General features: G+C 66.4%; 55 protein-coding genes (1 of these 55 cut by a window edge). 25 read left to right on the top strand and 30 right to left on the bottom strand.

All coding sequences use genetic code 11. The features are described from left to right. The 5 genes from DXK93_RS04645 to fhuE form a co-directional block, all read left to right on the top strand. On the top strand, window positions 1-431 hold the 3' portion of the coding sequence (locus DXK93_RS04645; protein WP_119449470.1) for a sulfite exporter TauE/SafE family protein. The gene continues 427 nt to the left of window position 1, outside the view; 431 of the gene's 858 nt are visible here — the last part of the coding sequence; its start codon lies beyond the left edge, outside the window; its stop codon occupies window positions 429-431. Further along, window positions 428-736, top strand: a complete 309-nt coding sequence (locus tag DXK93_RS04640; RefSeq protein ID WP_054451740.1) for a DUF1634 domain-containing protein — start codon at window positions 428-430, stop codon at window positions 734-736. The genes DXK93_RS04645 and DXK93_RS04640 overlap by 4 nt, the downstream gene beginning before the upstream one ends. Window positions 737-807: 71 nt before the next feature. Beyond that, window positions 808-1,596, top strand: a complete 789-nt coding sequence (locus tag DXK93_RS04635; RefSeq protein WP_054451738.1) for an alpha/beta fold hydrolase — start codon at window positions 808-810, stop codon at window positions 1,594-1,596. A gap of 90 nt (window positions 1,597-1,686) precedes the next feature. Then, a complete protein-coding gene (locus DXK93_RS04630) occupies window positions 1,687-2,697 on the top strand; it encodes a Dyp-type peroxidase (RefSeq protein ID WP_054451736.1) in 1,011 nt (336 codons plus the stop codon). 264 nt (window positions 2,698-2,961) lie between these two features. Further along, window positions 2,962-5,157: a ferric-rhodotorulic acid/ferric-coprogen receptor FhuE gene (gene fhuE, locus DXK93_RS04625; RefSeq protein ID WP_119449480.1), complete on the top strand. Its 2,196-nt coding sequence runs from the start codon at window positions 2,962-2,964 to the stop codon at window positions 5,155-5,157. Window positions 5,158-5,191: 34 nt separating this feature from the next. Here the strand turns inward: fhuE and DXK93_RS04620 are convergent, their stop codons facing one another. Next, a complete protein-coding gene (locus tag DXK93_RS04620) occupies window positions 5,192-5,968 on the bottom strand; it encodes a DUF4239 domain-containing protein (protein ID WP_054451734.1) in 777 nt (258 codons plus the stop codon). A 160-nt stretch (window positions 5,969-6,128) separates the two neighbouring features. Between DXK93_RS04620 and DXK93_RS04615 the strand changes: the two genes are divergently transcribed. From DXK93_RS04615 to DXK93_RS04605, 3 genes are all read left to right on the top strand, one after another. Continuing rightward, complete coding sequence (locus DXK93_RS04615; RefSeq protein ID WP_054451732.1) at window positions 6,129-7,178, top strand: NADP(H)-dependent aldo-keto reductase; 1,050 nt, start codon at window positions 6,129-6,131, stop codon at window positions 7,176-7,178. Window positions 7,179-7,368: 190 nt separating this feature from the next. Further along, entirely contained in the window at window positions 7,369-7,800 is a 432-nt protein-coding gene (locus DXK93_RS04610; RefSeq protein ID WP_054451730.1) for a YciI family protein, read from the top strand. Between the two features lie 110 nt (window positions 7,801-7,910). Further along, window positions 7,911-10,100, top strand: a complete 2,190-nt coding sequence (locus DXK93_RS04605; RefSeq protein ID WP_054451728.1) for a TonB-dependent siderophore receptor — start codon at window positions 7,911-7,913, stop codon at window positions 10,098-10,100. Here the strand turns inward: DXK93_RS04605 and DXK93_RS04600 are convergent. After that, complete coding sequence (locus tag DXK93_RS04600; RefSeq protein ID WP_119449479.1) at window positions 10,090-10,908, bottom strand: metallophosphoesterase; 819 nt, start codon at window positions 10,906-10,908, stop codon at window positions 10,090-10,092. The genes DXK93_RS04605 and DXK93_RS04600 overlap by 11 nt on opposite strands. A 99-nt stretch (window positions 10,909-11,007) precedes the next feature. Between DXK93_RS04600 and DXK93_RS04595 the strand changes: the two genes are divergently transcribed. The 3 genes from DXK93_RS04595 (at window position 11,008) to DXK93_RS04585 (ending at window position 13,166) form a co-directional block, all read left to right on the top strand. Then, a complete protein-coding gene (locus tag DXK93_RS04595) occupies window positions 11,008-11,418 on the top strand; it encodes a lysozyme inhibitor LprI family protein (protein ID WP_119449469.1) in 411 nt (136 codons plus the stop codon). 8 nt (window positions 11,419-11,426) lie between these two features. Then, window positions 11,427-12,071 (top strand): DNA-3-methyladenine glycosylase I, encoded by a 645-nt coding sequence (locus tag DXK93_RS04590; protein WP_119449468.1) that lies wholly within the window; start codon window positions 11,427-11,429, stop codon window positions 12,069-12,071. Window positions 12,072-12,158: 87 nt separating this feature from the next. Next, on the top strand, window positions 12,159-13,166 hold the full coding sequence (locus tag DXK93_RS04585; RefSeq protein WP_054451724.1) for a helix-turn-helix domain-containing GNAT family N-acetyltransferase: 1,008 nt from the start codon (window positions 12,159-12,161) through the stop codon (window positions 13,164-13,166). Here the strand turns inward: DXK93_RS04585 and DXK93_RS04580 are convergent. From DXK93_RS04580 to DXK93_RS04565, 4 genes are all read right to left on the bottom strand, one after another. Continuing rightward, window positions 13,134-13,829 (bottom strand): pentapeptide repeat-containing protein, encoded by a 696-nt coding sequence (locus tag DXK93_RS04580; RefSeq protein WP_119449467.1) that lies wholly within the window; start codon window positions 13,827-13,829, stop codon window positions 13,134-13,136. The genes DXK93_RS04585 and DXK93_RS04580 overlap by 33 nt on opposite strands. 39 nt (window positions 13,830-13,868) lie before the next feature. Then, on the bottom strand, window positions 13,869-14,519 hold the full coding sequence (locus DXK93_RS04575; protein ID WP_054451720.1) for a response regulator: 651 nt from the start codon (window positions 14,517-14,519) through the stop codon (window positions 13,869-13,871). A gap of 167 nt (window positions 14,520-14,686) precedes the next feature. Further along, window positions 14,687-15,103, bottom strand: coding sequence for a gas vesicle accessory protein GvpU (gene gvpU / locus DXK93_RS32090; RefSeq protein ID WP_199728272.1), 417 nt, complete (start codon window positions 15,101-15,103; stop codon window positions 14,687-14,689). Between the two features lie 99 nt (window positions 15,104-15,202). Continuing rightward, on the bottom strand, window positions 15,203-16,186 hold the full coding sequence (locus tag DXK93_RS04565; protein WP_119449466.1) for a YafY family protein: 984 nt from the start codon (window positions 16,184-16,186) through the stop codon (window positions 15,203-15,205). A 118-nt stretch (window positions 16,187-16,304) separates the two neighbouring features. On the opposite strand from DXK93_RS04565, the gene DXK93_RS04560 reads away from it, so the two are divergent. Beyond that, window positions 16,305-16,910, top strand: a complete 606-nt coding sequence (locus DXK93_RS04560; protein ID WP_054451718.1) for a glutathione S-transferase family protein — start codon at window positions 16,305-16,307, stop codon at window positions 16,908-16,910. A gap of 23 nt (window positions 16,911-16,933) precedes the next feature. Here the strand turns inward: DXK93_RS04560 and DXK93_RS04555 are convergent, their stop codons facing one another. From DXK93_RS04555 to cyoA, 8 genes are all read right to left on the bottom strand, one after another. Then, window positions 16,934-18,259, bottom strand: a complete 1,326-nt coding sequence (locus tag DXK93_RS04555; protein WP_119449465.1) for a ParB/Srx family N-terminal domain-containing protein — start codon at window positions 18,257-18,259, stop codon at window positions 16,934-16,936. Between the two features lie 35 nt (window positions 18,260-18,294). After that, on the bottom strand, window positions 18,295-18,678 hold the full coding sequence (locus DXK93_RS04550) for a hypothetical protein (protein WP_119449464.1): 384 nt from the start codon (window positions 18,676-18,678) through the stop codon (window positions 18,295-18,297). A gap of 134 nt (window positions 18,679-18,812) precedes the next feature. After that, a complete protein-coding gene (locus DXK93_RS04545) occupies window positions 18,813-19,919 on the bottom strand; it encodes a porin (protein ID WP_119449463.1) in 1,107 nt (368 codons plus the stop codon). Window positions 19,920-20,032: 113 nt separating this feature from the next. Continuing rightward, the gene (locus DXK93_RS04540) at window positions 20,033-20,812 is read right to left on the bottom strand and encodes an SURF1 family protein (RefSeq protein ID WP_119449462.1); all 780 of its coding nucleotides are present in this window, start codon (window positions 20,810-20,812) and stop codon (window positions 20,033-20,035) included. Further along, a complete protein-coding gene (cyoD, locus tag DXK93_RS04535) occupies window positions 20,812-21,216 on the bottom strand; it encodes a cytochrome o ubiquinol oxidase subunit IV (protein WP_054451713.1) in 405 nt (134 codons plus the stop codon). Before cyoD ends, DXK93_RS04540 begins: the two co-directional genes overlap by 1 nt. Then, window positions 21,213-21,854, bottom strand: coding sequence for a cytochrome o ubiquinol oxidase subunit III (cyoC, locus tag DXK93_RS04530; protein WP_054451712.1), 642 nt, complete (start codon window positions 21,852-21,854; stop codon window positions 21,213-21,215). Before cyoC ends, cyoD begins: the two co-directional genes overlap by 4 nt. After that, on the bottom strand, window positions 21,847-23,850 hold the full coding sequence (gene cyoB, locus DXK93_RS04525) for a cytochrome o ubiquinol oxidase subunit I (RefSeq protein ID WP_059378766.1): 2,004 nt from the start codon (window positions 23,848-23,850) through the stop codon (window positions 21,847-21,849). Before cyoB ends, cyoC begins: the two co-directional genes overlap by 8 nt. Before the next feature lie 55 nt (window positions 23,851-23,905). Next, window positions 23,906-24,946, bottom strand: a complete 1,041-nt coding sequence (gene cyoA, locus DXK93_RS04520) for a ubiquinol oxidase subunit II (RefSeq protein WP_054452277.1) — start codon at window positions 24,944-24,946, stop codon at window positions 23,906-23,908. A gap of 211 nt (window positions 24,947-25,157) precedes the next feature. On the opposite strand from cyoA, the gene DXK93_RS04515 reads away from it, so the two are divergent. Further along, window positions 25,158-26,480 carry an MFS transporter gene (locus tag DXK93_RS04515; RefSeq protein ID WP_054451710.1) on the top strand — a complete coding sequence of 441 codons (1,323 nt, stop codon included), beginning with the start codon at window positions 25,158-25,160 and terminating at the stop codon, window positions 26,478-26,480. Between the two features lie 13 nt (window positions 26,481-26,493). Here the strand turns inward: DXK93_RS04515 and DXK93_RS04510 are convergent, their stop codons facing one another. Both DXK93_RS04510 and DXK93_RS04505 read right to left on the bottom strand, forming a co-directional pair. Beyond that, window positions 26,494-27,537, bottom strand: a complete 1,044-nt coding sequence (locus tag DXK93_RS04510; protein WP_119449461.1) for a histone deacetylase family protein — start codon at window positions 27,535-27,537, stop codon at window positions 26,494-26,496. A gap of 109 nt (window positions 27,538-27,646) precedes the next feature. Further along, window positions 27,647-28,228, bottom strand: coding sequence for a hypothetical protein (locus DXK93_RS04505; RefSeq protein WP_119449460.1), 582 nt, complete (start codon window positions 28,226-28,228; stop codon window positions 27,647-27,649). Window positions 28,229-28,374: 146 nt separating this feature from the next. Here DXK93_RS04505 and DXK93_RS04500 point away from each other — a divergent pair, with 146 nt between their 5' ends. Continuing rightward, window positions 28,375-28,776: a hypothetical protein gene (locus tag DXK93_RS04500; protein WP_054451707.1), complete on the top strand. Its 402-nt coding sequence runs from the start codon at window positions 28,375-28,377 to the stop codon at window positions 28,774-28,776. A 6-nt stretch (window positions 28,777-28,782) separates the two neighbouring features. Here DXK93_RS04500 and DXK93_RS04495 read toward each other — a convergent pair whose 3' ends face one another. From DXK93_RS04495 to DXK93_RS04485, 3 genes are all read right to left on the bottom strand, one after another. Beyond that, entirely contained in the window at window positions 28,783-29,412 is a 630-nt protein-coding gene (locus DXK93_RS04495) for a hypothetical protein (RefSeq protein WP_119449459.1), read from the bottom strand. Between the two features lie 54 nt (window positions 29,413-29,466). Then, complete coding sequence (locus DXK93_RS04490) at window positions 29,467-29,865, bottom strand: hypothetical protein (protein WP_054451706.1); 399 nt, start codon at window positions 29,863-29,865, stop codon at window positions 29,467-29,469. Between the two features lie 84 nt (window positions 29,866-29,949). After that, the gene (locus tag DXK93_RS04485) at window positions 29,950-30,843 is read right to left on the bottom strand and encodes a LysR family transcriptional regulator (protein WP_119449477.1); all 894 of its coding nucleotides are present in this window, start codon (window positions 30,841-30,843) and stop codon (window positions 29,950-29,952) included. Between the two features lie 107 nt (window positions 30,844-30,950). Between DXK93_RS04485 and DXK93_RS04480 the strand changes: the two genes are divergently transcribed. Then, window positions 30,951-31,949, top strand: coding sequence for a TerC family protein (locus DXK93_RS04480; RefSeq protein WP_119449458.1), 999 nt, complete (start codon window positions 30,951-30,953; stop codon window positions 31,947-31,949). A gap of 125 nt (window positions 31,950-32,074) precedes the next feature. Continuing rightward, on the top strand, window positions 32,075-32,848 hold the full coding sequence (tam, locus tag DXK93_RS04475; RefSeq protein ID WP_119449457.1) for a trans-aconitate 2-methyltransferase: 774 nt from the start codon (window positions 32,075-32,077) through the stop codon (window positions 32,846-32,848). Here tam and DXK93_RS04470 read toward each other — a convergent pair. Genes DXK93_RS04470 through DXK93_RS04460 form a run of 3 tightly spaced genes read right to left on the bottom strand, consistent with a single transcriptional unit; the run spans window position 32,823 to window position 36,874 of the window. Beyond that, window positions 32,823-34,289, bottom strand: coding sequence for an efflux transporter outer membrane subunit (locus tag DXK93_RS04470; RefSeq protein WP_119449456.1), 1,467 nt, complete (start codon window positions 34,287-34,289; stop codon window positions 32,823-32,825). The genes tam and DXK93_RS04470 overlap by 26 nt on opposite strands. Then, window positions 34,286-35,341 carry an HlyD family secretion protein gene (locus DXK93_RS04465; protein WP_082400784.1) on the bottom strand — a complete coding sequence of 352 codons (1,056 nt, stop codon included), beginning with the start codon at window positions 35,339-35,341 and terminating at the stop codon, window positions 34,286-34,288. Before DXK93_RS04465 ends, DXK93_RS04470 begins: the two co-directional genes overlap by 4 nt. A gap of 15 nt (window positions 35,342-35,356) precedes the next feature. Then, complete coding sequence (locus DXK93_RS04460; protein WP_119449455.1) at window positions 35,357-36,874, bottom strand: MFS transporter; 1,518 nt, start codon at window positions 36,872-36,874, stop codon at window positions 35,357-35,359. Window positions 36,875-37,144: 270 nt separating this feature from the next. Here DXK93_RS04460 and DXK93_RS04455 point away from each other — a divergent pair, with 270 nt between their 5' ends. Then, window positions 37,145-37,522 carry a DUF4148 domain-containing protein gene (locus DXK93_RS04455; protein ID WP_054451701.1) on the top strand — a complete coding sequence of 126 codons (378 nt, stop codon included), beginning with the start codon at window positions 37,145-37,147 and terminating at the stop codon, window positions 37,520-37,522. On the opposite strand, the gene DXK93_RS04450 is transcribed toward DXK93_RS04455, so the two are convergent. Next, window positions 37,515-38,312 carry a helix-turn-helix domain-containing protein gene (locus DXK93_RS04450; RefSeq protein WP_054451700.1) on the bottom strand — a complete coding sequence of 266 codons (798 nt, stop codon included), beginning with the start codon at window positions 38,310-38,312 and terminating at the stop codon, window positions 37,515-37,517. The two genes, DXK93_RS04455 and DXK93_RS04450, sit on opposite strands and share 8 nt — an antisense overlap. Before the next feature lie 82 nt (window positions 38,313-38,394). On the opposite strand from DXK93_RS04450, the gene DXK93_RS04445 reads away from it, so the two are divergent. Continuing rightward, window positions 38,395-39,681 (top strand): MFS transporter, encoded by a 1,287-nt coding sequence (locus tag DXK93_RS04445; RefSeq protein WP_119449454.1) that lies wholly within the window; start codon window positions 38,395-38,397, stop codon window positions 39,679-39,681. Here DXK93_RS04445 and DXK93_RS04440 read toward each other — a convergent pair. The 3 genes from DXK93_RS04440 to DXK93_RS04430 form a co-directional block, all read right to left on the bottom strand. Then, window positions 39,605-39,934 carry a protealysin inhibitor emfourin gene (locus DXK93_RS04440; RefSeq protein ID WP_119449453.1) on the bottom strand — a complete coding sequence of 110 codons (330 nt, stop codon included), beginning with the start codon at window positions 39,932-39,934 and terminating at the stop codon, window positions 39,605-39,607. The genes DXK93_RS04445 and DXK93_RS04440 overlap by 77 nt on opposite strands. After that, complete coding sequence (locus DXK93_RS04435; protein ID WP_119449452.1) at window positions 39,931-40,995, bottom strand: M4 family metallopeptidase; 1,065 nt, start codon at window positions 40,993-40,995, stop codon at window positions 39,931-39,933. The genes DXK93_RS04440 and DXK93_RS04435 overlap by 4 nt, the downstream gene beginning before the upstream one ends. 148 nt (window positions 40,996-41,143) lie before the next feature. Then, entirely contained in the window at window positions 41,144-41,611 is a 468-nt protein-coding gene (locus tag DXK93_RS04430; RefSeq protein WP_119449451.1) for an anti-virulence regulator CigR family protein, read from the bottom strand. A gap of 290 nt (window positions 41,612-41,901) precedes the next feature. Here DXK93_RS04430 and DXK93_RS04425 point away from each other — a divergent pair, with 290 nt between their 5' ends. Continuing rightward, complete coding sequence (locus DXK93_RS04425; protein WP_119449450.1) at window positions 41,902-42,783, top strand: prohibitin family protein; 882 nt, start codon at window positions 41,902-41,904, stop codon at window positions 42,781-42,783. Here the strand turns inward: DXK93_RS04425 and DXK93_RS04420 are convergent. Next, window positions 42,776-44,881, bottom strand: coding sequence for a PTS sugar transporter subunit IIC/EAL domain-containing protein (locus DXK93_RS04420; protein WP_119449449.1), 2,106 nt, complete (start codon window positions 44,879-44,881; stop codon window positions 42,776-42,778). The two genes, DXK93_RS04425 and DXK93_RS04420, sit on opposite strands and share 8 nt — an antisense overlap. 247 nt (window positions 44,882-45,128) lie before the next feature. Between DXK93_RS04420 and DXK93_RS04415 the strand changes: the two genes are divergently transcribed. From DXK93_RS04415 to DXK93_RS04400, 4 genes are all read left to right on the top strand, one after another. Further along, the gene (locus tag DXK93_RS04415; protein WP_054451693.1) at window positions 45,129-45,371 is read left to right on the top strand and encodes a hypothetical protein; all 243 of its coding nucleotides are present in this window, start codon (window positions 45,129-45,131) and stop codon (window positions 45,369-45,371) included. 143 nt (window positions 45,372-45,514) lie between these two features. Then, on the top strand, window positions 45,515-46,033 hold the full coding sequence (locus DXK93_RS04410; protein ID WP_054451692.1) for a sigma-70 family RNA polymerase sigma factor: 519 nt from the start codon (window positions 45,515-45,517) through the stop codon (window positions 46,031-46,033). Then, entirely contained in the window at window positions 46,003-46,992 is a 990-nt protein-coding gene (locus tag DXK93_RS04405) for a FecR domain-containing protein (RefSeq protein WP_119449448.1), read from the top strand. The genes DXK93_RS04410 and DXK93_RS04405 overlap by 31 nt, the downstream gene beginning before the upstream one ends. Before the next feature lie 96 nt (window positions 46,993-47,088). Further along, window positions 47,089-49,554: a TonB-dependent receptor gene (locus DXK93_RS04400; protein ID WP_119449447.1), complete on the top strand. Its 2,466-nt coding sequence runs from the start codon at window positions 47,089-47,091 to the stop codon at window positions 49,552-49,554. Between the two features lie 6 nt (window positions 49,555-49,560). Here DXK93_RS04400 and DXK93_RS04395 read toward each other — a convergent pair whose 3' ends face one another. Then, window positions 49,561-50,457, bottom strand: coding sequence for a GntR family transcriptional regulator (locus DXK93_RS04395; RefSeq protein WP_119449446.1), 897 nt, complete (start codon window positions 50,455-50,457; stop codon window positions 49,561-49,563). Continuing rightward, complete coding sequence (acnA, locus tag DXK93_RS04390; protein WP_119449476.1) at window positions 50,454-53,087, bottom strand: aconitate hydratase AcnA; 2,634 nt, start codon at window positions 53,085-53,087, stop codon at window positions 50,454-50,456. The genes DXK93_RS04395 and acnA overlap by 4 nt, the downstream gene beginning before the upstream one ends. Before the next feature lie 264 nt (window positions 53,088-53,351). On the opposite strand from acnA, the gene DXK93_RS04385 reads away from it, so the two are divergent. Continuing rightward, complete coding sequence (locus DXK93_RS04385; RefSeq protein WP_175160182.1) at window positions 53,352-54,041, top strand: HAD family phosphatase; 690 nt, start codon at window positions 53,352-53,354, stop codon at window positions 54,039-54,041. 22 nt (window positions 54,042-54,063) lie between these two features. On the opposite strand, the gene DXK93_RS04380 is transcribed toward DXK93_RS04385, so the two are convergent. After that, the gene (locus DXK93_RS04380) at window positions 54,064-54,837 is read right to left on the bottom strand and encodes an SDR family oxidoreductase (RefSeq protein WP_119449444.1); all 774 of its coding nucleotides are present in this window, start codon (window positions 54,835-54,837) and stop codon (window positions 54,064-54,066) included. 152 nt (window positions 54,838-54,989) lie between these two features. Here DXK93_RS04380 and DXK93_RS04375 point away from each other — a divergent pair. After that, window positions 54,990-55,375 (top strand): MgtC/SapB family protein (locus DXK93_RS04375; protein ID WP_147400219.1); only part of this gene is annotated, 386 nt, incomplete at its 3' end.

The following is a 55,375-nucleotide window of genomic DNA, read 5'->3' as shown; positions in this document are numbered from 1 at the left end:
GCTTCCCCGACCGCGCGCTGGGCCGGGAGGTGCACTATCAGGTGGACCGCGTGCCGCTGGGTTTGTCGCTGATGTATGGCGCGGGGCTGATTTCGGCCTTGCTCGGAATAGGCTCGGGCGTGCTCAAGATTCCGGCCATGGATGCCGCGCTGAAGCTGCCCATCAAGGTCTCGTCGGCGACGTCCAATTTCATGATCGGCGTGACCGCCGCCGCCAGCGCCGGCGCCTATTTCGTGCGCGGCGACATCGACATAGGCATCGCCGGACCGGTCGCGCTGGGTTCGGTCGCGGGCGCTTTGCTCGGCGCCCGCCTGCTGATGGGCCTGCCGGCGGACAAGCTGCGGCTGTTCTTCGTGATCGTGCTGTCCCTGCTGGCTGTGCAGATGCTGCTGAGCGCGTTGGGCGTGCATATCCCGCGAGGCCCGGCATGACGCAGACGGTGGACAAACAGGCGCGGCGCGACCGCGCCATCGCCGGCTTGCTGTGGTACGGAACCTGGCTCGCCTCGGCCCTCATCGCCGCCGGCATGGCTGTGGATTTCCTGTTGCCCGCGCATGGCGGCCTGCGGGACCTTGGACTCGTCAAGGTCGGGGTGGCCCTGTTCATCCTGCTGCCAGTGGCGCGGGTGGCGCTGATGCTGGCCATTTTCCTGCGCGAGCGCGACTACGCCTACACGGCGATTTCCGCGCTGGTCCTGCTCATCATCGCCGCAGGCGTGGTGTCCGGACTGCGGTGAGGCCGCCGGCTTTCCTATAATCGGAGCGCGGTGCGATGGCGCATCGTCGCATACTCTCCCCAGGACTTTTCATGCTTGCCGTTACCAGCCAGGATGTCTACGTGAACACCAGCCAGGGCCGCCTTTTCGCGCGGCGCTGGGATCCCGCCGGTGAGACCGCTGCCGCAGCGCCCATCGTGCTGTTCCATGATTCGCTGGGTTGCGTGGAGCTGTGGCGCGATTTCCCTGAACAACTGGCGCAGGCCACCGGGCGCAGCGTCATCGCCTATGACCGCCTGGGCTTTGGCCGCTCCGATCCCAATACCGCCGTGTTCGAACCCGGCTTTGTGGAAGAAGAAGCGCAGGGCGGATTCCGCAGCCTGCGCGCAGCGCTGGGCATCGGCCCCTACGTGGGGTTCGGCCATAGCGTGGGCGGTGGCATGGCTGTCTGCTGCGCCGGCGTGTATGCCGACGATTGCCGGGCGCTGATCACCGAGTCCGCACAGATGTTTGCCGAAGACCGCACACTGGAAGGCATACGGGCCGCCAAGCAGAATTTCGCAGAACCCGGCCAGCTGGACCGGCTGAAGAAGTATCACGGCGAGAAAGCCGAATGGGTGCTGGGCGCGTGGATCAACACCTGGCTGTCGCCCGAGTTTGCCGCCTGGAACCTGGACGAGCAATTGCGCCAGGTGCGTTGCCCCGTGCTTGCCCTGCATGGCGAAATCGACGAATACGGTTCCCCCAAACACCAGGAAAAGATCGCGGCGCTGGCCGGCGGCCGCCCTGTGCTGCTGGAGAACTGCGGGCATGTGCCGCACCGCGAACAAAGCCGCATCGTGCTGGATGTGGTGAGCGAGTGGTTGAGGGCGGTGCCGTAACCAATCGGGTGCGCACGTACACAGTCCGCGCTTAGAATCGGACTAGCCCTTTCGCGCCGCCGCGCTCGCTTTCTTGAGGTCCCCGATCCGATGTCTGACCGTCAGCCCCTATCCCAAGCCGTCCACAATACGACGACCCGCCACGCGATTTTCATCGTGGCCACCCTCAACGAAGGCGCCGCCGCCGCCGAAACCGTGCGTGGCTGGTGCGCCGATGTCGCCGCCGTTGTCCGCACGGTGGGCACGCGCGCGCCCGAGCAGAATCTTTCCTGTGTCACCGCCTTCGGCTCCACGGCCTGGGACACGCTTTTCGGCGCGCCGCGTCCCGCCGCGCTGCACCCTTTCCGCGAGTTCGGTTCCGGCGAGCGCCTGGCCATGGCGACGCCGGGCGACCTGCTGCTGCACATCCGCGCGGACTCGATGGATTTCTGCTTCGAACTGGCCACCTTGTTGCTGGGCGGATTGGGCGATGCCGTGACGGTCGTGGATGAGGTCCATGGCTTTCGCTACTTCGACCGCCGCGCCATCATCGGCTTCGTCGACGGGACCGAGAATCCGGAAGGGCAGGAAGCATTCGACTTCACCGTCATCGGCGACGAGGACGCCGAGTTCGCCGGCGGCAGCTACGTGCTGGTGCAGAAGTACCTGCACGACATGAAGGCCTGGAATGCGCTGACGGTCGAAGGCCAGGAAGGGGTCATCGGCCGCCACAAGTGGTCCAACGTGGAACTCGACGACGACATCAAGCCCTCGTCCTCGCACAGCGCCCTGACGACCATCGAGGAAAACGGCCAGGAACTGAAGATCCTGCGCGACAACATGCCGTTCGGCCGGCCGGGATCCGGGGAATTCGGCACGTACTTCATCGGCTACGCGCGTTCGCCGCGTCCCATCGAGCTGATGCTGGAGAACATGTTCGTCGGACGTCCGCCCGGCAATTACGACCGCCTGCTCGACTTCAGCCACGCGGTCACGGGCGGCCTGTTCTTCGTGCCGTCGTCCGAGTTGCTGGAAGCGCTTGCCGAGCGCAGCCCGGCGGCCTGTGCGGACGCGGGCGAGCCCGCGGCGCAGGCGTTGGCGTCGGCGGGCAAGGCGGGCTGAGGCACAGCCACGAGCGGCCTTGGCCGCTACCGGGTAGCCGGAATTTCTGGCGCGGCCGCGACGATGGCCGCGCCAGTTTTCATTTTGGCGCGCGATTCGACAAGCTACCCGGCCGGCCGGGCGGTCTGCCTGCAACCAGGTTGCGTTCCCAAAACGATACGGACGTCCAGCAGGTGATACTTGGTTATTCAATAACGCACCTGAGAATTGTTTGCATTACACTTTCTTCCCATTAGAAGTTTCAACATGGGAAAGGAAGCCAACATGCAACACCCCGGGCCCGCCGGCCGCACTCGTTCCGTTCGTCCACGCCTCGTCCTGCGGCGCACGCCTTGCCTGGTGCTGATGGCACTGGCCTGCGGCACTGCCACGGCTCAGGACGAGGGCGTGGCCACCTTGCAGTCCGTACAGGTGATCGGCAACGCCGACAGCACCACCACCGAGGGCACCGGTTCGTATACGCCGCGCGCCACCGCCGCCAGTACGGGGCTGCCGCTGACATTGCGTGAAACGCCGCAGTCGGTCACGGTGGTCACGCGGCAACGCATGGACGACGAGAGCATGCTTTCGCTGGTTGACGTGATGGCGAGCACGCCGGGTATTTCGGTGCAGAACTATGACAGCGAGCGGTATTCGTTCAATTCCCGCGGCTTCAGCGTCAGCAACTACATGTATGACGGAATTCCGACGAGCTTCGACACCGGCTATGCCGCGGGCGAGTCATCGCTCGATCCCATCATCTATGACCGGGTCGAGGTGGTGCGGGGCGCCACCGGCCTGCTGACCGGTGCGGGGAATCCGTCCGCGTCGATCAACCTGGTACGCAAGCATGCCACCAGCCGCGAGTTCAAGGCGGACATGAGCGTCAGCGCTGGCAACTGGGACACCTATCGCGGCACGGTGGATCTGTCCACGCCGCTCAACTCCGCCGGCAGTGTGCGCGGACGCATCGTCTCGGCCTATCAGGACAATCACTCCTACCTGGATGGCTACCAGAACCGCAAGAAGGTGTTCTATGGCGTGGTGGACGCGGACATCACCTCCCGCACGACGCTGAGCGTGGGTTTCAATTACCAGGACAACGACCCGAAACGCAGCAGCTGGGGCGGCTTCCCGCTCTGGTACGCCGACGGCGGCCGCACGGACTGGAGCCGTTCGCTGAACACCGGGGCGGACTGGAGTTCGTGGGGTAGCACGACCCAGGGCGCTTTCGCCAGCCTGGAACACCGCTTCGACAATGGCTGGACTGTCAACGCGGTGGGATCGCATTCAAAGAACGAGATGGATGCCAAGCTTCTCTATCTCTATGGCTGGCCCGACCGCGACACCGGCCTGGGTGTGAACGCATCGCCGGCGTGGTACGTGGGAGACCGCAAGCAGAACAGCCTGGACGTCAAGGCATCCGGTCCGTTCACGCTGTTCGGCCGCCGCCACGAGGCTGTCGTGGGCGCCAGCTTCAACCGCCAGCACGGCGACTTCGACTACCGCTCGGCCCTGTCGAGCGCGGCCGTGGGCAATTTCCTCGACTGGGACGGCTCGTATCCGGAGCCGGAATGGAGCAGCGATTCGGTCACCGCCAATCGGTACACCACCAAGCAAACGGGCTGGTACGGCGCCTTGCGCTTCAATCTTGCCGATCCGCTCAAGCTCATCGTGGGCGGCCGCTACAGCACGTGGGAAACGGATTCGGTCGGCTTTGGCGGCGGCAGCCGCCAGTCTTTCAAGAAGAACGAATTCACGCCCTATGCCGGCCTGCTCTACGACATCAACGAGACCTACACGGCCTACGTCAGCTACACCGGCATCTTCAATCCGCAGAGCTATCAGGACCGCAGCGGCAACTGGCTCGATCCGCTCGAGGGCAAGTCTTACGAAGCGGGGATCAAGGGCGAGTTCCTGGACGGCAAGCTGAACGCCAGCGCCGCGGTGTTCCAGATCGAGCAGGACAATGTGGCCCAGGTCGATCCGGGCTACATGGTGCCGGGCACCATCAACCAGGCCTACACCGCTGCGCAGGGCACGCGCAGCCGCGGTTTTGACCTGGAGGTTTCGGGTGAAGTGATGCCGGGATGGAACCTTGCCGCGGGCTGGTCGCACTGGACTGCGCGCGACGGCGATGGCAATGCCATACAGACCGACCAGCCGCGCAGCCTGGTGCGCGTGTTCACGACTTATACGCTGCCTGGCGATTGGAACCGTCTGACGGTGGGCGGCGGCGTCAACTGGCAAAGCCATGTGTACACGATGGCAAGCGGCCCGAACGGAGAAGAGCGAGTCGGTCAGGGCAGCTATGCGATCACCAATCTGATGGCTCGCTACCGCTTCAATCGCAACCTGAGCGCCCAGCTCAATGTGAACAACCTGTTCGATCGCAAGTACTACAGCCAGATCGGGTTCTACAGCCAGGGCGCGTGGGGGGCGGGACGCAGCGCCATGCTGACGATGCGCTACCAGTACTGACGCGTGCCAGGACGGGGGCGCAGGCGCCGCGCGCCTAGCGCTCCTGCTCCAGCGTCGCCTTCATCCGCACCATGCTCTCCTGGCTGACCATGATCACGCCGCTGGCTGGCTGGTCGATGTCCAGGATGAAGGTCAGCACCAGGGAAATAAGCGTGGCGAACAGGCCGGTCGAGATCAGCCGCCTGCGCTTGTGCAGCCCGGTGCCGTAGGCGATGAAGCCCATTGCGCCGCCGGTGACGATGAAGAGCAGATAGAAGACGGGCTCGGGTACGTGGTTTTCCAGCGCGACGCGGCGCTTTTCATTGACCTGGGCCATTTCGTTGATGGCCTGGATGAACATGACCGTGGATATCGACGGCGGGTTCTCCAGGACGCTCGCAGCCGTGCTCCGGATCTGGCGCTCGATGCGCCGCGACGTCACGCTGGCCGCGGCCAGGCGCTCCTTGTCGTTGTCGGCGTCGCTGAACTCCAGCGCCGTCGTCGTGTATTCCAGCAAGAGCTTCGCGATGGGATCGCGGGCCGCGGGAGGCAGCAGCTGCGAGCGCCAATAGGCGTTGCCGATGGCGTTGGCCTCTTCCAGCACCAGGTTCTTGCGCGTTTCGAAACGCGTCACCGACATCGCGAAGGTAAAGCCCAGCAGCAGCGCCAGCAGGCCCAGCAAGGCGGTCTGGAGCGCGCCGATATGGGTCTTGGCGGCGTCGTCGGAAGCGCGGCGGTGCCTGCGCCCCAACCGGAAGCCCAGCTCGATGATGGCCAGGCAAGCGATTACGCAGATGAAAAACACGTAGGTTTCATCAATTTCGCGCAGCACGTTGATTTCCGGTGGTTATTTGGGGATAGAGCGTATGCCGAGTGCGGCGCGGCGGGCAAGGGGCGAATAACCCGCAGCCGCGGATCGTTGCCAGGTATTTGAAAAGCTTCTTGGAGTAAGGTGTCGCTTCCCTAGTAAGCGACACCGCACGGAGCAGAAATTGAAATACCGCAAACTCGGCCGTACCGACCTGGATGTCAGCCTGATCGGACTGGGCACCATGACCTGGGGCGAGCAGAACACCGAAGCCGAGGCGCACCAGCAGCTGGACTACGCCCTGGAGCGTGGCATCAATCTGGTTGACGTCGCCGAAATGTATCCGGTGCCGCCCAAGCCCGAAACGCAGGGCCTCACCGAGACCTATATCGGCACCTGGCTGGCGCGCAGCAAGCGCCGCCAGGATATCGTGCTGGCCAGCAAGGCGGCGGGCCCCGTGCGCGACGCGAAGCGTCCGGGCCACATCCGCGACGGCAAGACCCACCTGGACCGCAAGAATCTGACCGCGGCCCTGGATGCCAGCCTGAAGCGCCTGCAAACGGACTACCTGGACCTGTATCAGCTGCATTGGCCCGACCGCACGACGGCCACCTTCGGCAAGCTGTCCTATCCCTGGGTCCAGGACGAGTACACCGTGCCGATCGAGGAAACGCTGGAGGTGCTGCAGGACTTCGTGCGCGCCGGCAAGGTGCGCCACATCGGCGTGTCCAATGAAACGCCCTGGGGTGTCGGCCAGTTCCTGCGGCATGCCGAGAACAAGAGCTTGCCGCGCATCGCAACCATCCAGAACGCCTACAGCCTGCTGAACCGCGTCTACGAGATCGGCCTGTCTGAGTACTCGCACCACGAAGGCGTGGGCCTGTTGGCCTATTCGCCGCTGGCGATGGGCATGCTTTGCGGCAAGTACCTGGACGGAGCGCGCCCGGCCGGCGCCCGCCTGACGCTCTACACGCGCTTCACCCGCTACAGCAATGAGCAGGCCGAGGCCGCCACCCGCGCCTACGTCGAACTGGCGCGCACGCACGGCATTTCGCCCACCCACCTGGCCCTGGCCTGGGTCAACCAGCGCCCCTTCGTCACCAGCAACCTGATCGGCGCGACCACGCTGGAACAGCTGAAGGAGAACATCGACAGCGTGGACGTGACCCTGTCGGCCGAGGTGCTGGAGGCGATCGACAAGATCCACGCCCGCCAGCCGAATCCGGCGCCGTGATGCGCTGATCGCCCCGTCAGCCATGGCGGCAAGAACCCATGACGCTTTCCGGGCGTCATGGGTTTTTTCATGGAGGACGCCGACCCGGCCACGGATACACTTTTTTTCCTGGCGGCTGTCGATTTCGACTGGCGCGGTTCGTCGTGTGGATGGAGCATGCAAGTTCCATCATCCACACAAGGAGACCGAGATGCGATTCATGGTTCAAGTCAGGGCCACCGCCGATAGCGAAGCAGGGGTGATGCCCACCCAGCAACTGCTGGCCGACATGGGGCGGTTCAACGAGGAACTGGTCAAGGCGGGCGTGATGCTGGCGGGCGACGGCCTGAAACCCAGCTCCAAGGGCGCACGGGTGCACTTTTCCGGCAGCAGCCGGCAGGTGATAGACGGCCCCTTTGCGGAAACCAAGGAGCTGATCGCCGGCTACTGGCTCTGGGAGTGCGCCTCGCTGCAGGAGGCCATCGAATGGGTCAAGCGCTGTCCGAATCCGATGCCCGGCCCGTCTGACATCGAGATCCGCCCGCTGTACGAGGCCGACGACTTCGGCGAGGAGTTCACGGCGGAGCTGCGCGCCCAGGAGGAGCGGCTGCGCGATCAGTTGGAGAAAGCGTCCAAGCAGTGACCGCAGGGCCAGAGCGGCATGGGGAAGTTCGCAGTTATTAATATAATTGCGAATCAGTCTTATTTATAAGAAGTCGACATTTCTTCCCCTCCCGCTCTGGAGAATTCAACGTGGTCCGTCCCGCTTCCGCCAGGAAGTGCCGCGCGCGCAAGCACGCGCGGCATGCCGTTGCACCCTATGCCCTAGCCCTGACCCTGGGCATCGTTCATTCCGGGGGCGTCCAGGCCCAGGCCGCCGGCACGCCGCCGCCGACGGTCGGGGGGGATGCGCAAGGCGTGGCCCAGTTGCCGGCAGTGACCGTCAACGCGACCTCGCTGGACGACACGCTGGAGCATCTGTCCGCGCCGGTGAACAGCGGGGCGCTGGGCAACCGCAGCCAGCTGGAGACGCCGTTTTCCACGGCCGTGGTCACCGCCGCGGATATCGAGGAGCGGCAGGTCCGCAAGCTGGGCGACGTGTTCGCCCTGGACGCATCCGTCACCGACAACAGCGCCTCCTACGGCGCCTGGGCCAGTTATCTGAGCGTGCGCGGCCTGCCGCTGGATTGGCAGAATTCCTACCGCATCGACGGCAAGCCCTTCCTTAGCTACGTCACCACCTTGCCTTACGAGCACTTCGAACAGATCGACCTGCTCAAGGGCGCATCCGGTTTCATGTACGGCTTCGGTTCGCCGGGCGGACTGATCAACTATGTCACCAAGAAGCCGACCGACGAGCCGGTGCGCAGCATCGAGCTGGGCTATGTGTCCAAGGGCCTCCTGCGTGAACACGTCGATCTGGGCGGGCGCGTGGGCGGCGACGGCCGCTTCGGCTATCGCCTGAACGCCACGCATGAAGAGGGCAATACCTATAACGGCGGCTCGCTGTATCGGGATTCGGTGTCGCTGGCGCTGGACGCGCGCCTGACCGACAAGCTGACCTGGGACTTCCAGTCCATCTACCAGAACCGCAAGGCGATCGGGCAGGAGCCGACCATCTACGCTGGCCAGATGGCGGGCTCGGAGCTGCCGTCGCCGGTGCGCAACGACAACGGCAGGCTGGTGGGCCAGGGCCCGTATGCCGACAATAAATTCCGCTTCTATTCGACCGGGCTGAAGTACCAGCTGTCGTCCGATTGGTCAGTGCGCACCGACTACAGCTACAGCTCCACTCGCACCCGCCGCAATGAATCGGTGCTGTTCCTGCAGAACCAGGCGGGCGACTACCAGGACTATCGCTCGGATTACGGTGAAGCCTATGCCTACAACCAATGGCAGGGCATGCTCGAAGGCAGGTTCAGCACCGGCCCGCTGAAACACCAGGTGGTGGCGGGCGCGTCCTGGCAAAAGCAGAAGAACGACTACAGCGCCAACGGCGTGTACCAGCTGCAAGGCACGGGCAATCTGCGCACGCAGAACACCAACACCTATTACAGCGAGGGCAGCCTGGACCTGTACCGCGCCGCCGAGATCACGCAGAAGGCGCTGTTCGCAAGCGACACCATCGACCTGACCGGCGGCTGGTCCGTGCTGGGCGGCCTGCGCTATACCGACTACGAACAGGTCGGTTTCGACGCCGCGGGCGTGCGCAATTCGCGCTACGACAAGAACGGCGTGCTGACGCCGACGGTGGCGCTGATGTACAACATCACGCCGCAGACCATGGCCTATGCCAGCTACATCGAGTCGCTGGAGCCGGGGTCGTCGGTGGGCAATACCTACGCCAACTTCGGCGCGCTGCTGGACCCGCTCAAGAGCAAGCAGTACGAACTGGGCATCAAGACCAACCAGGACGGCTGGGCTGCCACGGCGGCGCTGTTCCGCATCGAGAAGAAGGCGGAATACACCAACGCCGCCAATGAGCTGGTGCAGGACGGCAAGTCGATCTACCAAGGGCTGGAGCTGGGAGCCTCCACGCGCATTGCGACGAACTGGAACGTGGGCGGCAGCCTGATGTTCCTGGACTCGGAATACAAGAAGGGCTCCAGCTTCACCGGCAACCGCGTCGCGGGCGCGCCCAAGTTCGTCGCCGCCGCCCAGGTCGCGTATTCGGTTCCGCAACTGCCGGGCCTGAAGCTCAGGGCCGACGTGAAGTACACCGGCAGCACCATGCTGGGCGCTTCGAATGCGGTCCAGGTGTCCGACTACGCCATCGTCAATATCGGCGCCACCTACGACACGCGCATCTACGGCTACGAAACCACGTTCCGCGCGGGCATCAACAATCTGGCCGACAAGCGTTACTGGCTATACCAGTCGCCGGACTACGTGAAGGCGGGCGACCCGCGCACCTACGCCTTGAGCGCCAGCCTCAAGTTCTAGACGCCGTCACGTCCCACAGGCGGTCAGGCGCAAAGTCCTGCTGTTCGCCCTTCTTGGCGTAGCCCAGCGGATTGGCCACGATGCGGCAGCCATTCTTCACATAGTCCTGCGGACAGTGCAGATGGCCGTGCATCCAGACGTCGGCCAGGGGCAGCAGGGCGTCCAGTGCATTGCAGAACCCTGCTGTGCCGGGGGTGACGCCGTAACGCGGATCCGCGCTCGCCAAGGTGGGGGCGAAGTGGGTGATGGCCACGGTCGGCCCGTCGTGGGGCGCGCGCAGGGCGTCTTGCAGCCATTGCTGGCATAGCAGCCCCTGCTCGCGCATCTGCTCGGCCATGAAGGGCGCGCCGTTGCGGCGCATTTCGGCCTTTTCCAGATAGAAGTCCGCCGCGCGAAACGCTTTTTCGCGCTTTTTCAGGGCCGCGCCGACGGTGTCGCCGGGCGCGGCCAGCGCGTCGAAATCCGTCCACAGCGTGGTGCCGACAAAGCGCACGCCATCGATGACCAGCGTCTCGCGCTCCAGCCAGTGGATGCCGAGTTCGCCGCAAAGCTGGCGCAGCCGTGCGTGGGTCTCGTCGAAATCGACGTTGTCGTATTCGTGGTTGCCGGGGACATACACCACGGGCGTGGGCCAGCCCTTGCTCGGCGCATAGCTGCCCAGGCCGAAGTCGTCGCCCGTCATGAGCGAACCGCGGCGGTATGAGCCTATGTCCCCGGCCAGCACGAGCAGGTCGGCGCCGGGTGCGGGCCGGGCCAGGAAATCCGGGTCGGTTTCAAGGTGCAGGTCGGAGAGCAATTGGATCTTCATAGCCGCCATCTTAGGCCACTGGCGGCGCAGCCGCCGCTGCGGGAGGCCATTGTTCCATGCGACACTTTCCTGGTTCACCAGCCACACAGGAGGAATTCCATGCGTATCGCCATCATGACCGCCGCTGCCGCGCTTGCGCTGGCCGCAAGCGCGCAGGCGCAGCCGCTGGATTGCGGCAACGCGGCCACGCAGACGGACATGAGCCTGTGCGCCGACCAGGCGTACCGCAAGTCCGACGCCGCCTTGAACGCCGCCTACAAGGAAGTGACCGCGCGCCTGAAGAACGACCGGGACGCGACGACCCAGCTGCATGCCGCCCAGAAGGCCTGGCTGTTCTTTCGCGATGCGGAGTGCGCCTTCGCGTCCAGCAGCACGTCCGGCGGCAGCGCCTATCCCATGACGCTGAGCCTGTGCCTGGACAAACTGACGCAGGCGCGCACCAAGGAACTGCAGGCCTACCTGAAGTGCGAGGAAGGCGACCTGAGCTGCCCGGTGCCGGGCAAGCAGTAAGCCGCCGCATGAAGCCCGATGAGATGAACAAGAACGATCCGGGCCTGATCACGGACGAGCAGGGCGTGGCGCGCTGCTTCTGGCAGCCGTCCATGCCCGACTATCACGACCATGAGTGGGGCAGGCCGGTGGCGGATGACCGCCGCCTGTACGAGAAGATCTGCCTGGAGGGTTTTCAGGCCGGCATGGCCTGGATCACGATCCTGCGCAAGCGCGAGGCGTTCCGCGCGGCCTTCGATGACTTCGACTTCGAGCGGGTGGCGCGCTACACGGAGCGCGACGTCGAGCGCCTGATGGGCGACGCGGGCATCGTGCGCAACCGTAGCAAGATCGTGTCCGCCATCAACAATGCCAGGCGCGCACGCGCCCTGGCCGACGAGACGGGTTCATTGTCGGCCTGGCTCTGGAGCCATGAGCCGCTGGCCCAGGACCGTCCCGCGACCGTGGACCTGGACTACTGGAATGGCAATCCGACCTCGCCGGCGTCGGCGGCGCTGTCGCGTGACCTGAAGAAGCGCGGCTGGACTTTCGTGGGCCCGACAACCATGTACGCCTTCATGCAGGCCGTGGGCATGGTCAACGATCACATGAGCGGCTGCGTCTGCCGCCAGACGGTCGAGGCCGCGCGCGCGGGGTTCAAGCGGCCGAAATAGGCCGCGGCAGCGACTGACGCGAAAAATGTTGAATTGGTTGCGATCCGCAAGTATATTGGTTGCGAATCGCAACTTTAAGGGCGCGCCATGGATCTGATCGATACCCCCATCCAGTCCCGCGATCAGACGATCCGGGATTTGCGGGAGTTCTCACGCAAACTGGTGCGCGAGCTGGGCTTCATGCGCAGCTCGCTGGCCGGCAGCGAGCTGGCGCCGTCCGCCGTCCACGCCATCATCGAGATCGGCCTGCAGCCGGGCATCCAGGCGCGCGATCTGGCGGCCATCCTCAGGCTGGACAAGTCCAATACCAGCCGTCAGGTCGCCAAACTGGAGTCAGCCGGGCTGCTGACGCGCGAGGCCGACAGCGACGATGCGCGCTCGTCGCGGCTGTACCTGAGCGAAGCCGGCACCCGGCTGCGTACGCAGATAGACCAGTTCGCCACCGACCAGGTTTCGCGGGCATTGCGCCAACTGGCGCCCGAGGACCAGCAGTCGCTGATCCGCTTTCTTTCTCTTTACGCCGACGCCCTGTCGCACGAGAACCCCAACACCGCGCCCGCCGTCACGGGCGGCATCGCAGAGCAGATCCACGCGGGCTACCTGCCCGGCTGCATCGGCGACGTGGCCAGCCTGCATGCGCGCTATTACGCGCAGGCCTCGGGATTCGGCGTGTACTTCGAACGCAAGGTCGCGAGCGAGCTGGCCGAGTTCGCCGAAGGCCTGCCCGCCACCGGCAAGAACATCTGGCTGTACGTGGACAACGGCAGGACGCTGGCTTCCATCGTCATCGATGGCGATCTTGCCGCCCGTGAAGCGCACCTGCGCTGGTTCATCGTCGACGAGTCGCTGCGCGGCATGGGCGTGGGCCGCGTCCTGCTGGAGCGGGCCATGGCGTTTGTCGACGCCCACTACGACGAGACGTACTTGTGGACCTTCAAGGGGCTGGATGCAGCCAGGCATCTCTACGAGGCTGCCGGCTTCACGCTGGCCGAGGAGTCCGAAGGCCGGCAGTGGGGCAGCGTGGTGGTCGAGCAGCGCTTTGTCCGCCGCAGCCGGCGCGCTTCAGATCACGCTGATGCGCAATTCGGCCAGTAGGGCTGCCGCCTGAGTCTTGGATATGGTGGCGCCTGCCAGGCGCGCGGCCGAATTCAGGTCCAGGCCGCCCAGGTCGGCTTCGCGCAGGTCGGCGCCTTCGAAGCGGACATTCTTCAGGATGGCGTTGCGCAGGCTGCCGCCATGGAACACGGTGTCGCGGAAATCGCTGCCGGTCAGGTCGGCATCGGAGAAGTCCAGGTGCCGCACGTCGGTCTTGCGAAACGACACGCCGCGCAGCAGCGCGCCGACCAGCAGGCATTCCTCCAGCGACCAGCCCAGGCAGGCGATGCCGTCGAAGTCGCTGCCGGTGAGCTTGCAGCCCTGGAAACGGGCGGCGGCCAGCCGGGCGCGGCGCCAGTTGGCATTGTTGAGGTCGCAGTTTTCAAAGACGGCATCGCTGGCGTCGCATGAGGCGAAATCCACCTGGCCGCCGCGGCAGCGCAGCCAGACGGAGTCCGCCAGCGTGGCGCCCTGAAAGGAAGCGCCAGCGATCGCGCACGCGGTCAATTGCGCGCCGCGCAGATCCAGGCGCGAAAAATCCGCGTCCTGGAAGTCGCAGTCATGGAACGACAGCGGACGGCCGGCCGACTGTTCGATCAAGCCCTGCATCAGCTTGCGGTCCACTTCCTGGCCCGCCACCGTCTCGATTGCTTTTTGCGTCATGCTGCGCGTTCCTGCCTGAATTTCCGGAAAACGGACAGCCTACTGGAAGATTTCGCTTTCGACGCAGAAGGCGATCAGTTCCTGGTCGGTGCGGACGTTGAGCTTGCGCATGGCCGAGATCTTCTGGCCGCTGACCGTCTTGACGCTGCGCTTCAAGGCCTCGGCCACCTGCATCATGGATTCGCCGCGGATGAAGTGGCGCAGCACTTCGAATTCCTTGGGCGACAGGCTGTTGATGCGTTCGCCGATGAACTTGCTGCGCTCATCGGCCGCGCCGTCGCGCTGGAAGCCGGGCGGATAGTACTTGCGGCCGGCATGCAGCGTTTCCAGCGCGGTCATGATTTCGGTGAGGTTGTCGCGCTTGAGCACCACGGCGGCCACCCCGGCGTCGTAGAGCGCCGAGATGATCATGGAGTTCGACACCATGGTCAGCACCACGATCTGGACGTCCGGATAATGCCGCGTCAGGTATTTGACCAGGCGGATGCCGTCGCCATAGGTGTCGTCGCCGGGCATGGAGTAGTCGGTGATGACCACGTGCGGCATATCGCGTTGCAGGTGCTGGATCAGCGCGGTCGGCCCGGGCAGGGTGGCCGTGACCTCGAAGTTGAGGTCCTTTTCCAGCAGGTCGCGCATCCCCATCAAGACCAGGGGATGGTCGTCGACCAGGACGATGCGGAGTCTTTCCATGCGGGGGAGTGACTTCAAGCGAGCCCGTGCTTCAAGTGGAGAGAAGGCGGGCGGACTCAGGGTTGGGGGCGGAGGCAAACCCATAGCGTAGTGGTTTTTGCGTAGCGGCGCGCCCCGCGCCCGAGAACCGGGGCGGGGACCTATGCGCAATAGGGATATCGGCGGCCTCAGCCGGCCGCTTCTTCCTGCAGGCGGCCCAGCACGAAGCCGTCGACCGCGCTGGTGCGGCCGCGCCACAGCGTGGGCTGTCCGGCGATGGGGGTGCCGTCGGCAGTGAATAACAGGGCGTCGGCGAGATGGATGTAGTTCGGCAGCGGGTCAGCGGGTTGGGGCACGCGGAAGACGTCGCCCAGTTCCGTCAGCGAGGCATGCACGGCCTTGCGAGTGGCGTCGTCCACCTTGTCCAGGGATCCCGTGAAGCTGGCGGCGAAGCTGTCGAAGTACTCTGCCCCGGACACGATGGAACCCGACACCAGCATGCCGCCCATCTGCAGGGTGACGCCGATGCTCTCGATCTGGCTGCCGTTGTTCACCAGGTTGACGAGGAATTGCAGGAAGGCGTCGGCGTCGGGAACGTTGCTCATGGCGTGATTTCTGGAAATGTTTGGAAAGCAGCCAAGATACTCGAATCGCGGGCGAAATACACAGAACGGGATAGGCCGAAAAACAGCCAAATCCGACCGCTATCCGCGCGCTTTGGGAACTGCCATTTTTTCCAGGCTGCGCCCCAGCCGTTCGCTGGCCAGACGCAGGCGGTCCTGCAGCGCCGCAGGCGCCAGCACCTCGAATTCGACGTCCAGCGCCATCAGCCAGTACACCAGCGCGTCCAGGCTGGGCACGGCGCATTGCAGTACGCAACGTGCTTCGTCCAGCGCTTCGATCTGGCCGGCGCCCGGCGGGATGCGCGTGGCCATGACGGCGCGCGGCGCGTGCAGGATCACGCGCGCGGGCTCCGGATGCGGCGCCATGTTGACCGAGCGCGAGACATAGGCGCGCAGATCGCCGCCTTCGGGCGGAGGGCGCGGCGCGAAATGCGCGCCGACTTCCGGGGCGCCCGCGATGCGGTCGATACGGAAGGTGCGCCAGTCCTCGCGCGCGGGATCCCAGGCCACCAGATACCAGCGGTATCCGGTATGCGCCAAGCCTTGCGGCTCCACCAGTCGGGTGCTTGCCCGGCCCTTGCCGTCCGCATAGTCGAAGCCGACCCGCAATTGGTCGCGGCAGGCGGCTGCCAGCGTGGCCAGCAGGGTGGCGTCGACGGCCGCGCCGTCGCGCGGGATCGGCACGATGGCCGATCGCAGCGCGTCGACCCGGTGGCGCAGGCGCTGCGGCATGACCTGCTCCAGCTTCACCAGCGCCCGCAGCGCGGTTTCCTCGATGCCGCCCACCGTGCCCGTGGCCGCCGTGCGCAGCGTGAGCGCCACGGCCAGCGCTTCATCGTCGTCCAACAACAGGGGTGGCAGCGCCTTTCCCGCGCGAAAGGCGTAGCCGCCGGCCACGCCGCTGCTGGCATGGACGGGGTAGCCCAGTTCGCGCAGCTTGTCGATGTCGCGCCGCAGGGTGCGGGGGTGGATCGCCAGCGTCGCGGCCAGTTCGTTCCCGGCCCAATGGCGGCGGGTCTGCAGCAGCGACAGCAGGCGCAGGAGGCGGTTGCTGGAAGTAAGCATGGCGGCACGATAGCGCGTATCGAGGGCGGAATCTGTCCTCAATGGATTCTACAGTGGCCCCCGTAGTCAGCGGCAGGGGCCGCGACGCACATCCCTTGATCGAATTGGAGATTTGCCCATGTCTATCGTCTTCTATTGGCACCCCATGTCCAGCGCAACCCCGGTTGCCAGCGCGCTCGCTGAACTGCAAGTGCCGCATGAACGCATCAAGGTGGACATCAGGACGGGGGAACAGCATCGCCCCGAATTCCTGGCGCTCAATCCCAACGGGAAGGTCCCCACGCTGACAGTGGACGGCGCTCCCTTGTTCGAAACCTTGGCGATACAGCTATGGCTGGGAGAGCGCTACGGCGTGGAGCGCGGCCTGTGGCCCGCCGCCGGCACGCCCGAACGCCTGCTGGCGATGTCGTGGTGCGCCTGGTCCTATGTCAGCTACGGCGCGGCGGTGATGCGCCTGTATCTCGCCACGCAGGGCGCAGACGCGCCCGGCGGCGTCGAGGCGGAACGCGTATTGGATGACGTGGACGCGTTGCTGGCCGTGCTGGACGGCCATCTGTCGCGGCAGCCCTGGATGTTGGGCGCGGCCTACTCATTGGCCGACCTGGTGGTCGGTTCGGTGGTCGGCTACAGCGCCTATCTGGGCGCCAGAGTGGCGTCGCATCCGCATGTGCGGGCATGGATGGACCGGGTCCAGGCCCGGCCCGCCATGCAGATCGACGCTTAGCGCGCGTGGGCGGGCGCCGCGGCTTACCAGCCCCAGCAGGTGCCCGTCGCGGGCTTGCCGCAGTTGCGGTAGTTCACGGCGAACCACAGCTTGCCTGCGCCCCGCGGACTGCCATCGTTCTTGGCGTCGTTGCGCGGCAGTTCTTCCAGGGTGTCGCGCGCCTTCTTGGTGGGCGAGCCGCTGGCGGCGTCGGGCGACAGCGCGATACGTCCCAGGCCGGCAGCGTCGCGGTCATCGAAGACGATGTCGGTGTCCTTCAATGCGCTCATCTTCAGGGAGGCGTCGCGCACCGCGGCGGCATAGCTGTCATTGGAGCCGGCAGGCGCCAGGCTCTTGTCGAGCGTGCTGACAGCGAGGATCTGCGCCGGCGCGGCGGGCGCCATCATCTTGTACTGGTCCAGGCCCGGCAGCTGGCCGCCCGCGGCCTGGCGGCGCAGCCAGTCGCCCCACAGGAACTCCGCGAACTCCGGCAGGTTGCCATTGCTGTAGGCGATGTCGCGGGTGAAGTACACCAGCGAGCGGTAGCGGTCCTCTTGCATGCCGCCGGCTTCCTGGGCGCTGGCCAGCCCCAGGCGGGCGGGCAACTGGTCCACGGTGATGGGTTGGTTCTGGCCGTCGCGCAGCCAGGCGCGGCGTTCGTCGACCATGCGCTGCCAGAACGCCGCCGCATTGGGCAGGGTGCTGTAGTTGGCGTCGACCTTGACCCAGACCGGCAGCTTGGGGCCGCCATCGGCGATTTCGCGCAGCGACGAGAAGGTATGGTGGCCGTCGGTCAGATACAGGTTGCCGTCCCAGCCGACCACCACCGTCTTGAGGTTGGCCGCGTTGGTGCCCGGGGCGTTCTTGCAGGCATAGGTGGCCGGCTGGTCCAGGCGGGCGACGCGCGCCTCGGCGATGCTCTGGAATTCCTGCGCGCGCTCGGCGCCGCCCATGTCTTCGCAGTAGTCGTCGAACTTCTTGCCGACCGTGCGGTTCAGGTAGTCCAGCTGCAGTGCCGGCTTGTCCGCCCAGGTCGGGCGTTCGAAGTCCCCTTGCCAGCGGCCGAGCTTGTAGTAGATCTGGTCGTAGCCGATGGCGGCCTGGGTGGGATGCAGTTCCTCGATGCGGACCTGGATGACGTCGCCCGGCTTGGCCTGCAGATAGGCCGTATTGCGCGGCGGCTGGGATTCTGCGGGGGGCGTTTCTTCGACGGGAGGCGGCGCGACGGTGACGGGTTCGTCGTCATGGTCGTCGCCGCCGCCGTTGCAGGCTGCGAGGGCCAGCGGCAGCAAAGCCGCGGCCAACGCATGCAACAAACGTTGCCGGCGGGCGGGAAAAGCGCGACGCGCGGGAAGAGAGGTAGAGGGCATGGTCCGTTTCAGGATCTGGTTTCAAAGATAGCCGATCATGAGGGACGCGTGTTTCCTGCAGATTGCACCGGAACGGGTTGCCACGCATGCAGCCTGTCCATCAGGTCGCGCACGACGGTGGCCTGACGGCGGATTCTGGCGGCTGCGGCGGCGGACAGGCCTTCTGCCAGTTCTTCTTCCAGCGCCTCGAAGTGCGAGGCTGGCGCGCGCATCTGCAGGGCCAGCAGCGCGCCCTGTATGCGGTGCAGCATCTGGGCGGTGGCAAGGGCGTCGGGTTTCTCGGCGGCTTGCTCCAGCGCATCGAGATCCTGGGTCATGGTGTCCTTGACCAGTTGCCGGTGATCCGGCGCCAGCGCGGCGTATACCGCGAGCGTACCCGCGGCGGGGAAAGCAGAAGTATGGGGGAGCGGTTTGTGCATGAGAGCCTCCTGGACGTACATGCGGATGACGTCAGGCTCTCGGGCGATATTAAAGAAGCCCGATACCAGGGGGCTTCGAATCGGACGGATTCGCCGACAGCGGAAGCGGCCCCGCAGCCGCTCCGCTGACCTGCTTAGAACGTGTGGCGCACGCCGACGCCGGCGGCCGTGCTCTTCAGGCCGTCGATGAAGGCATAGTCCTTGCCGTACGAACCATAGGCGTACAGGTTGGTGCGCTTGGACAGGTCGTAGGTGTAGCCCACGCTCCAGACGTTCATGTTGGTGTCGCCGCCGGTCAGCTTGTCGTTGTTCGGCGACACGTGTTGCCACGACGCGAACAGGCTGCTTGCGCTGCCCAGGGGCAGAGTGGCGCCCAGCATGTAGGAGTTGGCCTTGAAGCCGTCCACGAAGCGGTTGGTGCCGAATTCATCGCTGAAGGGCGTGCCTGCCGGCAGGTCCTGGCCGACGAACCAGCCGTCGGTGGTGCGGCCGTAGGCGGCGGCGAGCTTCACGACCTCCAGGTCGTAGGACACGCCCAGCGCGTACTGGCGCGGCGTGGCGTCATGGTCGATGGAGCCGCGGTTGGAGCCGTTGAGCTGGTCGTAGGTCAGCGCGACGTTCAGCGGACCTTGCACGTAGCGCAGGCCGGCGGTGATGCCGCGGGTATTGTCGGCGGTGCGAAAACCCGTCTGGTCGGCGGTCGTGTCGTCCGCATTGAACGAGTAGCCGATGCCAAGTTCGAAGCCGTTCACCGAAGGCGTCTTGTACATCACCATGTTGTCCCAGCGCATGGTGTTGGCGGCGCTGAAACCCAGGCCCATGTTGGACTGGGTGTAGCTGGTGTAGAAGGGATCGATGTCGGCAAGGTAGTTCGAGCCCACCGTGGCCTGGCGGCCGAACTCCAGCGAGCCCCAGGCGTCGTTGGCCAGGCCGATGGTGGCCTGGCGGCCGAACAGGCGGCCAGACTGTCCGCGCTGGCCGTTGGCCGAGTCGAATCCGCTTTCCAGCTTGAACGTGGCGCGCAGGCCGTCGCCCAGATCTTCGGCGCCGCGCAGGCCCCAGCGCGAGCCGGCCTGGATGCCGTTGATCATGCCTATCTTGCTACCGTCGTATCCATCGCCTTTGATCTTGTTGTAGCCGATGCCGGTGTCGATGACACCATAGAGAGTTACCGACGATTCTGCCTGAGCAACGCCTGCAAAAGTCGTGAACATTGCGGCGGCGAGCAGCGTCTTTTTCATCCTTGGGGACTCCTGGTTGAGGGGTGGAAAAAACAAAAGGGAACAGCACGCGAGCATGTAGCTCAGCGCTGTTCCCAGCCCTCATTGTAGGACACCGGCCGCAGCCGGCGGATTCAGCCCTTGCGGCGCGCGCGCTTTTCCTCGCGCACGAAGATGAAAACGCCGACCAGCACCATGGCTGCCAGGGCGTACCAGGTGATGGCGTAGCTCAGGTGATTGTTGGGGAAGTTCAGCACCGTCAGGCCGCCGACGGGAGCGGTGCGCCCGCTGCCGTCCTTGCCCGTCGCATCGGCGTCGATGAAGTAGGGGGCCACGTCGGTCAGGCCGCGCGCCGCGGCGATGGCGGGCAGATCGCGCGAGTACCAGAGGTTGGTCGCCGGATCGTTGTTGCGCAGGAAACCATGAGGGGGCTCGCCCATGCGCAGCAGGCCGGTGACGGTGGCTTCTTCGGGCGTTTGTTGTATGGCCGACTTGCTTTTGCGCCATTCGGGCAGCACGAAGCCGCGGTTGACCAGCACCGTGCCGCCTTCGGGCAACTGCAGCGGAGTCATGACCCAGTAGCCGCTGCCCAGCTCGGTCGCGGCCTGCACCAGGGTCTGGCGGTCGTACAGGTAGGTGCCCTTGGCGGTGACGCGGCGGTATTCGGCGTTGTCGGAAGTCAGCGCGGGCCATTCGGCCTGGGCCGGCGCCGGCGTGGGCGCCGCATGGGCGCGTTGTTCGACCTGCGCGATCAGGGTGCGTTTCCAGGCCAGCCGGTGCACCTGCCAGGTGCCCAGGGCGCAGAGGCCCGCAAAAATGGCAACAGCAAGCACCCCCAGGATGACCAGGGTAACTTTGCTGCGCGGATTACGGGAGGAGGTGTCGCGGGAAGTGGAGTCGTTTACTGCGGCCATCAGGGCATTTTCCGCATGTCGTGTGTGGACATGGGCATCATATTGGAGTCGAGGTGGTACATGATCCAGATGGATCCGCTGAGCGTGATTACGACCAGCACCAGCGTGAATATTAACGCCAACATGTTCCAGCCGCTTTCGGACTTGGTGTCCATGTGCAGGAAGTAGATGATGTGGACCACGATCTGCACCGCGGCGAACGCCAGGATCACCAGCGCGGTGGTCCGGGACTGAGAGAAGACCTGGTTCATGACCAGCCAGAACGGGATGGCGGTCAGGATGGCCGCCAGCACGAAGCCGGTCATGTAGCTTTTGAAGGTGCCATGGGCGGCGCCGTCATCGTCGTCGTGGTGGTCGTGGCCGCCGTGGCCGTGATCGGCCGGATGATCCAGGTGCGCGGTCATGGCAGCACTCCCATCAGGTACACGAAGGTGAAGACGCCCACCCAGATCAGGTCCAGGAAGTGCCAGAACATGGACAGGCACATCAGGCGGCGGCGGTTTTCGGGGATCAAGCCGTGCATCTGGACCTGGATCATCATCGTCACCAGCCACACGATGCCGAAGGTGACGTGCAGCCCGTGGGTGCCGACCAGGGTGAAGAAGGACGACAGGAAGGCGCTGCGCTGCGGGCCGGCGCCCTGGTGGATCAGGTGCGCGAATTCGTACAGTTCCAGCGACAGAAAGCCCAGCCCCAGGATGCCGGTCACGGCCAGCCAGAGCTGGGTGGCGCCGACGCGGTTGCGCCGCATTTCCAGCATCGCGAAACCGTAGGTGATGGAAGACAGCAGCAGCAGCGCGGTATTCACCGCTACCAGCGGCAGGTCGAACAGGTCCGCGCCGGAAGGGCCAGCCGCATAGTTGCGTCCCAGCACGCCATAGGTGGCGAACAGGCAGGCGAAGATGAGGCAATCGCTCATCAGGTAGACCCAGAACCCGAGCAGGGTCCCGTTCTTGGGGTGGTGTTCGCCCGGGACGTGGAACATGGGCTCCGCGGGCGGCGCGGCGCCGCCGGGCAGGTTGGGGGCCAGGGTATCAGACATTTTTCGCTAGCAACCTTGTGCGGGCGTCCTCGGCGCGCACGACCTCTTCGGCCGGCACGTAGTAGTCGCGCTTGTAGTTGAAGGTGTGAATGATGGACACCAGGATCAGCGCCGCGAACGACAGCACGACCAGCGGCCACATATGCCAGATCAAGGCGAAACCCATCACCACGCTGATACCCGCCAGGACGATGCCCGCCCAGGTGTTCTTGGGCATGTGGATGGGAATGAAGCCCTGCTGCGGCCGCAGGTAGCCGTGCTGCTTCATCTGCCACCAGGCGTCCTGGTCATGCACGCGCGGCGTGAAGGCGAAGTTGTAGTTGGGCGGCGGCGACGAGGTCGACCATTCCAGCGTGCGGCCGTCCCAGGGGTCGCCGGTGTCGTCGCGCAGCGACTCGCGGCGGCGATAGCTGACCACCAGCTGGATCAGGAAGCTGGCGATGCCGCAGGCTATCAGCAGCGCGCCGAAGGCCGCCACCTGGAACCAGATCTGCAGGGACATGTCCTCGAAGTGATTCACGCGCCGTGTCACGCCCATCAGCCCCAGCACATACAGCGGCATGAAGGCGACGTAGAAGCCCACCAGCCAGAACCAGAACGAGCACTTGCCCCAGAACGGATCGAGCTTGTAGCCAAAGGCCTTGGGAAACCAGTACGTGATGCCGGCCATCAATCCGAACAGCACGCCGCCGATGATCACGTTGTGGAAGTGCGCGATCAGGAACAGGCTGTTGTGCAGGACGAAGTCGGCGGGCGGCACGGCGAGCAGCACGCCCGTCATGCCGCCGATCACGAAGGTCACCATGAACCCCAGGGTCCACAGCATGGGGACCTCGAAGCGGATGCGGCCGTGGTACATGGTGAACAGCCAGTTGAAGATCTTGGCGCCCGTGGGGATCGAGATGATCATGGTGGTGATCCCGAAGAACGAGTTCACGCTTGCCCCTGATCCCATGGTGAAGAAGTGGTGCAGCCACACCAGGTACGACAGCACCGTGATCACGACCGTGGCGTACACCATGGACGCATAGCCGAAGAGGCGCTTGCGGCAGAAGGTGGAAACCACTTCGGAGAAGATGCCGAAGGCCGGCAGGATCAGGATGTAGACCTCGGGATGGCCCCAGATCCAGATCAGGTTCACGTACATCATGGCGTTGCCGCCGAAGTCCGCCGTGAAGAAGTTGGTGCCCACGTAGCGGTCCATGGAGAGCAGCGCCAGCACCGCCGTCAGCACCGGGAAAGCCGCCACGATCAGCACATTGGTGCACAGCGCGGTCCAGGTGAAGATGGGCATGCGCATCATGGTCATGCCCGGCGCGCGCATCTTGACGATGGTGACCAGCAGGTTGACGCCGGAAAGCAGTGTGCCTACCCCCGCTATCTGCAGGGCCCATATGTAGTAATCGACGCCCACGTCGGGGCTCTGGAGGATCCCCGATAACGGCGGATACGCCAGCCAGCCGGTACGCGCGAATTCACCGACGAACAGCGACATCATGACCAGGATGACGCCGCCCGTGGTCATCCAGAAGCTGAAGTTGTTCAGGAACGGAAAGGCCACGTCGCGCGCGCCGATCTGCAAGGGCACGATGTAGTTCATCAGGCCCGTGACCAGCGGCATGGCCACGAAGAAGATCATGATCACGCCGTGCGCGGTGAAGATCTGGTCGTAGTGGTGCGGCGGCAGGTAGCCCATGGAATCGCCGAACGCCACCGCCTGTTGCAGGCGCATCATGATGGCGTCGGCGAAGCCGCGCAGCAGCATCACGATGCCCAGGATGACGTACATGATGCCGATCTTCTTGTGGTCGATGCTGGTGAACCACTCGCGCCACAGGTAGCCCCATTTGCCGAAGTAGGTGATGGCGCCCACCACCGCGATGCCGCCGATGGCGACCGCGATGAAGGTGAAGAGCAGGATCGGTTCGTGGTAGGGAATGGCTTCCCAGGTCAACTTACCGAAGATCAGCTTGGTGAGGTCTGGTTGATCAGGCATCTCGATTCCAGCAAAAAGACCGCAATTTCACGAAGCCCCGTGCGCCAGCGATCCGCTACAGGACCAGTCCTTCGGTGGCGGTGCACATCGCGCCCACATACTTGCGCGGCGCGCCGGTCAGGCCCAGGCGCTCGCGCGTTCCGGCGTCCAGCGTGGTGACATTGAGCGCGCCGGGTATGCCCATGCCGCCTTGCGCGTCGATCGCCATCGCGTCGCGCATGCACATGCGGTTGGGTTCCACGCAGCGGTTGACGATCGCCTCGAACAGGCCGGGCGCGCTGGACGCATAGCGTTGCACCGGGTTGCGTTCGCTGGGTTGCTCCAGCTTCAGGTAGGTTTCGCGGCTGAGCGTGGCGTTGGAGGCGCGGGCGTCAGCCACCCATTTGTCAAAGCCCTGCTGATCCACGCCGTGGAACTTGAAGCGCATGCCGGAAAAGCCCGAGCCGCTGTAGTTGGCGGACAGGCCTTCGTATTCGCCGGGATGGTTGATCACCGCGTGCAGGGTGGTCTGCATGCCCGGCATGGCGTAGATCTGGCCCGCGAGCGCGGGCACGAAGAAGGAATTCATCACGGTGGACGAAGTGATCTTGAACTGGATGGGACGGTCCACCGGGGCCGCCATTTCGTTCACCGCGGCGATGCCCTGTTCGGGATAGATGAACAGCCACTTCCAGTCCAGCGCCACGACCTCCACCACCAGCGGTTTGGTGCCGGCGGGCACTTCGCGGCCCTCGGACAGGCGCACAAGCGGGCGGTAAGGATCCAATTGGTGCGTGCTGACCCAGGTGAGCGCGCCCAGCGCGATGATGATCAGCAGCGGCGCGGCCCAGATCAGGAGCTCCAGCATGGTGGAGTGATTCCAGTCAGGGTCATAGTGCGCTTCCTTGTTGCTGGCCCGGTAGCGCCACGCGAACACGAAAGTCAGGAGGATCACCGGCACGATGATCAACAGCATCAAGCCGGTGGAAATGATGATCAGGTTGCGCTGCTGCAAGGCGATGTCGCCCGAGGGCGAGAGCAGGACTGCATTGCATCCGGCGAGCAATGGCAGCGCGGCAACCAGGACCAATCCGCGGAACCTTGGGAAGGACGGCATGACCATACCCCGAAACGTAACCGTGGGAAGTAAACGCAACACTACGCTGGAAGCCGCGAAAAATCTAGGGTAAAAAGAACAAAAATGTGCAGGGCGACGCGCGCAGACCAGGGCTGCATCCCAATGACGGAGCGGCTCTGCGCGATATGGGCTGCAGGCGCGCGGGTGTGTTTCAGGATCTGTTCCGAACCTCCTTTCAGCGAGCATTCACATGGCGACCACCACGCAATATCCCGGTCATGCTCCCTCACTCCCCGCGGCCGGCGGCGGTAGCCACGCCAAGGTGGCGCCAGGGGAAATCGCGGTGGGCGTGGTGGTGGGGCGCGCTTCCGAATACTTCGATTTCTTCGTCTTCGGCATCGCCTGCGTGCTGGTTTTTCCGCAGGTCTTCTTCCCCTTCGAACCGCGGCTGGAAGGCACGCTCTGGTCCTTTGTCATCTTCTCGTTCGCCTTCATCATGCGGCCCATCGGCACGGCGCTCTCGATGGCGGCGCAGCGGCGCTGGGGGCGTGCGACCAAGCTCACCATCGCCCTGTTCCTGCTGGGAACGGCTACGGTGGGCATGGCCTTCCTGCCGGGCTACAACGTCATCGGCGCGCATGCGATCACGCTGCTGGCGGTGTTCCGCTGCCTGCAAGGGCTGGCGCTGGGCGGGTCATGGGACGGCTTGCCGTCGCTGCTGGCGCTGAATGCGCCGCCCAACCGCCGCGGCTGGTATGCCATGCTGGGGCAGCTTGGCGCGCCCGTGGGCTTCATGGTGGCCAGCGCGCTGTTCCTGTTCCTGCACGTGACGCTGACCGAAGCCGATTTCCTGGAATGGGGCTGGCGCTATCCCTTCTTCGTGGCGTTCGCCATCAATGTGGTGGCGCTGTTCGCGCGGCTGCGCCTGGTCGTCACCGAGGAATACACGCAGCTGCTGGAAGAGGGCGAACTCGAACCGATCAGCGTTGCGCAGATGGTGCGCGAGCAAGGCTACAACCTGTTCATCGGCGCATTCGCGGCGCTGGCCAGTTATGCCTTGTTCCATCTGGTCACGGTGTTTCCCCTGTCCTGGATCGCGGTCAGCGCCACCCAGCAGATCCAGGACGTGTTGATCGTGCAGATCGTCGGCGCGGTGCTGGGCATACTGGGCACCATCGCCTCGGGCTGGCTGGCCGACCGCATCGGACGGCGCACCACGCTGGGCCTGCTGGCCCTGCTGATTGCCGTGTTCGCGCTGTTCACGCCCTGGCTGCTGGGCGGCGGGCCCAAGGCGCAGGATGCGTTCATCCTGGTGGGCTTCGTGCTGCTGGGGCTGTCCTATGGCCAGGCTTCGGGCACTGTCACCGCGAACTTCACGCGGCGCTTCCGCTATACCGGCGCTGCGCTGACCTCCGACATGGCATGGCTGATCGGCGCAGCATTTGCGCCGCTGGTCGCGTTAGGCCTGTCCGCGCGTTTCGGGCTGGTGGCGGTCAGCGTCTACCTGTTGTCGGGGGCTGCCTGCACGCTGCTGGCGCTGCGTATCAACAAGGTGCTCGAAACGCGCGACTGAAAGCGTCTGCCGTTCAGCCTGCGTAGCCTTCCAGCACGTTGGCGACGTTGACGCCCACGTCCGCCACGGCGTAGCCGCCTTCCATCGTGAACACCGCCGGCAGGCCCAGACCTGCCAGCAGGCGGCCCACGTGCAGGTAGTCTGCGCTCTTGAGCTGGAACTTGGAGATGGGATCGCCTTCGTAGGTGTCCACGCCCAGCGCGATCACCACTGCGTCAGCCTTGAAGGCGCGCACGGCGGCCAGCCCTTGTTCCAACGCCTGCGTCCAGGCGGCGAAACCGGTGCCGGCGGGCAGCGGCAAGTTCAGGTTGGCGTCCAGGCCAGCGCCTGCGCCGCGCTCATCGGCATAGCCCAGGTAGAAGGGGTACTCGGTGGTCGGGTCGCCGTGCACCGATACGGTCAGCACGTCGGCGCGTTCATAGAAGATGCTCTGCGTGCCGTTGCCGTGGTGGTAGTCCACGTCCACGACGGCAACGCGTTCGGCGCCGGCTTCCCGCAGCGCTTGCGCGGCTAGCGCCGCGTTGTTAAGGAAGCAGTAGCCGCCAAAGAAGTCAGGGCCCGCGTGGTGGCCGGGCGGGCGCGTGAGCGCCATGGCGACGCGAGGGCCGCCTGCCGCGGAAACGGCGCGCGCGGCGTCGATGGCGCAGGCGGCGCCTGCGGTGGCGGCCTCCCAGGTGCCCGCGGTCAGCGGGCAGCCGCTGTCGAACGAGAACAGGCCGACCCGCGCGGCGAAGTTGGTCGGTTCGATGTCGTGGCGGAATCCGCGCACGGGCCAGACCGAAGGCAGGATGTCGAGGCCGGCATTGGCCGGATCCAGCGCCACCCAGTCGCGCCAGGCCGTTTCCAGGAAGTCCACGTAGCGCGGGGCGTGCACGCGCTTGACCAAGCCCAGGTCCGCCGCCGATGGCGTGCGCAATGCGCCGATGCCGCGCTGGTTCAGCGCTTGCAGCACGTACTCCAGGCGCGCCGGGGTTTCGTGACAGGGCACCAGCTTGCCGCGGAACATTTCCTGTCGGCCAGCGTGTTTTTCGTGGACAGGGTTGTGGAAAATCAGCACGGCGGGGGTGTCCTCGGACGTAGAGCCTGGTGGGCGGAAGCGCAACTATAGCGGCCGCGGCGTTTGCGGCGCCATTGCGCAGAGGGGGAATTTCGGGGGGATTGGCGCCTTAGCGGCCAGTCCGCGCGGCGCATGTGGCGCCCTTGGCGCCGGGATGCGGAATCTTGCGCTCCGATTCGCCTACGCGCCGGGTCCAGGAAATGATCCGCGCCGAGCCGTCCGGGCACACCCGGTACTGCTCGAAGCCATAGGTGTCGGCGCTGTAGCGGCACGCCACGGAAATAATGGGCTTGGCCGCGTCGAATTCGGGATTGACGAAGCCGCGGCATGGGCTGGCCACTGCATCGGGATACGGGATCTCTTGGTAGCGCCCGTCCTGGGGGCGGTACAGGAAGATGCGCGAAATCGCTTGCGTACTGCCGCCAGTCTGCCCGATGACGAAGTCGAGGTAGCCGTCATGGTCGACGTCCACGTCCTGGAACTGGTCCACCTCCTCGTCGCCGGAGATGTCCGCGATTTGCTGAGCGGACCCGTCCCCCACGCGTACGCTCAGGCGCTGTTGCGGCAGCTCGGTAATGGTCACCACGGCAGGCAGGCCGGGCCGGACAGCGTACGAGTAGTCGCGCGCGGCGGCATCCTGGCCGGGCATGAAGAGCGCGGCCAGTGCCGCCAGCGACAGGAATCCTTTCATGCGGGCGCCCTCCGCGCCGTGAACTCGGTGAGGCATTATGCCGCAGCGGCTTGCGGGGAAACCAGGACTCGCCGCCCGGCGGGCGGCGCAGGATCCTGGGTAGAATTCCAAGATACGCAAGATTGCCGCGACGCGCTCCGCCCGCCATGAATTTTCCGTTTCCCATCCGCCAAGAATGTCCGCCGGGCGCCTGTATGTGTGACCGTGACCGGCTGCTGGCCGATCCGTCTGCCGACGTCCGCGTGTTGCGGCTGACCAAGGAAGAGGAAAAGCGCCTTGTGGCGCGGTTGGAGAACATCTCCAGCCTGGAGGACCTGCGCGCCATGCAGGGACGCATCCATGCGCAATTGGGCATCGTGATCCACATCACGCCCAGCGAGAACGAGGTGCGCACCTCGCGCGGCATTGCGATCCAGCTGGAGGACCAGCTGGGGTTGTGCCGCAAGACGCGCACGGCGATTCCCGCCGCCATCCGCCGCGGTTTCGATAACCGGCCCGAGATCGTCTATGCGCTCTTGAACGAGCGCGACCTGCTCAGCGGCACCTGAACGCGTTCAGGATTTCTTTGCTCCGGCGGCCGCGCCGCAGGGCGCCAGCGGCACCACATCGGCCGGCGTGCGGCCGGCATCCGGGCGCGTCGCGTCGCGCTTCTTGCCCAGGGTGACGGGGTAGATCAGCAGCACGGCGCTCCCGGCTTCCAGCTTGGGATCCTGTTTGGTGCCATAGGCCACTGTCCAGCCGCGTACGGCCAGCGGAGCCAGGGTGTATTGCAGGGCTGAGCCCGGCGAAACGTGCGCCACCTTGCCGGCGAACAGATCCTGCTGGTGGGTTTCCGCGCCATTGGCGGTGACATAAGTGGCGATGCTGACCAGCGCGGCGCCATTGCCGGGACGTCCCAGCACGGCAGTCTTGTACTTGCCGGCAGGGATGTCGGTCAGATTGACGGTGAGAGGACCGGCCGCGTGGCCGCTGGAATCCAGGCTGACGCCGTTGACTTCGGCGCGGGCCAGGGGCGCCGTGCCGGTGTTGCGCACGCGCACGCTGTATTCCCCGGAAGTGCCCGTGACCGTGCAGACCTCGACGCCGTAGGCGGAGCGCACGGGGTGCGCCTGCGCCGCCGTGGCGGCCATGGCCAGCAGGGCCGCCAGCAACAGCTTCGGGGCAGGGGAATGAACGGTGGGCACGGCACGCTCCTCTTGTAAGGGGCAGCGCGCCGGGTTGCCGCGTTGCCTGCCCTATTACACCACTTGGCGGCCGGGCGCCGCGGCTTGCTCGCGCTTGCCGGCCAGCCAGTGGAGGATCAGCGCCAGTACCAGCAGGCCGACGATGATGAAGCCCCAGAAGATCCAGGCCAGTACGGAGATCAGCGTGCCGAGGCTGCCGGCGAAGGGCAGCATCTGGTTCAAGCCCTGTGCGGCCCAGACCAGGCCGCCCTGCAGCGTCTGCAGCCAGGCGGGGTCGACCCAGGCCGCCGCCCAGGCGGGCGGAACCCATTGCGAGGTATCCAGCGCCGTGCCGGGAACCTGGGTCGTGGCGATGGTCGACAGGACCCAGTTGGTCAGCTGCAGCGTCAGCGCAACCAGCCCGGTCCAGAGTGCTGCAAGCACGGCGAAGGCGAGCCAGATGATCTTTTTCATTGAGGTGGTACTCCGATGTTTCAAAAGAGGGTCCACGATAAGGCGGATTCTATTTCTGAAAAACCAGCGTGGTTGTGACAAACATTAAGAAAAAACCGAAGTTTTTGCCTTGGCGAGCACGATCTGGACCAGCGGATGGTGCTGCCCCCGGCGATTGCGGATGGCGTGGATTTCCTCGTGCACGTCGTCGCAGCGGGCCAGGGGACGCAAGCCCCGCAGCACGCCGATATCGCCGCCGCCCAGGCGGCTGAGCGGAAACACGCCCAGGCCGCGGGCGGCGAATACCGACATCAGGGCGCTGTCCTCGAATTCGCCGACCACGTTGGGATAGATGCCTTGTTCGGAAAACCAGCGGTCCAGCGTCTGGCGCAGCACGGAATGGCCGGTGGGCAGCAGCACCGGCAGGCGTTCCAGGCAGCGTGGAAAGTCCAGGGTGTCGGCCTTGCGCACCAGCTTGGCGGGACCGTACCAGTCCACTGGCGACGAGACCAGGCGGTCGCTGGTGAGGCGCAGGTTGGGGTTGGCGGGCGCGCCCTGGCCGGCCAGCACCAGGTCCAGGTGATGCTGGGCAAGTTCGCCCAGCAGTTCCTCGACCTCGCCTTCGTGGCAGGTCAGGCGCAGGTCCGGCGTGTGCAGCACCGGGCCCAGCAGGGCCTGTGCGGCCAGCTTGGAAATGCCGTCCGACAGGCCCACCGACAGCCGTATGACGGGCTTGGTGGCGGCGGCGCGGACGTCCTGGGGCAGCATCTGGCCGATCTGGAAGATCTCTTCGGCGCGGGCGAAGGCGGCCTCGCCCGCGTCGGTCAGCGCCACGCCGCGCCCGGCCGGCTTGAGCAGCTGGTGGCCCAGGTTTTTTTCCAGTTCGCGCACTTGCGCGCTGATGGTCTGGATGGCCATGTCCAGCCTTTCGGCGGCGCGGGAAAAGCCGCCTTCCTTGGCAACCATCCAGAAGTAATACAGGTGTCGATAATTGAGCATGGCAGGAATCACTTCGGTTTTTTCGAACCTTAACTCACTTTCAGGCTGATTTCTCCATCGGCCCCGGATCCGGATCATGAGCCCCTTCGAACACAAGCGGGAACATCATGGACACCTTGCTCACCTTACTCTCTGCCGATTTCTTCGGCACCCCGGCCTGGAGCTGGCTGCTATTCATCGGCATCGTGGTCGCCTTGCTGGCCTTTGACCTGGGCGTGCTGCACAAGGAAGACCGTGAGATCGGCGTGCGCGAGAGCCTGTTGCTTTCGGCTGGCTACATCACCGCGGCGCTGCTGTTCGGCGCCTGGGTCTGGTGGCAGATGGGTTCCGCCAGCGGCATGGCCTACTACACGGGCTTCATGATCGAGAAGTCGCTGTCGATGGACAACGTCTTCGTGATCGCGCTGATCTTCAGTTTCTTCGCGATTCCGCGCCAGTACCAGCACCGCGTGCTGTTCTGGGGCATCCTCGGCGTGATCGTGCTGCGCGCCATCATGATAGGCCTGGGCGCGGCGCTGGTCAGCAACTTTGGCTGGCTGCTGTATCTGTTCGGCGCCTTCCTGGTGTTCACCGGCATCAAGATGTGGATGATTGCGGACCAGACGCCGGATATCGCGTCCAATCCGATCCTGAAGTTCCTGAAGCGCCGCATGCGCGTCACGGAAGGGCTGCGCGGCAACGCGTTCTGGGTGATGGAGACCGATCCCGCCACGTCGAAGAAGGTGCGTTGGGCTACGCCGCTGTTGCTGGCGCTGGTGTTGATCGAGTTTGTGGACCTGTTGTTCGCGGTGGACTCCGTGCCGGCGATCTTCGCCATCACCACTGACCCGTTCATCGTCTACACCAGCAACATCTTCGCCATCCTGGGCCTGCGTGCGCTGTACTTTGCGCTGGCTGCGATGATCCACCGCTTCCATTACCTGAAGTACGCCCTGGCTCTGGTCCTGGTCTTCATTGGCGGCAAGATCTTCCTGGTCGGTTTCATCGGCAAGGTGCCGGCTGCCTTGTCCCTGTCGGTGACCTTCGGCCTGATTGCTGGCGGCGTGTTGTTCTCGCTGTGGAAAACCCGCTCGGACGCCTCCAAGCAGGAACTCGCGGCTGAATAATCCCGCGACCAGAGGCAAAGCGCCCGCCATATCCAACGGATATGGCGGGCGCATTTTTTGGGATTTGTCGCGCCTGTGCGGCGGGCGTAGAGTGCTGGACAGTCCAAAAGCCGCAAGGAGCCGTCATGACCAGCTGGTCCGCCAAACAGTATTCCGCCTTTGAAAACGAACGCACCCGTCCGGTGCGGGACCTGGTCGCCGCCTTGCCCAACCAGGACGTGAAGCGCGCCGTGGACCTGGGCTGCGGCCCCGGCAACTCCACCGAAGTGCTCGCCAGCCGCTACCCCGGCGCCGAAATCAGCGGCATGGACAGCTCGGAGGACATGCTGCAGTCGGCGCGAAAGCGCCTGCCGGGGCTGCAATTTGAACTGGCCGACATCGCCACGTGGAATCCGCCCGAGACCTACGACGTGATCCTGGCGAACGCCGCGCTGCAATGGGTGCCGGACCACGCGACGCTGTATCCGCGCCTGGTCGGCAAGCTGGCTCCGGGCGGCAGCCTGGCGGTGCAGACGCCGGATAACCTGGAAGAGCCGGCCCACCGCCTGGCGCGCCAGGTGGCAGGCGAAGCGCCCTGGGCCGCCGCCATCGGCGGATTCAAGCATCCGCCGCGGCACAGCGCGGGCTGGTACTACGAACTGCTCAAGCCGCATTGCGGCCTGCTGGACGTGTGGCGAACGACCTACCATCACCCGCTGGCAGGCGCGGCGGCGGTCGTGGAGTGGTTCAAGGGCACGGCGCTGCGGCCCTACCTGGACCGGTTGGACGCTGCCGGGCAGGCCAGTTTCCTGGCCCGCTACCAATCGCTGATCGAAGAGGCCTATCCGGCGCTGGCCGACGGCACGGTGCTGCTGCCGTTCCCGCGGCTGTTCATCATCGCGGGGCCGAAGCAGGGCTGAGACCCGCAGCGGGCGGTTCCCAGCCGCCGCCCAGCGAGCGGTACAGATCCACCAGCACCAGCGACACCGCGGCCTGGGTCGACACGCGGGCCTGGTCGCTGGCCAGCACCGCGTTCTGCGCGCTGAGCACGTTCACGAAGTCCGACGCGCCCGCGGCATATTGGCGTTGCGCGTTGAGCAACGCCTGGCGGGCGCTCTCGGAGGCGCGCTCCAGACTCACCCGGGTCAGTTGCTGCGCCTGGTAGGCGGTCATGGCGTTGTCGACTTCATGCCAGGCATTCAACACGGTCTTCTGGTATAGCAGCGCGGCTTCCTGAGCTTGCGATTCGCGCAGCCGCAGCCGGCCTCGCAGCCGGCCGCCCTGGAAAATGGGAATCTGCAACGCGGGGCCGGCGCCGAAGACGCCGGCATTGTCGGAGTCCAGGTCTCGCAACTGCAGGGCTTGCAGGCCGAGGTTGCCCGATAGCGTGATGCGCGGATAGAAATCGCCCTCGGCCACGCCGATGGCTGCGACGGCCGCATGCAGATTGGCCTGGGCGCGGCGGATGTCGGGCCTGCGTTCGGCCAGTTCGCTCGGCAGCCCGACGGGGACTTGCAGGGGACCGCCCGGTATCGGGCCCACCGCCGCCAGGCGCGGTTGCAGCGCGCCGGGCGGTTGCTCCAGCAGCAGCGCCAGCGCATTCATCAGCTGTTCGATGCGCAGCACGAGCGGCGGCACGCCGGCTTCGATGGAGGCTGCCTGCGCATCGGCTTGTGAAACGTCCAGTTCGGTGGCGACGCCTTCGCGCTGGCGCAGGCGGGTCAGCGCCAGGTTGCGTTCGGCATTGGCGAGCGTTTGGCGCAGCACGTCCAGCTGGTTCTGCGTGCCGCGCAGCAGGATGTAGTTGCGCGCCGTTTCGGCGCGGATGGCCAGGACCACGCCGCGCTGCGCCTCCAGCGCCGCCTGGGATTGGGCGCCGGCCTGTTCGACTTCGCGCCGCACGCGGCCCCACAGGTCCAGTTCCCAGCTGGCGTCCACGCCGGCCTGCCACAGGTTGAATGAGGACTTGCCGCCGTGGCCCGACGGGTCGGCCAGGCCGACCTCGCTGTTCTGGCCGCGCTTGTAGCTTGCGCCCGCACCGACGGCGGGCAGGCCGTCGGCTTCGGTCACGCGCAAGGCCGCGCGGCTTTGCAGCAGGCGTTCGTGGGCGATACGTATGTCCAGGTTGGCCTCGGTCGCTTCGGCGATCAAGGCGCTCAGGGTGGGATCGCCGAAGCTGTCCCACCAGGACGTGTTCACATCTTGCGGCACGGGGACGCTGTCCGCGGCGGAAGCGTCGGGTATTCGCCACTGCGCGGGCAATTGCGCCTGGGGAGCCTGAAAGTCGGGGCCCACGGCGCAGCCTGCCAAGGCGGAAAGTGTGCAGGCCAGCATGGCATTGATCAAGCGGCGCGGGATCATTGCGTGGACTCCTCTGCCGCGGCGCCGGTATCGACCACGGCTTCGACGGACATGCCGGCGCGCAGCGGCGGCGCGCCTTCGGCCGGCGCATCCAGCACGATCTTGACGGGCAGGCGCTGCGCGACCTTGGTGAAGTTACCGGTGGCATTGCTGGGGACTACCGGTGAAAAGCTCAGGCCCGTGGCTGGCGCGATGCTCTGGACGCGGCCGCGCAGCGGCGTGTCCGGATAGGCGTCGACCGTGATGGTCGCGAGCTGGCCCGGACGCATGCGGGTCAACTGCTTTTCGCGGAAGTTGGCCACCACATAGGCTTGCTGCAGCGGCACCACTGCGAGGATGGGCGTGCCCGGGCTGACGTAGGCGCCCACGCGCAGCGAGCGCCGGCCGACGATGCCATCGATAGGGGAGACGACCTGGGTATGCGACAGATTGAGTTCCGCGCGGTCCTTCAGGGCCTGCGCGCGCAGCAGCCCGGCCTGTGCCGCCTCGCGGTTGGCTTCCAGCACGTCGCGCTGCTTGCGAGCGGCTTGCAAGGTAGCTGTGTGTTCGGCTTGCCGAGCCTGCGCCATGTCCAGCCGGCTGCGCGCCTGTTCATAGGCTTGCTGGGTGCCCGCGCCCTCGCTGGCCAGCCTGCGGTGGCGTTGGGCCTCGCTTTCGGCATAGCGGATGTCCGCCAGGTCGGCGCGCGTGACGGCGACGGCCTGCTCGATCACGGCCTGCTGGCGTTCCAGGGTGGCGGCCGCGTCCGAGAGGCGCGCCGCCGCCACCGCGAGCTCGGCGCTTGCGGCAGCCAGCGCGGCCTGATGGTCGCGGTCGTCGATGCGGGCAAGCAGTTGGCCCTGCTTGACGGCCTGGTTGTCTTCGACCAGCACGGCGTCGATGAAGCCGGACACCTGCGGCGCGACGATGGTGTGATCGGCGACGACGGTGGCGTCGTCGGTGGATTCAGCGGCGCCGGTGGCGGACCATGACCAGCCCGCATAGGCCAGGAGGACCAGGGCGCCGAGGGCGCCGGCGCGGGGAAGGGGAGAAGTCAAAAGAGGGAATGGCATGATATGGACTCGATTTCAGGCCGCGGCGCGCGGAGGGTAGATCCGGGTCGCGACGAAGGGGATGAGCAGGATGAGGAGCACGGCCACGCCGGCCATGCACAGATAGAGGTCGGCGGAGGTCAGCACGGCGGCCTGCTCCTGGATGCGGCGGGACAGCGCCGCAGCGTTTTCGCCGGCCGTGCTCAGCGGAAAGTTGCCCAGCTGGTCGGCCAGCATGCCGGAGTGGTAATTGCGGCGCGAGGTGGTCAGCGCGTCCAGCAGGCCGGTGGCGGCCACCGCGGCAAAACCCTTGATGGTGTTGAACCACGATGAGGCCCAGGGGCCGTCCTGCGGCGCCAGGCCGCCCGTGGCCAGCATCAGCAGCGGGATCACGGCCATGGGCTGGGCGAAGATCTGCACGGCTTCGAGCAGATAGAACTGCTCGCGCGACCAGACGGGCGTCAGTTGCGACCCCAGCAGGCAGGACACGGCCAGCAGCCCGAGGCCCGAGGCCAGCACCCAGCGGCAATCCACCTGGCGCAGGTTGCACAGCGCCGCGACCAGCGGCAGCGCGATCAGCTGCGGCAGGCCCATGGTGAGCAGCACCGGCGCCGTTTCCAGCGGCCGGTAGCCGCGCAATTGCGCTAGGAACGACGAGGGAATCAAGATCACGCCCAGCAGCACGATCAGCACGCCGCCCAGCGTCAGCAAGGCATGGCTGAGATTGCGGTGGCGCAGGAGCTGGATCTTGAAGAACGGCAGGGGATGCGACCATTCGTTGACCATGAACAGCACCATCAGCACGCCGCCGCCGCCCAGCAGCACGGAGATCAGCGGCGAGTTGAGCCAGTCCAGCCGGTCGCCCTGCAACAGGCCGATGACCAGCATGGACAGCGCCGGGGCGCCCAGCAGCAGGCCGCGCCAGTCGAACAGGCGCAAGCGCTCGAGCTTGAGCGGATCCTGGGGCAGTCCGCGCCAGACGGCCCATGCGGCGAGCGCCGCGGGAGCGACGATCAGCCAGAAGGCCCAGCGCCAACCCAGCACCTCGGTGCAGAAGGCCGCCAGCGGTATGCCCAGGCTGGGCGCGAAGGTGGCCGTGAGGGCGTAGCCGCCCAAGCCGTAGAGCTTGATGCCTGGCGGCAGGAAGCGCAGCGCCACCGTCATGAGCATGGGCGGCAGCGCGCCGCCCGCGAGGCCTTGCAGCGTGCGCAGGAACAGCAGCACGGGCAGGTTGGGCGCAAACGGGCAGAGCGCGCCGAACAGCGCGAAGGCGGCCAGCGCCGTGACCGTGAAGCGGCGCAATGAAAACGTGACCGAGCACCAGGGCGCGAACGCCATGGCGCATACCGACGCCGCCGCGTAGACGGCGACGAACCAGGTGCCCTGGTCGTAGCTGATGCCCAGCGCGCCGCGGATGTCGGGCAGCGCCATCTTGGTCACGTTTTCGTTGAGCCCGGCGAGGATCACTGCCAGCAGCACGCCGAGCAATCCGGTCAGGATGCGCCAGCCGAAGGCCGCAGCAGCGGGCGGGGTGGGGGGAGCGGCGGCCGTCATGATCGTGGGCCGCCCCTGCCCGGAGATGAGGAAGACAACATGGAATAGCGTCCTTGGATAACAGGAGCTATTCAGTCTAGGTAGATGCGGGGGGCGGAAAAACCATCCCTGGATCAACCCACCCTTGCGCCCGACGCAAGGGTGCGCGGGGTGCTGCGCGGGTGTGCGGCGAGGCTTGCGCGGCGGGCAACCTTCGATTGCGCCGCGCGGGATTTATCCCGGCGGGCAGGCGAACGAATATTGCAGCACTCGTTAACCGCAGAGGATTTCATGAATACATTTCGACTCTCCGTCCTGGCGCTGAGCATGGCGCTCGTCGGCGCCGCCGCGCATGCCGAAGGCAAGACCCGTGAACAGGTGCGCGCAGAACTGATGGAAGCCAAGGCCGCCGGCCTGGTGACTTATGGCGAACAGCAATACCCGGTGGATCTGCCTCATGTCAGCACCAAGACCCGCCAGCAGGTGCGCGAAGAACTCGACGCCGCGCGCGCGGCCGGCCTGGTCACGTATGGCGAACAGGATTATCCGCCCGCGCTGCCGTCGCAATCGGACAAGACCCGGGACCAGACGGTCGCGGAACTGCGCGAGGCGCGCCTGCGCGGCCAGATGAAATCGGGCGAACTGGACTATCCGCCCGCCGTCAATTGATACCGTCGGCCTTGTCCGCGAAGTAGCGGGCAGGCGTCTTGCCCAGCGTCTTGCGGAACATGGTGATGAAGGCGCTGACGGACTCGTAGCCCAGGTCTTCCGCCGTGCGCTGCACCGAGATGCCCGCGGACAGGCGCTGCAAGGCCTGGATGATGTGCATCTGCTGGCGCCAGCGGCCGAAGCTCATGCCGAGCTCCTGCTGCACCAGGCGCGCCAGCGTGCGTTCGCTCATGGCAACGCGCCTGCCCCATTGCGCCACCGTGCTGCGGTCGGCGGGATCGGCGTGCAGGGCATCGGCGATTTCACGCAGGCGCGGGTGTTCCGAAATGGGCAGGTGCAGTTGTTCGGCCGGCATGCGCGCCAACTGCTCGACCAGCACTTCAGCCAGCTTCCGGTTGGAAGGCGTGGCGGTGTCCTGCGGAGCCAGGTCGGCCAGATAAGCGACCAGTTCGCGCACCAGCGGCGAGATCGCCAACGTGCAGCACTGTCCAGGCAGGCCCGCGGCGTCTGGCGGTACGAACAGGAAACACACCCGGCCGTTCTGCGTGACGCGGTTGCTGTGCGGCACGCCGCCAGGAATCCAGACGCCGCATTGCGGCGGCACCATCCACAGGCCTTGCGGCACGGAGCAGGTCACCCCGCCCTGCAAGGACAGCACCAGCTGTCCCATTGCGTGCCGGTGCGGCGGGGATTCCTGATCGTTCTCGTCCGCGTGCACGCGCATGGCATAGGTCCATTGCGAGTCGATATCGGGGTTGAAGAACGGGGCGGGATCGTCCAGGCGGTGCATTGAATATCACCTTGACTGAATTTAGGGATAATTTGTCATTATGTCGAAATTCGGCGAAGGCGGCGATGCTTAAGCTGATGGCATGAATTCGCATCCCCTTACTTCCAAACGTCCCGCCGGCCATCCCGTGTTGCTGATCGCCGGCATTCTTTGCATGTCCATGGCGCTGCGCGCGCCCATTACCGGCGTGCCGCCGCTGACCGGGATGATCCGCGAGCAGCTGGGGCTGAGCGCCACCGCCGCGGGCATGCTGATCACCTTGCCCCTGCTGGCCTTTGCCGTGGTGTCGCTGTTCGCCGCGGGCCTGGCGCGCCGCCACGGGCTGGAGCGCAGCTTGTTTGCCGCCATGCTGCTGGTCGCGGCGGGCATCGTCGTGCGCACGCTGGGGCCGGCCTGGAGCCTGTTCCTGGGCACCGTGGTCATCGGCGCCGGCATCGCCATCGGCAACGTGCTGTTGCCTAGCCTCTTGAAGCGCGATTTCCCGCAGCAGGTCGCGGGCCTGACCTCGGCCTACGTGCTGACCATGAGCCTGGCCGCGGGGCTGGCGTCCGCCATCGCCATCCCGCTGGCCGGCCTGTCCGACGCGACCTGGCGCTTTTCCTCGGGCTGCCTGCTGGTGGTGCCCGTGCTCAGCGCCTTGCTATGGCTGCCGCAACTGGCCAACCACACCGCGCCTGCGGCATCCACGGCGCATGCGCCGCACGGCCCCCGCTTGTGGCGTTCTGCGCTGGCCTGGCAGGTGACGCTGTTCCTGGGCATCAATTCCTTCGTGTTCTATGTGGGCGTAAGCTGGCTGCCGGCCATTTTGCGCGATGCCGGCTACACGGCGGAACGCGCCGGCGCGCTGCATGGCCTGCTGCAGCTCATGTCGGCCGTCCCGGCCCTGTTCCTGCCTCCGGTGGTGCGGCGCCTGAAGGACCAGCGCGGCGCGGCGTTCTGCTCGGCCGCGGCCTCGTTTGTCGCGTTTGCCGGCCTGATCGTCGCGCCTGGCTGGGCGACGCTGTGGATCGTCCTGATGGGCCTGGGCACGGGCGGCGGCATCATCCTCGGCCTGGCATTCGTGGGCCTGCGCGCCAGCCATGCGCAGCAGGCGGCGGCGCTGTCGGGCATGGCGCAATGCGTGGGCTATCTGTTCGCGGCAAGCGGCCCTGCGCTGGCGGGCACGCTGCATGACACGCAGGGAGACTGGAGCCTGGCGCTGGCCCTGTGCGCGGTCTTGTGCCTGGCGATGGCGGCTACCGGTCTTTACGCGGGCCGCGCCATCCAGATCGGGCAATACCGGGACGCCGCGCTCAAGGCTGTCCGGCCCGGCTTTTCCACAAGCGCACCAGCGGCTCGGGCGCGTCGGTCTCCGGCACGTCGAAGCTGATGTCCGCGACGCCGTCGCCTTCGTACACGACCTCGACGTGGAAGTAGCGCTGGTCGCCGCCCGCCGGTGCGCAGCGCGGAACGGCCACCGGCGCGGCGCGTTGCAGGGCGTCGCAGACCTCCTGCCGCAGGTCCGGCGGGCAGGTGACGAGGTCGATGCTGCGAGGCTGCGCCAATGCGGGCACATAGGCCAGCCCGCCTTCGCGGGTCAGGCGCACCAGCATGGCAAGGTCCAGGGACGGCAGCTCGATCATGTCTGGACTCCCACGCCGGCCCACGCCCGGGCGACGGCGTCGCGCACGGCGGCCTCATGGCGTTCCGCCGCGACGGCCAGTGTCAGTTTCGCGAACTGCACGAAGTCGGCGTCGTGGCGCAGGCGCTTGTCGCACAGCGCGTCGTACCAGACGCGGCCCGCGCCGGCCCACGCGGGGCCTTCCAGCGCTGTGGCCGCCAGATAGAAGGCGCGGTTGGGAATGCCGGAATTGATGTGCACGCCGCCGTTGTCGTTTGGCGTGTCCACATAGTCGCGCATGTGCGCGGGCTGCGGATCCTTGCCCAGCAGGGGATCGTCGTAGGCGCTGCCGGGCTCCGCCATGGAGCGCAGCGCGCGAGCGCGGATCCTGGGCTTGAACAGCCCGGCGCCCACCAGCCAATCGGCGTCGCGCGCGTCCTGGCCCAGTGTGTGCTGCTTGACCAGCGCGCCGAAGACGTCGCACAGGGATTCGTTCAGGGCGCCGGACTGGCCCTGGTAGAGCAGGGCGGCCTCGGCGTCGATCACGCCATGCGTGAGCTCGTGGCCGATGATGTCCACCGCCACCGTGAAGCGGTTGAACACTTTGCCGTCGCCATCGCCGAACACCATCTGCGCGCCGTTCCAGAAGGCGTTGTCGTAGTCTTCGCCGTAATGCACGGTGCCCACCAGCGGCAGGCCCAGGCCGTCGATGGAGTGGCGCTTGTAGACATCCCAGAACAGCTTGTAGGTCGAGCCCAGATGTTCATAGGCTTCGTCCACTGCCACGTCGCCGCTGGCGGGGGCGCCTTCGGCGCGCACCAGCTTGCCAGGCAGCGTGGTGGTGTTGGCGGCGTCGTGCACGGCGCGCTGGGGTGTGCCGGCGGGCGCCGCCTTCTTGGGGCGGGCTGGCTTGGCGCGCGGCGGCTGCACCGCCATCTCGCGCAGGCTGCGCTGCTGCTGGTCGATGATCAGCGTCTTGACCGCGGGCATGCTGACCCGCGCGTCGGCGTGTTGCGCCAGGCGATCGAGCATGTAGGGGGGGATCACGCCGATCAGCGGCGCGGACTCGGAAGGACGTGGCATGCGCGGTCTCCGTCGTGGGCGCCGGGCCAGGGCCGCGGCGCGAGGCGATTCAACGGTAGCAGATAGATCCGCGGCAGGGACGTAACAGTGTGCGGCCTGATGCTAGGAACTATGGACGCCGCGTGGCGGCGTCCATGACGCGCGGCGCCTAGTTGAACACGCCCGTGAGGACGTCCGCGACGACGGCGGTGGCGATGGCCACGAGGATCAGGTCGCTGCCCGCGACGCGCCATTCGTAGCTCGGGTGCACGGGCAGGCGCGCCAGCATGGGGCCGGGCACCATCTTCTTGGCGATGCCCGGAGGCAGGGGCTTGCCGCGCGCCAGGTTCTTGCGTATGCCCGGCGGCAGCGAGCCATAGCCCGTCGCCCCGGCCTGCACGGCATAGCCGCGCGCGGTGGAAACGGTGATGCCCGCGGTGCTGAGTGTGACGCTGACCCCGCCGTCCTGGCTCTGCTGGCCCTTGTTCTTGCCATTGCCATTGCCGTTACCGTTGCCATTGCCTTGGCCCGCGTGATCCGGCTTGCCTTTGCCCTCGGGCGGCGCGGCCTGGGCTGGCGCGCCGAGCGCGGCGGCACAGGCAAGGATGGCAATGATCATTGAGGGTGTGCGGTGCATGGTTGCGGCTCCTGCAGTGTAGAGGTGCCTAGCGTAGCGCTGTCGTTGGACTCGCGCCACTGTCTGCTGTCGTCGCCATCGCAACAATCGCCACAATTCGTTTGATGTTCCACTCGCGATAGAATCCCCTGCTTATTTTCCGGGGGGGAACGCACGATGAGGTATTTCCTGATCTTGGTTGGGGCGGCCGTGGTCGCTTATTTGCTGGCGCGCGGCATCGCCGCCGTGCTCTCGGACCGTAAACGTTCAAAATCAGAAAGGGATTCGAAGTGAAGCCGACAGATATCCAGATGGTCAAGACGATTGGTGCCGTAAAGCCGCGTAGTTTCAAGATCGCGTTGATCACGGCGGTGTTGTTTTTGCTGATCCTGTTCCTGGCTTTCGATTCCTGGTTCCAGGTCGATCAGGGCGAGCGCGGCGTGGTGCTGCGCAACGGCAAGCTGGTGCGCGTGTCGGAGCCGGGCCTGGACTTCAAGACGCCGTTCATCGACAACGTGATGACGGTGTCGGTGCGCGACCACACGTTCGTGTTTGAAAAGCTGGAAGCCTACAGCTATGACCAACAGCCGGCCACGCTACGCGTGTCGGTGACCTATCGCGTGCCGCCCGAGCACGTGGCCGAGCTGTACTCGGAGTACGGCACCATCAGCAATCTGCAGATGCGCGTGCTGGAGCGCAAGACGCCGGATTCGGTGAAGAACGTGTTCGGCCAGTACACCGCCGTGCGCGCCATCCAGGAACGCCAGAAGCTGGGCCAGGACGTGAACACTGCCGTGCTCAAGACGATGGAAGGCGCGCCGGTGCAGGTGGTGGGCGTGCAGATCGAGGAAGTCGGCTTCTCGCAGGCCTATGAGCATTCGATCGAACAGCGCATGCTGGCGCAGGTGCAGATCGAGACGACCCGCCAGCAGAAGGAAACGGCGATGATCAACGCCGAAATCCAGGTGGTGAAGGCCAAGGCGGAAGCCGACGCGCGCCGCCAGCAGTTCACGGCCGAGGCCGACGGCATCCGCATGCGCGGCGACGCCGAAGCGGCCGCGATCCGCGCCAAGGCCGAGGCCCTGGCCGCCAACACCAATCTTGTGAGCTTGAACGCGGTGGAGAAGTGGGACGGCGTGCTGCCGACCACGCAGGTGCCGAACGCGGCCCTGCCGTTCATCGGCATCAAGTAGGCGCCGCGGGCGCAGGCTGCGCCCGCAGCGGCGGTGCAGCCTGACGCTGCCGCGCGTAGTCCATGAGGCTGTCGCCCGACAATGCCTTGCTGTAGTACCACCCCTGCACGACGATCTCGGCGGGGGATTCCAGCGCCATCAGCTGCTGGTCCGTTTCCACGCCTTCCACCACGATCTGCAGGTTCAGCGCTTCGCAAAAGCGCAGCAGGCCGTTCAGGACCAGCGCGCCGCGGGCGCTGTCTTGCGCCACGACGAAGCTGCGGTCGATCTTGACCGCGTCGATTTCGAACTGGTGCAGATAGCTCAGGGCGGAATAGCCGGTGCCGAAATCATCGATGTAGATACGGGCGCCTATTGCGTGCAGGCGGTCGAAGGCGGTGTGCAGCGCCTGCGTGTCCTCCACCAGCGCGTCCTCGGTCAGCTCGACCGAGACCTGGCCGCCAGCCTGCGCCAGCACCTTGATCAGTTTCTCCAGGTAGTCGCCGGACGTCAGCGTGCCGGCCGTGACGTTGATGGTCATCGGCAAGGCGAAGTCGCGCTTGCGCCATTGCAGGCATTGCTGCACGGCCTGCCTGGCCACCCACAGGTCCACCTCCCGCATCAGGTCGGCCTGCGCCAGCCAGCGCAGGAATTCCACCGGCGTTTGCCGCGCGCCGTCGGGGCCGGTGGCGCGCAGCAGCGCTTCGCAGCCCGTGCACAGGCCACTGCGCAATGACACCTGCGGCTGGAACTCCAGATGGAAGTCGTATTGGCTGATGGCGCGGATGCGGGTGTTTTCGGCGTTGCGGCGCGCGCGGTCGGCGTAGGTCTGCACCACGGGATCGTGCGCGTACAGCAGCGATTCTTCTTGCAACCGGGTGAAGGTCGTGTCCAGCGATTTGAAGTAGACGGTGGCGCTTTCCTGGCGCTGTCGCTCCAGCGCGACGACAAAGGGCGCGTACAAACACGCGCCCAGCGCCACCAGCACCAGCTGCAGCGCCACGCCGCCCAGGCTGCCGCCGGCCGCGATGTAGGCGTTGAACAGCACCGGTGAGGTCAGCGGCAGGGTCGTCGTCGCGGAAGGCAGCCAGCCCAGCTGCACGACGGCCAAAGCGAGGATGGCGTTGGTCACCGGCGCCAGGATGAACGGCGCCAGCAGGCGCGGATTCAGGATCAGGGGCAGCCCGAACAGCAGGATTTCATTCACGTTCAGCAGCGCCACTGGCAGGCTGGCCAGCGCCAGCAGGCGCAGCGATTCGCCGCGCGCAAACACCAGCATGGCCACCGCCAGCGACAGCGTCGCGCCCGATCCGCCGATGAAGACGAAAGCGCCCAGAAGGGTGCTGTTCAAGGCATACATGCCTTCGTAGCCGGCGGACTGGGTGGCGGCATTCAGCATGACCGCCTGGTCCATGACGCTCATCAGGGGAGCCAGCGCGTGGTAGCCGTGTATGCCGAAGAACCACAGCAGGGAATTCAGGCCGGCGACCAGCGCGCCCGAGGTGAAGGGGCTGTCCAGCGAGGCCAGGCTCAAGGGGATGTTGAATTGCGCCACGGGGGGAATCTGCAGCGCGGCGGACAACGCCAGCACGACCAGGGTGGCCGTCAGCAGGCCCGGCACGACCATGTTCAGCGTGTCGCGGACGTTTTCGCTGATAACGCCGTCGGGCGCCAGCTGGGTCCAGCGGCGGCGGTGCAGCCACGCCATCAATGGCACGGTCAACAAGGGCGAAACGATGGCGATGAACAGAACCAGGGTGGCGGCGGCCTGGGGGTAGGGCGCCATCAGGCCGTCGGCGATCATCACGTAGGACAGGCACAGGAACGCGGTGGGCAGATGCGGCACCCGATGGCGGAACGACAGCATGTAGCCGATGGATGTGCCGGCCAGGATAGGCATGAGGTTCGTCAGCTTGTCGTGGACGGCGGTCAGCAGTTCCACGACGGCGGCTGGCAGGCCCAGTTGCCGGGCGACGACGGACAGCACCAGGAACAGCGCCGTGACCAGCAGGCACGGCAGGGTCCAGAGCAGGCCCTCGCGTATGGCGCGCAGCGCGCTCGCGCCCGCCAGCGCAGCCAGCCGATCTTTTGGATAACGCATCAGGGCCAGTTTCGGCATGGCGGTTCGCCCAATAGTCCGTGCAAGCGAAGACCCCCCGCTCCCGTGTTTGTAAGAATATTTTGCTACATCCTAGCCCCGCTTTTCCAGGTTTAGCAATCGACGCCTAACAGAATGTCAGGGATTCCCCTCTATCAAGAATTGCAAAGCGGGCGCAAGGTGGCAGCACAGGCACACGGGGACGCTATACGATCAAGCGTCGTTCGCCCGGTGGCGGGACTACAAGCTTCAGAAAGAGGAGACGTGGATGTCTCAGTTGGATTGGACGTCCGGCGATACCAAGCCGGACCGGCAGGGGTACTACGAAACGCGATACGACACAGGATGCACGGCCATCACGCTGTACAGCGTGCTGGGTTGGATGCCGGTGAAAACGCCCGGCAACATGGTGAGCTGGCGCCCTTTGCCGCCAGCCGTCGAAAGACAGGAAGCCGAGCGCCACATCCAGGAACTGCGAGAGGCGCAAAGCCACGTTCCCATGGATTACTGACGGGATAGGCAGGCCTGTCCGCTACCAGGCATTACCCGTGCGGCGCCTGGCATGCCGCTGTAGCCGCGGGCGCGTCCATGGCGGGTGGGGGGATACGCTAGAATATAAATAGTTCCTATTTAGATTCTATAGCCAGGTGCGCCTTGCCTACGTCCGACTCGCCGCCCGCCGATCCCGTCGCGCAACTCTATCGTGACCACCACGGCTGGCTGTCGGTCTGGTTGCGCAGGAAGCTGGGCAATTCTTTCGACGCGGCGGATCTGGCCCACGATACCTTCGTGCGGCTGATGGCCGGGCGGCGCAGGACGGACGTGGGCGCCGAGCCGCGCGCGTTGCTGACCCACATTGCGAAGGGCTTGGTGGTGGACCACTGGCGCCGGCGGGCGCTGGAAGAGGCCTATCTGGCCGCGCTGGCGCAATTGCCCGAGCAGCAGGCGCCTTCGCCCGAAGCGCGCGCCCTGATTTTGGAAACCTTGCGCGCCATCGATACGGCGTTGCGGACGCTGTCCGCCAAAACGCGCGAGATCTTCCTGATGTCGCAGTTCGACGGCATGGGCTACGACGCGATCGCGCAAAGCCTGGGCGTGTCGCTGTCCACGGTCAAGCGCCATGTGCAGGCGGCGCTGGCCGCATGCCTGATCGCAAGCCAGGCCGACGCGTGATCGATCCCGCCATCCTGAAGGAAGCGGCCGGCTGGCTGGTGCGCTTCCAATCCGAGACCTTGTCGCCGGCGGACTGCGAGTCCTTCGACCGCTGGCGCGGCCGTAGCGCCGCGCACGCCGCGGCCTGGCAGCGTGCCGAAGAAATGCTGCGCGGATTCGGCCAGGTGCCGCCGCGTGTCGCCGCCGATACCTTGCGGCGGCTGGATCGCCCGCGACGCCGGCAGGCGCTGCGGGCGCTGGCTGGCCTGCTGGTGCTGGGACCGGCGGCCTGGCTGGCCGGACGCGAGCTGCCCTGGCGCGAATGGAGCGCGGATGCGCGCACTGCGACGGGCGAACAGCGCCGCATGAACCTGACCGACGGCACGCAGCTGGTGCTCAACACGGCCAGCGCGGTCGATATCGAATACACCGCCAGGCAGCGCACGTTGTGGCTACGGGCGGGCGAAATCCTGTTGACCACGGGCCGCGACTCGCCACAGCTGCAGCGGCCCTTTGTCGTCCAGACCGCGCAAGGCGCGATACGCGCGCTGGGCACGCGCTTCCTGGTGCGCGACGAAGGCGACGCCGTGCGCGTGGCGGTGTTCGAGGGCGCAGTGGAGATCCGGCCCAAGTCGGCGGGGGCCGGCGCCACGGTGCTGCCGGCCGGGCAGCAGACCGTCTTCAATGGGCGCGAGGTGCGGCCCCAGGCGGCGGTGGACGCCACGGCCGCCTCATGGGAGCAGGGCATGCTCGCCGTGCGCGACTGGCGCCTGGCGGACCTGGTGGATGAGCTGGGCCGGTATCGCCGCGGCGTGTTGCGCTGTGATCCGGCGGTGGCAGGGCTGCGGGTATCGGGGGCATTTCCCTTGAACGACACCGATGCCAGCTTGCGGTTGCTGGAAAAGACCCTGCCCGTGAGAGTGAGCCGGATCACGCCGTACTGGACCACGGTTGCCGCCCGCGTCGGCGTTACAAATTAATCGCAGTCGGGCTGAACCTTTTTCCCGCTTCGTCCGGTGTACCGGGTGAACCGCCGCGTATCGCGCGCCACCCAGACCCTTACGAAGGATAGCTTCATGGTTTCCCGAATCTCCCGTCCGCCATGCCCGGCCCGTGGAACAGCTGTCCTGCCGCCGCTGGCGGCGCTGCTGCGGGCCGCCGGCATGGGCTTGGCCCTGCTGGCTGGGGCGGGGACCACGCCGCCAACGCTGGCCGCCGACGCCGTCAGCGCGGCGGCGCGCAAGTCCTACGCGATCCCGGCAGGCCCGCTGGGCGATGCGCTGGCCCGGTTCGCCGCCGTCGCGGGCGTGCCGCTGTCGTTCGATCCGGCCATGGTGGCGGGACTGCACAGCAACGGACTGGACGGCGACTACACCGTGAAGGAAGGCTTTTCCCGTTTGCTGTCGGGGTCGGGCTATGGCTTGTCGGAGCAGGGCGGCGGCGCCTATTCGCTGCGCAAGCTGCCGTCGGGGTCCGACGAGTCGGCCACCGTGCTGCCCGCGGTCACCGTCGCCGGTGCCGCTGCGGCTCCCTTCGCGCTGCCGGCGGAGTACGAGGGCGGCCAGGTGGCCAGGGGCGGACGCCTGGGCCTGCTGGGCAACCGCGACGTGATGGATACGCCGTTCAACGTCACCAACTACACCTCGGACCTGTTGGCGAACCGTCAGGCGGTCACGCTGGCCGACGCGCTGAACGTTGAACCCTCGGTGCGTTTCACCGGACAGATCGGCGGCGTGACCGACTCGTTCTACATCCGGGGCTTTCCCATCGGCGAAGGCAACCTGGGCGAAATCGCCTTTGACGGGGTTTATGGCGTGGCGCCCAACTATCACGTCTTCACCGACTACATCGAGCGGGTCGAAGTGCTGAAAGGGCCGGCCGCGCTGCTGTACGGCATGTCGCCCAACAGCGGCGTGGGCGGCGTGATCAACATGGTGCCCAAGCGGGCGCTGCCGCAGGACCTGAGCCGCGTGTCCGCCGACTATGTGGGCGACTCGCAATTGGGCGCGCGCGCGGACCTGAGCCGTCGCTTCGGCAAGGACGGGGAATGGGGCGTGCGCGTCAACGGCATGCACCGCCAGGGCGATACGCCGCTGGACAATCTGTATTCGCGCACCGACATCGGCGCCCTGTCGCTGGACTACCAGGGCGAGCGGCTGCGCGCTTCGCTGGACCTGCTGACGCAGAATGAAAAGATCGACGCGCCCACGCGGCCGTTCCTGTTGGCCGCCGGCATCGACGTGCCGCATGCGGCAGATGGACGGCGCAACGCCACCCAGCCCTGGGGCTGGTGGAAGTCAGACGGGCAATCGGCCCTGCTGCGGGTCGAGTACGACATCAGCGACCGCTTGACGGTATTCGCCGACGCGGGCGGCTCGGACACGAACGTGGCGCGCCTGTCGGACCAGACGCCCACCATCGTCAACGCGGCGGGCGACACGGTGGTCACGCCGAACAACTTCAGGTTCGAAGTCAACCGCAGCACCTACAACGCAGGCCTGCGCGCCAAGCTGGACACAGGCCCGGTGCGCCATGCCATCAGCCTCATGGGCAGCCTGTACAGCGACCGGAATTCGCAGGCCAGCGTGACGGGTACGCCGCTCACGTCGAACATCTACCATCCGATCACGCGGCCGCAGCAAGATATCCCGGCGCCGGCCAACGTGCCCAAGATTTCCTCGTCCGATCTTTCCGGCCTGGCGCTGGCCGATACGCTCAGCATCCTGGACGAGCGCGCGCAGCTTACGCTGGGCGTGCGCCAGCAGCGCGTCCAATCCCGCAATTTCAATGCCACGACCGGCGCGCGCACCGTCAGCTATGACGAAAGCGCGACCACGCCGCTGGCGGGCATCGTCATCAAGCCCTGGAGCAATGTCTCGCTGTATGCCAACTACATCGAAGGCCTGAGCAAGGGCGACGTGGCGCCGGCCACCGCCTCCAACGCCGGCCAGGTGTTCAAGCCCTACAAGGCCCGGCAGAAGGAAGTGGGCGTGAAGGTGGACCTGGACAGCGCCATGCTGACCCTGAGCGCGTTCGAGATCACCAAGCCCAGCGGCCAGTTGACCAACGGCGTGTACGGCGCGGACAGCGAGCAGCGCAATCGGGGCCTGGAACTGAACCTGGCCGGCGAACCGTGGCGCGGCCTGCGCCTGCTGGGCGGCGTGACCTGGCTGGACGCGGAGCTGACGCGCGCCGGCAATAGTGCTTTGGTCGGCAACCGGCCGGTGGGCGTGCCCAAGGTGTCGGTGAACCTGGGCGCGGAATGGGATACGCCTTGGGTCGCGGGCCTGACCCTGACCGGCAGCGTGATGCACACCGGCAGCGAATACATCAATCAGGCCAATACCCAGTCGGTGCCATCGTGGACCACCTTCGATCTGGGCGCACGCTATGCCACCAAGGTCTATGGCAAGGACCTCACGCTGCGGGCCAACGTGGTGAACGTGTTCAACAAGGCTTACTGGTCGGGCGTGGCCTCGTATGGCACGATCTCCCAAGGGGTGCCGCGCACGTTGATGCTATCCGCGTCGATGGACTTCTGACCGGCGCTAGGACGCCAGCAGCCCGCTGATGCGGGCCAGGTTGTCCAGCGTGCTGCGCAGGTGCTCCGCCAGCTGCGCCGCGGCCTCTTCGTTGCGTTCGTGTTCCAGCAGGTCCAGGATGGCCAGGTGCTGTTCGCAATGCTGCTTGTAGCGGCTGCGGTCTTGCATGGATCGGTACGAAAGCAGCCGGCGCACGCGGTTCACCCGCTTGATCGCGTCGATGAAGAAGGGATTGCCCGAGGCCTCCACCAGAGATTCATGGAAGCGTACGCCGCGCTCGTGCAGCTGGTCGGCGGTGTCGGTGGCGATGCCGCCGTCCAGCAGGTGCTTTTCGGCCGCGCGGCAACGCGCCAGCACCTGTTTGTCGATGTGAAATCCCGGTTCGAGCAGCGCGGCCGGTTCCAGCGCCAGCCGCAGGCGGTAGGACTGCAGCAGGCTGTCAGGGGTGGTCATCATGGATGAAAATTCCCAGCCATAGCCGGGCCGCCGCTCTGCCCAGCCTTCCTGCGCGATGCGGCCCAGCAGGGCTTGGGTCTGCGCCGCCGTCAGGCCATAGCGGGCGCGCAGCAGCGCTTCGCTGCATTGCATGGGCAGTTCGCCGCGCAGCAGTTCGTCGGCCAGCTTGAAGTAGCTGTGCGTGACGATGTCGTCGACGGAGGGCGGCGCCAGGTCCCCGTGCAAGTCCGCCAGCGCGGCGTGATCCCGTTCCAGGAAGTAGCCGCGGTTGGGCTTGCGCGAGACGACGCCGCGTTGCTCCAGGATGCCCAGCGCGTCGTTGACCGGCGAGCGCGACAGGCGCAGCCGGTCGGCGATCTTCTGCGCGGTCAGGTGCGCGCCCGCGGGCAGGCGGTCTGCCTGGATCAGCGCCAGGATTTTCGCGGCGGTATTGGATTGGGCGCTCATGCGTTGCGGACGGCGGAATGGATGGTGTCCGAGAGGATAGCGGGAATGACGCCGCCCATGCGCAGCAGCCTGACTTCCAGCCGGGTCTCGACCGCCGCCGTCGCCTGTAGCGTCTCGGCGGTGCCGCCGGCGCGCAAGAGGCGCACGGCCACGGGCATGCGCGGCGTCAGCGCGGCGGCCGGGGCATCGATCTCGATCCGGTCGCCGGGCCGGATGCGCAGCGTTGCTGGCGTGACGCCGGCGGGCAGGCGCAAGGGCAGGATGCCCATGCCGATCAGGTTGGAGCGGTGGATGCGTTCGAAGCTGACCGCCAGCACGCAGCGGATGCCCAGCAGGCGCTGTCCTTTGGCGGCCCAGTCGCGCGAGGAACCCGTGCCATAGCGTTCGCCTGCCACCAGGACCACGGGCTGGCCGGCCCGGGCGTAGCGGCCGGCGGCCTCCCAGATCGGCTCCACCCGGCCGCTGGGCGCATGCAGGGTGTGGCCAACCGGCGCTTCGGGTATGAGCAGATTGACGAGGCTCTTGCTGTAGAACGCGGCGCGCAGCATGACCTGCCAGTTGCCGCGGCGCGATGCGAAGACGTTCAGGTCGTTGCGGTCGTCGCCGCGTTCGACCAGGAAGTCGGCGATCAGGCTGTCCGGCGGAATGGCGCTGGCGGGCGACAGGTGATCGGTGGTCACGTCGTCGCCCAGCACCAGCAGGGGATGCGCGGTGTAGCGGCCCAACTGGCCGGCCGCTTCGGTGCTGGCGAACGGCGGGCGGCGCAGCGCGGTGGAGGCGGGGTCCCAGGGAAAGCGCGCCGAGTCCGGCGATTGCAGCGCATGCCATGCCGGGTTGGCGCTGGCGATCCGGAAGGCCTGGCGGTAATCGGCGGGCTGCTGGCCGGCGGCCAGCGCGGCGTCTATCTCCGCGTCGTCAGGCCAGAGCTCGCGCAGATGGATGGCGCGGCCGTCGGGGGCGGTCTGCACGGGTTCGCAGCTCAGGTCGCGTTCGGCGTCGCCCGCCAACGCGTAGGCGATGACCAGCGCCGGCGACATGAGAAAGCCCAGGTCCAGGTCCGGATGGATGCGGCCAGCGAAATTGCGGTTGCCGGACAGCACCGCCACGGGATGGACCGCGCCCGCCGCCATGGCCGCGCGGACGGGCTCGGGGAGGGGGCCGGAATTGCCGATGCAGGTGGTGCAGCCGTAGCCCACGATGTCGAAGCCCACGGCGGCCAGATCTTCCAGCAGCCCGGCGCGCGCGAGATACGCCGCCGCCGCGGGCGAGCCGGGAGCCAATGAGGTTTTCACCCAGGCGGGCACGCGCAGGCCGGCCTGGCGCGCCTTGCGGGCCAGCAGGCCAGCTGCGGACAGCTGCCGTGGATCCGAGGTATTGGTGCAGCTGGTGATGGCTGCGATCGCCACGGCGTAGCGGGGCAGGCCGCGCGCAGGGACTGCCGGCGCGTCCGCCAAGCCGGCCAGGATGGCCTTGGTGTGTCCGTAGGGATGCAGGTCCTGCGGCCGACGCGGACCGGCCACATGCATCTGCACGCGGTCCAGCGCGATGTCGACGACGCGGGTGTAGCGCGGCTCGGCAGCGGGGTCATAGGCGATGCCGGCGCGCTCGGCGTAGGCCTGTACCTGCGCGATCAGCGTCTCGGGCCGGCCCGTCTGGCGCAGATAGGCCAGCGTCTGCCTGTCGATGGGAAAGTAGCCCGTGGTGGCGCCGTACTCGGGCGCCATGTTGGCCACCACGCAGCGGCTGCCGGCCGGCAGCGTGGCCACGCCGGGTCCGAAGAACTCCACGAATTCGCCGGACACCTGGATCTCGCGCAGGCGCTGCGTCACGGTCAGCGCCAGGTCGGTCGCGCTGACTCCCGCGCTCAGCGCGCCGGTCAGCCGCACGCCGATCACGTCCGGAATGCGCAGCAGCGTGGGCATGCCGAACATCACCGTCTGCGCCTCCAGGCCGCCCACGCCCCAGCCCAGCACGCCGATGCCGTTGACCATGGGCGTGTGGCTGTCGGTACCTATCATCATGTCCGGATGCAGCGCGATGCCGTCGGCCTCTTCCTGCCCGCAAACCACGGTCGCCAGCTGTTCCAGGTTGATGGTGTGCATGATGCCGGTGCCTGGCGGATGGATGCGCACATTGGACAGGGCCTTGGATGCCCAGCGCAGGAAGCGGTAGCGCTCGGCGTTGCGGCGCAGCTCCAGGTCCAGATTCAATTCCGCGGCGTCGGCGCGCGCATAGGACTGCACCGCCAGCGAATGGTCTACCGACACGTCCACGGGCAGCACGGGATTCAGCGCGGAAGGATCCACGCCGGCCTCGGCCAGCGCATCGCGCATCGCGGCGATGTCGACCAGGGCCGGGGTGCTGGTGGTGTCGTGCATCAGCACGCGTCCGGGCTGGAAGGCGATCTCGGCTTCGCTGGTGCCGTGCTCCAGCCAGCCGAACAGCGCCGCGGCGGCCGCGTCGCGCTCCGCGTCGTGCATGTTGCGCAGCGCGTTTTCCAGCAGCAGCCGCAGCACTACAGGCAGGCGGAAGTACTGGGCGCCGTACATGCCGGGCAGGTCCAGGCAGGTATGGCGGGCGTCATTGAGGGTGAAGACGGCGTGAAGGGGCGTGGCGGCAGGGATATGCATGACCGCCATTTTGCATATTGAATTGTCAAAATGCAATTATAGAAAACTGGGACGGATGCCTCGAGGTCCGCGCCGAAGTCGCCTGGAGCCCGTCCGTCGCGGGCTCAGCGCATGACGGCGTCCAGTGCGCTCGGCGCCGGCGGGATCATGGCCCGCCGTTGCGGATCAGGTCTGTCGGAATTTGATGCCAGGTGAGCCTCCTGCGTCGCGCAGGAGGCCTGCAGTATGCTTACCGGCTTCATGGACATTCCCGACGTTGCTGCAATGACTGATTTTCCCTTCGATGCCGTGCTGTTCGACTGCGACGGCGTCCTGGTCGATTCCGAACCCATCACCAGCCGCGTGCTGACCGACATGCTCAATGAGTTGGGCTGGGGCATCACGCATGCGGAAACCATGCAGATCTTCACGGGCAAGGCCGTCAGGGACGAACTGCCGCTGATCGAATCGCGCACGGGCGCCACGATCACGCCGGACTGGTTCGATCAGTTCCGCCAGCGCCGCAATGCCGCGCTGGACCGCGACCTGGTCGAGATCCCCGGCGCGCCGGACGCGGTGCGGGCCTTGCACGTGGCCTTGGACGGCCGCATCGCCGTGGCCTCGGGCGCGGACCGCCGCAAGGTGGAGCTGCAGCTGGCCAAGGTCGGCATTGCCGACTGCTTTCGCGAGCGGGTCTTCAGCGGCCACGAAATGCCGCGCAGCAAGCCCTATCCGGACGTTTACCTGGCCGCTGCGCAGGCGCTGGGCGTGGACCCTCGGCGTTGCGCCATCGTGGAAGACACGGTGACCGGCGCCACGGCTGGGGTGGCCGCCGGCGCTACTGTGTTCGGCTACAGCCCCGATGCCAACGGGCATAGCGGCGCCGAAGCCTTGCGCGGCGTGGGCGTGGCCCACGTGTTCACCGACATGGCCGCCTTGCCCGGTCTGCTGGCGGGCTGGCGCCAGGCCGCCTAGGGCCAGGCATGCGGGACGGGCTTCAACGCGCGTACTGCTCGCCGCCGTCCAGGTCTATCACCGTGCCGCTCAGGTAGCCCGCGCGCGGCGAGGCGCCGAAGACGATCATGTCGGCCACTTCACCAGGTTCCATCAGGCGTCCGAAAGGCAGGTCCGACAGCGTCTCCTGCCAGCGGTTTTCGTCGCCCCAGCGCGCCTGGGCGCGCTGTTTGGCCAGCGTCAGCACGCGGTCGGTGCGGGTGCGCGAAGGATTCACGCCGAAGACGCGCACGCCGTGGCGCGGCGCATCCCCGCCCAGGGCGCGAGTGAAGGCGATGAGCGAGGCATTGCCCGCCGCGCCGCAGATGTAGTCGGCGCGCGGCGCGGAGCCCGCCATGCCGATGATGTTGGCGATGACGCCCGCGCCGGCGTCGCGCATGCGCGGGTAGTAGTGGCGGGCGAGGTCGATGTAGCCGTGGACTTTCAGTTCCCAGCCCGCGCGCCAGCGCTCGTCCTGCACCTGGTCCAGCGCGCCGCCCGGCACCGCGCCTGCGTTGTTCACCAGGATGTCGATATCGCCCGCTTCCTGGCTCAGGCGTTGCGCCGCGCCGGATTGGGCCAGGTCCAGCGTGACGGCCCGCGCCTGCTTCCCGGTCGCATCGCGTATGGCCTCGGCCGCCGTGCGCAGCGCCGCGTCGTCGCGCGCCACCAGTATCGGTTCGGCGCCTTCGCGGGCGAAGGCCAGCGCGCAGGCTAGGCCTATGCCCTTGGATGCGCCCGTGATGAGCACGCGTTTACCGTCTAGCTGCAAATCCATGTAACCCTCCGGTCGTTTCCGTCCGCGATGCCGCGCGACGCCAGGTCGGTTGTAAACCAGTTGTGCCCACATGTGCCAGTGCGTGCGCAGCATGGCAGCCGTCGCGCGGCGCCTGCTATGCTGGTCCGACCATTTCCCATGAGGGGACGGCGATGACGGAAATCTGGCTGGAAATCTGGTCCACCGTGCGCAGCGAATTCGCCGACATCCCCGATGTGGGCGAGGCGACCCGCATCGTGCTGCGCCTGGGCATGGCCATGCTGCTGGGCGGCCTGTTGGGTTATGAGCGGGAGCGCAGCGGCAAGGACGCCGGCTTGCGCACCCACATGCTGGTGGCGCTGGGGGCGGCGATCTTCGTGCTGGTGCCGCTGCAAGGCGGCATGGAAGTCGGCGACCTGAGCCGCGTGCTGCAGGGCGTGATCGCCGGCATCGGCTTCCTGGGCGCGGGCGCCATCATCAAGCTGAGCGACGAGCGCGAGATCCGCGGGCTGACCACGTCGGCAGGCATCTGGATGACGGCTGTCTCTTATACACATCT

The sequence above is a fragment of the Achromobacter sp. K91 genome, assembly GCF_003576205.1.
In the GTDB taxonomy this organism is placed as follows: domain Bacteria; phylum Pseudomonadota; class Gammaproteobacteria; order Burkholderiales; family Burkholderiaceae_B; genus Achromobacter; species Achromobacter aegrifaciens.
Note: the sequence above shows the minus strand (reverse complement) of the source record. Positions and strands in the feature narration are given on the sequence as shown.

Coding starts and splice junctions, on each gene's coding strand:
- DXK93_RS04640 (WP_054451740.1), top strand. CDS start 428: ATGACGCAGACGGTGGACAAACAGGCGCGGCGCGACCGCGCCATCGCC.
- DXK93_RS04635 (WP_054451738.1), top strand. CDS start 808: ATGCTTGCCGTTACCAGCCAGGATGTCTACGTGAACACCAGCCAGGGC.
- DXK93_RS04630 (WP_054451736.1), top strand. CDS start 1,687: ATGTCTGACCGTCAGCCCCTATCCCAAGCCGTCCACAATACGACGACC.
- fhuE (WP_119449480.1), top strand. CDS start 2,962: ATGCAACACCCCGGGCCCGCCGGCCGCACTCGTTCCGTTCGTCCACGC.
- DXK93_RS04610 (WP_054451730.1), top strand. CDS start 7,369: ATGCGATTCATGGTTCAAGTCAGGGCCACCGCCGATAGCGAAGCAGGG.
- DXK93_RS04600 (WP_119449479.1), bottom strand. CDS start 10,908: ATGAAGATCCAATTGCTCTCCGACCTGCACCTTGAAACCGACCCGGAT.
- DXK93_RS04595 (WP_119449469.1), top strand. CDS start 11,008: ATGCGTATCGCCATCATGACCGCCGCTGCCGCGCTTGCGCTGGCCGCA.
- DXK93_RS04590 (WP_119449468.1), top strand. CDS start 11,427: ATGAAGCCCGATGAGATGAACAAGAACGATCCGGGCCTGATCACGGAC.
- DXK93_RS04585 (WP_054451724.1), top strand. CDS start 12,159: ATGGATCTGATCGATACCCCCATCCAGTCCCGCGATCAGACGATCCGG.
- DXK93_RS04580 (WP_119449467.1), bottom strand. CDS start 13,829: ATGACGCAAAAAGCAATCGAGACGGTGGCGGGCCAGGAAGTGGACCGC.
- DXK93_RS04575 (WP_054451720.1), bottom strand. CDS start 14,519: ATGGAAAGACTCCGCATCGTCCTGGTCGACGACCATCCCCTGGTCTTG.
- gvpU (WP_199728272.1), bottom strand. CDS start 15,103: ATGAGCAACGTTCCCGACGCCGACGCCTTCCTGCAATTCCTCGTCAAC.
- DXK93_RS04565 (WP_119449466.1), bottom strand. CDS start 16,186: ATGCTTACTTCCAGCAACCGCCTCCTGCGCCTGCTGTCGCTGCTGCAG.
- DXK93_RS04560 (WP_054451718.1), top strand. CDS start 16,305: ATGTCTATCGTCTTCTATTGGCACCCCATGTCCAGCGCAACCCCGGTT.
- DXK93_RS04555 (WP_119449465.1), bottom strand. CDS start 18,259: ATGCCCTCTACCTCTCTTCCCGCGCGTCGCGCTTTTCCCGCCCGCCGG.
- DXK93_RS04550 (WP_119449464.1), bottom strand. CDS start 18,678: ATGCACAAACCGCTCCCCCATACTTCTGCTTTCCCCGCCGCGGGTACG.
- DXK93_RS04545 (WP_119449463.1), bottom strand. CDS start 19,919: ATGAAAAAGACGCTGCTCGCCGCCGCAATGTTCACGACTTTTGCAGGC.
- DXK93_RS04540 (WP_119449462.1), bottom strand. CDS start 20,812: ATGGCCGCAGTAAACGACTCCACTTCCCGCGACACCTCCTCCCGTAAT.
- cyoD (WP_054451713.1), bottom strand. CDS start 21,216: ATGACCGCGCACCTGGATCATCCGGCCGATCACGGCCACGGCGGCCAC.
- cyoC (WP_054451712.1), bottom strand. CDS start 21,854: ATGTCTGATACCCTGGCCCCCAACCTGCCCGGCGGCGCCGCGCCGCCC.
- cyoB (WP_059378766.1), bottom strand. CDS start 23,850: ATGCCTGATCAACCAGACCTCACCAAGCTGATCTTCGGTAAGTTGACC.
- cyoA (WP_054452277.1), bottom strand. CDS start 24,946: ATGCCGTCCTTCCCAAGGTTCCGCGGATTGGTCCTGGTTGCCGCGCTG.
- DXK93_RS04515 (WP_054451710.1), top strand. CDS start 25,158: ATGGCGACCACCACGCAATATCCCGGTCATGCTCCCTCACTCCCCGCG.
- DXK93_RS04505 (WP_119449460.1), bottom strand. CDS start 28,228: ATGAAAGGATTCCTGTCGCTGGCGGCACTGGCCGCGCTCTTCATGCCC.
- DXK93_RS04500 (WP_054451707.1), top strand. CDS start 28,375: ATGAATTTTCCGTTTCCCATCCGCCAAGAATGTCCGCCGGGCGCCTGT.
- DXK93_RS04490 (WP_054451706.1), bottom strand. CDS start 29,865: ATGAAAAAGATCATCTGGCTCGCCTTCGCCGTGCTTGCAGCACTCTGG.
- DXK93_RS04485 (WP_119449477.1), bottom strand. CDS start 30,843: ATGCTCAATTATCGACACCTGTATTACTTCTGGATGGTTGCCAAGGAA.
- DXK93_RS04480 (WP_119449458.1), top strand. CDS start 30,951: ATGGACACCTTGCTCACCTTACTCTCTGCCGATTTCTTCGGCACCCCG.
- tam (WP_119449457.1), top strand. CDS start 32,075: ATGACCAGCTGGTCCGCCAAACAGTATTCCGCCTTTGAAAACGAACGC.
- DXK93_RS04470 (WP_119449456.1), bottom strand. CDS start 34,289: ATGATCCCGCGCCGCTTGATCAATGCCATGCTGGCCTGCACACTTTCC.
- DXK93_RS04465 (WP_082400784.1), bottom strand. CDS start 35,341: ATGCCATTCCCTCTTTTGACTTCTCCCCTTCCCCGCGCCGGCGCCCTC.
- DXK93_RS04460 (WP_119449455.1), bottom strand. CDS start 36,874: ATGACGGCCGCCGCTCCCCCCACCCCGCCCGCTGCTGCGGCCTTCGGC.
- DXK93_RS04455 (WP_054451701.1), top strand. CDS start 37,145: ATGAATACATTTCGACTCTCCGTCCTGGCGCTGAGCATGGCGCTCGTC.
- DXK93_RS04450 (WP_054451700.1), bottom strand. CDS start 38,312: ATGCACCGCCTGGACGATCCCGCCCCGTTCTTCAACCCCGATATCGAC.
- DXK93_RS04445 (WP_119449454.1), top strand. CDS start 38,395: ATGAATTCGCATCCCCTTACTTCCAAACGTCCCGCCGGCCATCCCGTG.
- DXK93_RS04440 (WP_119449453.1), bottom strand. CDS start 39,934: ATGATCGAGCTGCCGTCCCTGGACCTTGCCATGCTGGTGCGCCTGACC.
- DXK93_RS04435 (WP_119449452.1), bottom strand. CDS start 40,995: ATGCCACGTCCTTCCGAGTCCGCGCCGCTGATCGGCGTGATCCCCCCC.
- DXK93_RS04430 (WP_119449451.1), bottom strand. CDS start 41,611: ATGCACCGCACACCCTCAATGATCATTGCCATCCTTGCCTGTGCCGCC.
- DXK93_RS04425 (WP_119449450.1), top strand. CDS start 41,902: ATGGTCAAGACGATTGGTGCCGTAAAGCCGCGTAGTTTCAAGATCGCG.
- DXK93_RS04420 (WP_119449449.1), bottom strand. CDS start 44,881: ATGCCGAAACTGGCCCTGATGCGTTATCCAAAAGATCGGCTGGCTGCG.
- DXK93_RS04415 (WP_054451693.1), top strand. CDS start 45,129: ATGTCTCAGTTGGATTGGACGTCCGGCGATACCAAGCCGGACCGGCAG.
- DXK93_RS04405 (WP_119449448.1), top strand. CDS start 46,003: ATGCCTGATCGCAAGCCAGGCCGACGCGTGATCGATCCCGCCATCCTG.
- DXK93_RS04400 (WP_119449447.1), top strand. CDS start 47,089: ATGGTTTCCCGAATCTCCCGTCCGCCATGCCCGGCCCGTGGAACAGCT.
- DXK93_RS04395 (WP_119449446.1), bottom strand. CDS start 50,457: ATGAGCGCCCAATCCAATACCGCCGCGAAAATCCTGGCGCTGATCCAG.
- acnA (WP_119449476.1), bottom strand. CDS start 53,087: ATGCATATCCCTGCCGCCACGCCCCTTCACGCCGTCTTCACCCTCAAT.
- DXK93_RS04385 (WP_175160182.1), top strand. CDS start 53,352: ATGACTGATTTTCCCTTCGATGCCGTGCTGTTCGACTGCGACGGCGTC.
- DXK93_RS04380 (WP_119449444.1), bottom strand. CDS start 54,837: ATGGATTTGCAGCTAGACGGTAAACGCGTGCTCATCACGGGCGCATCC.